55 protein-coding genes and 1 pseudogene (2 of these 56 running past the window's edge) are annotated in these 55,823 nt (G+C 65.3%); 29 read left to right on the forward strand and 27 right to left on the reverse strand.

Features of this window, described 5'->3' with window-relative positions; translation table 11 throughout:
• Window positions 1-540: the 5' portion of a phosphoribosylformylglycinamidine cyclo-ligase gene (gene purM, locus EI171_RS27065; protein WP_028171110.1), read on the reverse strand. Its footprint begins 534 nt before the window's first position; the window shows 540 of its 1,074 coding nt (coding positions 1-540); it begins with the start codon at window positions 538-540; its stop codon lies beyond the left edge, outside the window.
• A gap of 154 nt (window positions 541-694) precedes the next feature.
• On the opposite strand from purM, the gene EI171_RS27070 reads away from it, so the two are divergent.
• The 4 genes from EI171_RS27070 to ppx all read left to right on the forward strand — a co-directional run bounded on the left by EI171_RS27070 (window position 695) and on the right by ppx (window position 5,850).
• Window positions 695-1,237: a CDP-alcohol phosphatidyltransferase family protein gene (locus EI171_RS27070; RefSeq protein WP_011086898.1), complete on the forward strand. Its 543-nt coding sequence runs from the start codon at window positions 695-697 to the stop codon at window positions 1,235-1,237.
• Between the two features lie 91 nt (window positions 1,238-1,328).
• Window positions 1,329-2,006 carry a DnaA ATPase domain-containing protein gene (locus EI171_RS27075; RefSeq protein WP_161535158.1) on the forward strand — a complete coding sequence of 226 codons (678 nt, stop codon included), beginning with the start codon at window positions 1,329-1,331 and terminating at the stop codon, window positions 2,004-2,006.
• A 139-nt stretch (window positions 2,007-2,145) separates the two neighbouring features.
• A complete protein-coding gene (locus EI171_RS27080) occupies window positions 2,146-4,335 on the forward strand; it encodes an RNA degradosome polyphosphate kinase (protein ID WP_161537081.1) in 2,190 nt (729 codons plus the stop codon).
• A gap of 12 nt (window positions 4,336-4,347) precedes the next feature.
• Window positions 4,348-5,850, forward strand: coding sequence for an exopolyphosphatase (gene ppx / locus EI171_RS27085; protein WP_161535159.1), 1,503 nt, complete (start codon window positions 4,348-4,350; stop codon window positions 5,848-5,850).
• A 48-nt stretch (window positions 5,851-5,898) separates the two neighbouring features.
• Here ppx and EI171_RS27090 read toward each other — a convergent pair whose 3' ends face one another.
• Complete coding sequence (locus tag EI171_RS27090; RefSeq protein WP_060911753.1) at window positions 5,899-6,759, reverse strand: TerC family protein; 861 nt, start codon at window positions 6,757-6,759, stop codon at window positions 5,899-5,901.
• A gap of 44 nt (window positions 6,760-6,803) precedes the next feature.
• Complete coding sequence (ndk, locus tag EI171_RS27095) at window positions 6,804-7,226, reverse strand: nucleoside-diphosphate kinase (protein WP_011086893.1); 423 nt, start codon at window positions 7,224-7,226, stop codon at window positions 6,804-6,806.
• 312 nt (window positions 7,227-7,538) lie between these two features.
• On the opposite strand from ndk, the gene EI171_RS27100 reads away from it, so the two are divergent.
• From EI171_RS27100 to EI171_RS27110, 3 genes are all read left to right on the forward strand, one after another.
• Window positions 7,539-7,790 (forward strand): hypothetical protein, encoded by a 252-nt coding sequence (locus EI171_RS27100; protein WP_027576269.1) that lies wholly within the window; start codon window positions 7,539-7,541, stop codon window positions 7,788-7,790.
• A gap of 212 nt (window positions 7,791-8,002) precedes the next feature.
• Complete coding sequence (locus tag EI171_RS27105; RefSeq protein WP_028171105.1) at window positions 8,003-8,182, forward strand: hypothetical protein; 180 nt, start codon at window positions 8,003-8,005, stop codon at window positions 8,180-8,182.
• Between the two features lie 70 nt (window positions 8,183-8,252).
• Window positions 8,253-10,115 carry an ABC-F family ATP-binding cassette domain-containing protein gene (locus tag EI171_RS27110; protein ID WP_161535160.1) on the forward strand — a complete coding sequence of 621 codons (1,863 nt, stop codon included), beginning with the start codon at window positions 8,253-8,255 and terminating at the stop codon, window positions 10,113-10,115.
• 150 nt (window positions 10,116-10,265) lie between these two features.
• On the opposite strand, the gene EI171_RS27115 is transcribed toward EI171_RS27110, so the two are convergent.
• The 10 genes and pseudogenes from EI171_RS27115 to EI171_RS27160 all read right to left on the reverse strand — a co-directional run bounded on the left by EI171_RS27115 (window position 10,266) and on the right by EI171_RS27160 (window position 22,493).
• Complete coding sequence (locus EI171_RS27115; protein WP_231166704.1) at window positions 10,266-10,973, reverse strand: 3'-5' exonuclease; 708 nt, start codon at window positions 10,971-10,973, stop codon at window positions 10,266-10,268.
• Window positions 10,939-12,741, reverse strand: coding sequence for a putative nucleotidyltransferase substrate binding domain-containing protein (locus tag EI171_RS27120; RefSeq protein WP_161535161.1), 1,803 nt, complete (start codon window positions 12,739-12,741; stop codon window positions 10,939-10,941). The genes EI171_RS27115 and EI171_RS27120 overlap by 35 nt, the downstream gene beginning before the upstream one ends.
• Before the next feature lie 117 nt (window positions 12,742-12,858).
• On the reverse strand, window positions 12,859-14,550 hold the full coding sequence (locus EI171_RS27125; protein WP_011086889.1) for a cation acetate symporter: 1,692 nt from the start codon (window positions 14,548-14,550) through the stop codon (window positions 12,859-12,861).
• Window positions 14,547-14,849, reverse strand: coding sequence for a DUF485 domain-containing protein (locus EI171_RS27130; protein WP_028171101.1), 303 nt, complete (start codon window positions 14,847-14,849; stop codon window positions 14,547-14,549). The genes EI171_RS27125 and EI171_RS27130 overlap by 4 nt, the downstream gene beginning before the upstream one ends.
• A gap of 243 nt (window positions 14,850-15,092) precedes the next feature.
• A complete protein-coding gene (locus tag EI171_RS27135; protein ID WP_161535162.1) occupies window positions 15,093-15,404 on the reverse strand; it encodes a DUF3240 family protein in 312 nt (103 codons plus the stop codon).
• Window positions 15,401-18,474, reverse strand: a pseudogene (locus EI171_RS27140) (efflux RND transporter permease subunit). The gene EI171_RS27135 and the pseudogene EI171_RS27140 overlap by 4 nt, the downstream one beginning before the upstream one ends.
• A complete protein-coding gene (locus EI171_RS27145; RefSeq protein WP_371740269.1) occupies window positions 18,474-19,586 on the reverse strand; it encodes an efflux RND transporter periplasmic adaptor subunit in 1,113 nt (370 codons plus the stop codon). The pseudogene EI171_RS27140 and the gene EI171_RS27145 overlap by 1 nt, the downstream one beginning before the upstream one ends.
• Window positions 19,587-19,876: 290 nt before the next feature.
• Window positions 19,877-20,368 carry a hypothetical protein gene (locus EI171_RS27150; RefSeq protein ID WP_202633209.1) on the reverse strand — a complete coding sequence of 164 codons (492 nt, stop codon included), beginning with the start codon at window positions 20,366-20,368 and terminating at the stop codon, window positions 19,877-19,879.
• A 166-nt stretch (window positions 20,369-20,534) separates the two neighbouring features.
• Entirely contained in the window at window positions 20,535-20,987 is a 453-nt protein-coding gene (locus EI171_RS27155; protein WP_161535165.1) for a DNA polymerase III subunit chi, read from the reverse strand.
• A 6-nt stretch (window positions 20,988-20,993) separates the two neighbouring features.
• Window positions 20,994-22,493, reverse strand: coding sequence for a leucyl aminopeptidase (locus EI171_RS27160; protein WP_161535166.1), 1,500 nt, complete (start codon window positions 22,491-22,493; stop codon window positions 20,994-20,996).
• A gap of 338 nt (window positions 22,494-22,831) precedes the next feature.
• On the opposite strand from EI171_RS27160, the gene lptF reads away from it, so the two are divergent.
• From lptF to EI171_RS27225, 14 genes are all read left to right on the forward strand, one after another.
• Window positions 22,832-24,001 carry an LPS export ABC transporter permease LptF gene (lptF, locus tag EI171_RS27165; protein WP_011086881.1) on the forward strand — a complete coding sequence of 390 codons (1,170 nt, stop codon included), beginning with the start codon at window positions 22,832-22,834 and terminating at the stop codon, window positions 23,999-24,001.
• Window positions 23,998-25,095 carry an LPS export ABC transporter permease LptG gene (lptG, locus tag EI171_RS27170; protein WP_038966780.1) on the forward strand — a complete coding sequence of 366 codons (1,098 nt, stop codon included), beginning with the start codon at window positions 23,998-24,000 and terminating at the stop codon, window positions 25,093-25,095. Before lptF ends, lptG begins: the two co-directional genes overlap by 4 nt.
• Entirely contained in the window at window positions 25,095-27,581 is a 2,487-nt protein-coding gene (locus tag EI171_RS27175) for an LPS-assembly protein LptD (protein WP_028171095.1), read from the forward strand. The genes lptG and EI171_RS27175 overlap by 1 nt, the downstream gene beginning before the upstream one ends.
• A 68-nt stretch (window positions 27,582-27,649) precedes the next feature.
• Window positions 27,650-28,576, forward strand: a complete 927-nt coding sequence (locus EI171_RS27180; protein ID WP_028171094.1) for a SurA N-terminal domain-containing protein — start codon at window positions 27,650-27,652, stop codon at window positions 28,574-28,576.
• Window positions 28,576-29,613, forward strand: coding sequence for a 4-hydroxythreonine-4-phosphate dehydrogenase PdxA (gene pdxA / locus EI171_RS27185; protein ID WP_161535167.1), 1,038 nt, complete (start codon window positions 28,576-28,578; stop codon window positions 29,611-29,613). The genes EI171_RS27180 and pdxA overlap by 1 nt, the downstream gene beginning before the upstream one ends.
• Entirely contained in the window at window positions 29,613-30,467 is an 855-nt protein-coding gene (rsmA, locus tag EI171_RS27190; protein WP_161535168.1) for a 16S rRNA (adenine(1518)-N(6)/adenine(1519)-N(6))-dimethyltransferase RsmA, read from the forward strand. Before pdxA ends, rsmA begins: the two co-directional genes overlap by 1 nt.
• 24 nt (window positions 30,468-30,491) lie before the next feature.
• Window positions 30,492-31,550: an alcohol dehydrogenase gene (locus EI171_RS27195; protein ID WP_110116073.1), complete on the forward strand. Its 1,059-nt coding sequence runs from the start codon at window positions 30,492-30,494 to the stop codon at window positions 31,548-31,550.
• Between the two features lie 74 nt (window positions 31,551-31,624).
• Window positions 31,625-31,855 carry a hypothetical protein gene (locus tag EI171_RS27200; protein WP_038968058.1) on the forward strand — a complete coding sequence of 77 codons (231 nt, stop codon included), beginning with the start codon at window positions 31,625-31,627 and terminating at the stop codon, window positions 31,853-31,855.
• Window positions 31,856-32,061: 206 nt separating this feature from the next.
• Window positions 32,062-32,253, forward strand: a complete 192-nt coding sequence (locus EI171_RS27205) for a hypothetical protein (protein WP_161535169.1) — start codon at window positions 32,062-32,064, stop codon at window positions 32,251-32,253.
• 36 nt (window positions 32,254-32,289) lie between these two features.
• Complete coding sequence (locus tag EI171_RS44970) at window positions 32,290-32,466, forward strand: hypothetical protein (RefSeq protein WP_202633022.1); 177 nt, start codon at window positions 32,290-32,292, stop codon at window positions 32,464-32,466.
• Between the two features lie 55 nt (window positions 32,467-32,521).
• Window positions 32,522-32,743 carry a hypothetical protein gene (locus EI171_RS27210; RefSeq protein ID WP_060911741.1) on the forward strand — a complete coding sequence of 74 codons (222 nt, stop codon included), beginning with the start codon at window positions 32,522-32,524 and terminating at the stop codon, window positions 32,741-32,743.
• Between the two features lie 630 nt (window positions 32,744-33,373).
• The gene (locus tag EI171_RS27215) at window positions 33,374-34,720 is read left to right on the forward strand and encodes a caspase family protein (protein ID WP_161535170.1); all 1,347 of its coding nucleotides are present in this window, start codon (window positions 33,374-33,376) and stop codon (window positions 34,718-34,720) included.
• Between the two features lie 28 nt (window positions 34,721-34,748).
• Window positions 34,749-35,246 carry a hypothetical protein gene (locus EI171_RS27220; RefSeq protein WP_161535171.1) on the forward strand — a complete coding sequence of 166 codons (498 nt, stop codon included), beginning with the start codon at window positions 34,749-34,751 and terminating at the stop codon, window positions 35,244-35,246.
• A 130-nt stretch (window positions 35,247-35,376) separates the two neighbouring features.
• Complete coding sequence (locus EI171_RS27225; RefSeq protein WP_161535172.1) at window positions 35,377-36,582, forward strand: hypothetical protein; 1,206 nt, start codon at window positions 35,377-35,379, stop codon at window positions 36,580-36,582.
• Here the strand turns inward: EI171_RS27225 and gmk are convergent.
• The 9 genes from gmk to EI171_RS27270 form a co-directional block, all read right to left on the reverse strand.
• A complete protein-coding gene (gene gmk / locus EI171_RS27230; protein ID WP_011086862.1) occupies window positions 36,515-37,174 on the reverse strand; it encodes a guanylate kinase in 660 nt (219 codons plus the stop codon). The genes EI171_RS27225 and gmk overlap by 68 nt on opposite strands.
• Before the next feature lie 3 nt (window positions 37,175-37,177).
• Window positions 37,178-38,065, reverse strand: coding sequence for a YicC/YloC family endoribonuclease (locus EI171_RS27235; RefSeq protein WP_028171087.1), 888 nt, complete (start codon window positions 38,063-38,065; stop codon window positions 37,178-37,180).
• Between the two features lie 115 nt (window positions 38,066-38,180).
• Window positions 38,181-39,458, reverse strand: a complete 1,278-nt coding sequence (gene mltG, locus EI171_RS27240) for an endolytic transglycosylase MltG (protein ID WP_028171086.1) — start codon at window positions 39,456-39,458, stop codon at window positions 38,181-38,183.
• 125 nt (window positions 39,459-39,583) lie between these two features.
• Complete coding sequence (gene fabF, locus EI171_RS27245) at window positions 39,584-40,849, reverse strand: beta-ketoacyl-ACP synthase II (RefSeq protein WP_161535173.1); 1,266 nt, start codon at window positions 40,847-40,849, stop codon at window positions 39,584-39,586.
• 109 nt (window positions 40,850-40,958) lie between these two features.
• Window positions 40,959-41,198, reverse strand: coding sequence for an acyl carrier protein (locus tag EI171_RS27250; protein WP_008130699.1), 240 nt, complete (start codon window positions 41,196-41,198; stop codon window positions 40,959-40,961).
• A 311-nt stretch (window positions 41,199-41,509) separates the two neighbouring features.
• Window positions 41,510-42,247 (reverse strand): 3-oxoacyl-[acyl-carrier-protein] reductase, encoded by a 738-nt coding sequence (gene fabG, locus EI171_RS27255; RefSeq protein ID WP_011086858.1) that lies wholly within the window; start codon window positions 42,245-42,247, stop codon window positions 41,510-41,512.
• Between the two features lie 102 nt (window positions 42,248-42,349).
• Complete coding sequence (fabD, locus tag EI171_RS27260) at window positions 42,350-43,309, reverse strand: ACP S-malonyltransferase (RefSeq protein ID WP_060913065.1); 960 nt, start codon at window positions 43,307-43,309, stop codon at window positions 42,350-42,352.
• 172 nt (window positions 43,310-43,481) lie between these two features.
• Window positions 43,482-44,507 (reverse strand): fatty acid desaturase family protein, encoded by a 1,026-nt coding sequence (locus EI171_RS27265; RefSeq protein WP_161535174.1) that lies wholly within the window; start codon window positions 44,505-44,507, stop codon window positions 43,482-43,484.
• 3 nt (window positions 44,508-44,510) lie between these two features.
• The gene (locus tag EI171_RS27270) at window positions 44,511-45,218 is read right to left on the reverse strand and encodes a TetR/AcrR family transcriptional regulator C-terminal domain-containing protein (RefSeq protein ID WP_011086855.1); all 708 of its coding nucleotides are present in this window, start codon (window positions 45,216-45,218) and stop codon (window positions 44,511-44,513) included.
• Between the two features lie 319 nt (window positions 45,219-45,537).
• On the opposite strand from EI171_RS27270, the gene rpsF reads away from it, so the two are divergent.
• The 4 genes from rpsF (at window position 45,538) to rplI (ending at window position 48,045) form a co-directional block, all read left to right on the forward strand.
• Window positions 45,538-46,038: a 30S ribosomal protein S6 gene (gene rpsF, locus EI171_RS27275; RefSeq protein WP_028171082.1), complete on the forward strand. Its 501-nt coding sequence runs from the start codon at window positions 45,538-45,540 to the stop codon at window positions 46,036-46,038.
• Between the two features lie 5 nt (window positions 46,039-46,043).
• Window positions 46,044-46,283 (forward strand): 30S ribosomal protein S18, encoded by a 240-nt coding sequence (gene rpsR, locus EI171_RS27280; RefSeq protein ID WP_007592020.1) that lies wholly within the window; start codon window positions 46,044-46,046, stop codon window positions 46,281-46,283.
• Between the two features lie 128 nt (window positions 46,284-46,411).
• A complete protein-coding gene (locus EI171_RS27285; RefSeq protein WP_161535175.1) occupies window positions 46,412-47,389 on the forward strand; it encodes a DUF2232 domain-containing protein in 978 nt (325 codons plus the stop codon).
• Between the two features lie 50 nt (window positions 47,390-47,439).
• Window positions 47,440-48,045 (forward strand): 50S ribosomal protein L9, encoded by a 606-nt coding sequence (gene rplI / locus EI171_RS27290; protein ID WP_011086852.1) that lies wholly within the window; start codon window positions 47,440-47,442, stop codon window positions 48,043-48,045.
• 117 nt (window positions 48,046-48,162) lie between these two features.
• Here the strand turns inward: rplI and EI171_RS27295 are convergent, their stop codons facing one another.
• The 3 genes from EI171_RS27295 to EI171_RS27305 form a co-directional block, all read right to left on the reverse strand.
• Window positions 48,163-48,630, reverse strand: a complete 468-nt coding sequence (locus EI171_RS27295) for a PaaI family thioesterase (RefSeq protein WP_011086851.1) — start codon at window positions 48,628-48,630, stop codon at window positions 48,163-48,165.
• Between the two features lie 11 nt (window positions 48,631-48,641).
• Entirely contained in the window at window positions 48,642-49,238 is a 597-nt protein-coding gene (locus EI171_RS27300) for a TetR/AcrR family transcriptional regulator (RefSeq protein ID WP_161535176.1), read from the reverse strand.
• A 110-nt stretch (window positions 49,239-49,348) separates the two neighbouring features.
• Window positions 49,349-50,335, reverse strand: coding sequence for a hypothetical protein (locus EI171_RS27305; protein ID WP_161535177.1), 987 nt, complete (start codon window positions 50,333-50,335; stop codon window positions 49,349-49,351).
• Window positions 50,336-50,616: 281 nt separating this feature from the next.
• Here EI171_RS27305 and EI171_RS27310 point away from each other — a divergent pair, with 281 nt between their 5' ends.
• On the forward strand, window positions 50,617-51,867 hold the full coding sequence (locus EI171_RS27310) for a cyclopropane-fatty-acyl-phospholipid synthase family protein (RefSeq protein WP_161535178.1): 1,251 nt from the start codon (window positions 50,617-50,619) through the stop codon (window positions 51,865-51,867).
• A 3-nt stretch (window positions 51,868-51,870) separates the two neighbouring features.
• Here EI171_RS27310 and EI171_RS27315 read toward each other — a convergent pair whose 3' ends face one another.
• On the reverse strand, window positions 51,871-52,077 hold the full coding sequence (locus EI171_RS27315) for a transcriptional regulator (RefSeq protein WP_082756721.1): 207 nt from the start codon (window positions 52,075-52,077) through the stop codon (window positions 51,871-51,873).
• A 553-nt stretch (window positions 52,078-52,630) separates the two neighbouring features.
• Here EI171_RS27315 and EI171_RS27320 point away from each other — a divergent pair.
• Both EI171_RS27320 and alr read left to right on the forward strand, forming a co-directional pair.
• Window positions 52,631-54,142, forward strand: a complete 1,512-nt coding sequence (locus EI171_RS27320; RefSeq protein WP_028171074.1) for a replicative DNA helicase — start codon at window positions 52,631-52,633, stop codon at window positions 54,140-54,142.
• Window positions 54,143-54,188: 46 nt separating this feature from the next.
• Complete coding sequence (alr, locus tag EI171_RS27325) at window positions 54,189-55,454, forward strand: alanine racemase (protein ID WP_161537082.1); 1,266 nt, start codon at window positions 54,189-54,191, stop codon at window positions 55,452-55,454.
• Between the two features lie 12 nt (window positions 55,455-55,466).
• On the opposite strand, the gene EI171_RS27330 is transcribed toward alr, so the two are convergent.
• The gene (locus tag EI171_RS27330; protein WP_028171072.1) at window positions 55,467-55,685 is read right to left on the reverse strand and encodes a hypothetical protein; all 219 of its coding nucleotides are present in this window, start codon (window positions 55,683-55,685) and stop codon (window positions 55,467-55,469) included.
• A gap of 40 nt (window positions 55,686-55,725) precedes the next feature.
• Here EI171_RS27330 and EI171_RS27335 point away from each other — a divergent pair, with 40 nt between their 5' ends.
• A protein-coding gene (locus EI171_RS27335) for an exodeoxyribonuclease III (protein ID WP_161535179.1) crosses the window boundary here: on the forward strand, window positions 55,726-55,823 show its 5' portion. 673 nt of this gene lie beyond the right edge of the window; 98 of the gene's 771 nt are visible here — the first part of the coding sequence; the start codon lies at window positions 55,726-55,728; the stop codon falls past the right edge of the window.

Consider the following 55,823-nt stretch of genomic DNA (forward strand, 5'->3'; position numbering starts at 1 on the left):
TCCTGCGGCGATGTCCTTGCGCGGCAACAGCGTACCGCGCTCGGCGGCGCCGACGGCAAAGCCGCCGAGGTCATAGTCGCCGTCCTTGTAGAGGCCTGGCATCTCGGCGGTCTCGCCGCCGATCAGGGCACAGCCGGATTCCCGGCAGCCATCGGCGACGCCGGCGACGATCGAGGCGGTCGCCTCCGGATCGAGCTTGCCGCAGGCGAAATAGTCGAGGAAGAACAGCGGCTCGGCGCCCTGCACCACGAGGTCGTTGACGCTCATGGCGACCAGATCGATGCCGATGCCGCCATGCAGGCCGGTTTCGATCGCGATCTTGACCTTGGTTCCGACGCCGTCGGTGGCGGCGACCAGGACGGGATCCCTAAAACCGGCCGCCTTGAGGTCGAACAGGCCGCCGAAGCCGCCGATCTCGGCGTCGGCGCCGGGCCGCGCGGTGGCGCGCACCATCGGCTTGATCAGATCGACCAGGCGGTTGCCCGCGTCGATATCGACGCCTGAATCGGCGTAGGTGAGGCCGTTTTTGCGGTCGGTCATGCCCGATTTCCAGTGGGGTTGCGGCTGGTTACGTCGAATTCCGGGGACGCGCAATGGCTCGCATGGCGCTCGGCGCCATACTATGTAGATATCAACGGGTTCAGCCTTCAAACGGGGCGGATTCGAGGTCAGGCCGGGTGCCGGGAAGCGCCGCGTGAGTATTCCGAACATCATCACTTTGGGCCGCATCATGCTGGTCCCGATCATCGTCTGGGCCATCGTGTCGAGCCAAATGGAGGTGGCGTTCGCCGTCTTCCTGATCGCCGGGATCAGCGATGCCGTGGACGGCTTCCTCGCCAAGCGCTTCAACATGGCAAGCGAGCTCGGGGCCTTGCTCGATCCGCTCGCGGACAAGGCGCTGCTGGTCTCGATCTATATGTCGCTCGGCATCTGGGGCGCGATTCCGCGCTGGATCGTGATCCTGGTGGTATCCCGCGACATCATGATCGTCGCCGCCGTGATCGTGTCCTGGCTGTTCGACCGGCCCGTCGAGATGAAGCCGTCGAAAGTGTCGAAGCTCAACACCGTCGCCCAGGTGGCATTCGCAGCGCTGGTGCTGGCCGCGCTTGCCTTCGGTTTCAAGCCGGCGCCCTATGATATTATCCTGATGGGCCTCGTCACGATCTTCACGCTCTCCTCCGTGTCGCTCTATCTCGTCGAGTGGGTCCGGCACATGAGCACGATCGAGGCCAAATGAGCGCGAACCGGCCCCGCAAAAGGCCAACTCACGCCCGATCAAGTCGAATCTTTCAAGCGAAGCCGGCCGTCCGGCATGGAGCAAAGCAAGCGTGGCAGGCCGCGTTCACCCCCGACAATTGGCGTTCTCGCTGCCACACGCGGAGAGCCTCAGCCGGGACAATTTCCTCGAAGGCCCCGCCAACGCTGCCGGCCTCGCCTTGATCGACGGCTGGCCGGAATGGCCGAACCGGATCATGTGGCTGGCCGGCCCCGAAGGCAGCGGCAAGAGCCATCTCGCCGCGATCTGGGCCGAGGAGGCCGGCGCCCGCTCGACCACGGCCAATGCGTTGACCGCCGCAGGCGTTCCTGGCGCGCTCGCCACCGGCGCGCTGGTGGTCGAGGATCTCAAGGCCAAGGATTTTGACGAGCGCGCCCTCTTCCACCTGATGAACCTCGCCCGTGAGGACGGCGCCTACGTCCTGTTCACGGGGCGCGATGTGCCGGCTTCGCTGGACATCGAGCTCAACGACCTGCGCTCGCGGCTGCGCGCAGTGCCGGTGGTCACGCTGCTGCCTCCTGACGACCAGCTCTTCCGCGGCCTGATCGTCAAATTCTGCGCCGACCGCCAGCTCACCGTGGACGAGAGCGTGGTCAGCTACCTCGCCACCCGCCTGGAGCGATCCTCGGCCGCCGCCCGGCAGGCCGTCGAACTGCTCGACAGCGAGGCTCTGCGGCTCGGCCGCCCCGTGACCCGGGCGCTGGCCGCCGAGCTGCTCCGCGACGCCTGACCCCGCCCGCCCCAACGCCGCTTGACGGCGCGGAACGGCGGAACATCAATGTCATCGAAACGTCATCGCCCTAACACATGCTCCCGGCGGTTTTGCGCGTCAGTCGCAAATTGGGGCAAACTGGATGGACCGACTTCTCATGGACTCCGCGCAAGCTATTGAAATAAAAGAAAAAGCCCCGGAGACCGAGAGCCTGCCGGCGATCGCATCGAGCCCCGAGCGATTCATCAACCGCGAGCTGTCCTGGCTGCATTTCAACCGCCGCGTCCTGGAGGAATCGGTCAATCCCAGCCATCCCGTGCTGGAGCGGGTGCGATTCCTGTCGATTTCCGCGAACAACCTCGACGAATTCTTTATGGTCCGCGTCGCCGGCATCAAGGCCCAGGTGCGCGAGGGCATTGCCGAGCGCAGCCCCGACGGCCTGACACCGTCCGAGCAGCTCGCGCTGATCAACCGCACGGTCTCCCAGCTTGCCTCAGACCAGCAGGCGATCTGGCGCGACCTGCGCGCCACGCTGGCCGATGTCGGCATCGTGCTGGTGGACGGCAAGGAAGTCACCAAGGCGGAGCGGACCTGGATCGAGGACTACTTCCTCAACAACGTGTTCCCGCTGCTGACGCCGCTCGCGATCGACCCGGCCCATCCCTTCCCGTTCATCCCGAGCCTCGGCTTCACCATCGCACTCCAGCTCACGCGCGCCGCCGACGGCAAGCAGATGAACGCGCTGATCCGCATGCCCGGCAAGATCGACCGCTTCATCCGCCTGCCGTCCGAGGGCACGATGCGGCTGATCTCGCTGGAGCAGGCGACCGCCCTGTTCATCAACCGACTGTTCCCCGGCTACAATCTGCATGGCCAGGGCGCCTTCCGCATCCTCCGCGACTCCGAGCTGGAAATCGAGGAAGAGGCCGAGGATCTCGTCCGCCTGTTCGAGACCGCGCTGAAGCGCCGCCGCCGCGGATCGGTGATCCGGCTCGAGATCGATGCAAAGATGCCGGAGCAGCTGCGCAACTTCGTGCAGCATGCCCTCTCCGCCGCCGACGACGAAGTCTTCCTGGTCGACGGCGTGCTCGCCATGAACGAGCTCTCGCAGCTCACCCGCCTCGACCGGCCCGACCTCGAATTCACCCCTTACGTGCCGCGCCATCCCGAGCGCGTGCGCGAGCATGGCGGCGACATCTTTGCCGCGATCCGGCAGAAGGACCTCGTCGTCCATCACCCCTACGAATCCTTCGACGTGGTGGTGCAGTTCCTCCAGCAGGCAACGCGCGACCCCGATGTCGTCGCGATCAAGCAGACGCTCTACCGCACCTCCAACAATTCGCCGATCGTACGCGCGCTTGCCGAAGCCGCCGAGGCCGGCAAATCCGTCACCGCGCTGATCGAGCTCAAGGCGCGCTTCGACGAGGAGGCCAACATCCGCTGGGCGCGCGACCTCGAGCGCGCCGGCGTGCAGGTCGTCTATGGCTTCCTCGAACTGAAGACGCACGCAAAACTCTCGATGGTGGTGCGCCGCGAGGGCGGCAGCCTCACGACCTACGTCCACACCGGCACCGGCAACTACCACCCGGTCACCGCGCGCATCTACACCGACCTCTCCTACTTCACCTCCGAGCCGACCATCGGGCGCGACGCCGCGCGCGTCTTCAACTTCATCACCGGCTATGCCGCGCCGAGCGATCTGGAAAAGATGGCGGTGTCGCCGCTGACCCTGCGCAAGCGCATCATCGAGCACATCCAGGGCGAGACCGCGCATGCGCGGCACGGCCGCCCCGGCGCGGTCTGGATGAAGATGAATGCGCTGGTCGACCCCGACATCATCGACGCGCTGTACGAGGCCTCACAGGCCGGTGTCCAGGTCGAGCTCGTGGTACGCGGTATCTGTTGCCTCAGGCCCGGTATCCCCGGCCTGTCGGAGAACATCCGCGTCAAGTCGATCATCGGGCGCTTCCTGGAACACGGCCGAATCTACTGCTTCGGCATGGGCCAGGGGCTGCCGAGTACGAAAGCGGCTGTGTATATCTCCTCGGCCGACATGATGCCGCGCAACCTCGACCGCCGCGTCGAGGTGCTGTGTCCGCTGCAAAATCCCACGGTGCATCAGCAGGTTCTCGAACAGATCATGGTCGCGAATCTCAAGGACAATGAGCAGAGCTGGCAATTGTTGCCGGATGGGTCCTCAACGCGTATGAAGACCGCGAAGGGCGAGGAGCCTTTCAACGTCCACAACTACTTCATGACAAATCCGAGTCTGTCTGGCCGTGGAAAGTCGCTCAAGGAATCCTCGCCGCGTCGTCTCACGCGCCGGAACGAACGCCATCCATCCTGATCGGGCGTCGACGTGACTCGGCCGCGCAAGCGCGGCTCGAGCGTCGCGGTCATCGACATCGGTTCCAACTCGGTCCGCCTCGTCGTCTACGAGGGACTGGCGCGGAGCCTCATTCCGATCTTCAACGAGAAGACGCTGTGCGGCCTCGGGCGCGAGGTGCAGAGCACGGGGCTGCTTGCGCCCGACGCCGTCGACAAGGCGCTGACCTCGCTGAAGCGATTCCGCGCGCTGTGCCGCGTGATGCAGGTCGGTCGCGTGTTCGCGATCGCGACCGCCGCCTGCCGCGACGCCTCCAATGGCCCCGACTTCATCGCCAGGGCCGAGCGCATCTGCGCCGTCAAGATCGAGATTCTGTCGGGCCCGCGCGAGGCGCGGCTGTCGGCGCTCGGCGTGATTTCTGGCATCCACCACCCCGACGGCATCGTCGGCGATCTCGGCGGCGGCTCGCTCGAACTGATCGACGTGCGCAGGAACAGCGTGCGCAGCGGCGTGACGCTGCCGCTCGGCGGGCTCGCGCTCCAGGACCTCGCCCACAAATCGCTCAAGCGCGCCGACCGTATCGTGCGCGAGGAGCTCGACGGGGTGCCGCAGCTCAAGGCGGGCAGCGGCCGCACATTCTACGCCGTCGGCGGCACCTGGCGCGCGCTCGCGCGCATCCACATCATCCAGAGCGGCTATCCGCTCCAGGTGATGCACGGCTATTCCATCTCCGCGGCCGAGGCGCTCGACTTTTCGCGCCGCCTTCGCCGTCTGGCGGCCGCCGACATGCTCGCCGATATCGAGATCGTTGCCGATGCGCGGCGCCCGCTCCTCACCTACGCGGCGCTGGTGCTCGAGCACATCATCCGCGTGGCAAAGCCCAAGACCATCGTGTTCTCGACCTTCGGCGTACGCGAGGGCCTGCTGCACGAGAAGCTGACGGAAACCGAGCGCAACAAGGACGGGCTGATCTGCGCAGCCGAAGAGCTCAACCAGCTGCTGTCGCGCTCGGCCAAGCACGCCCGCGAGCTGATCGCCTGGACCGATCGCCTGGCGCGCGTCGTGAAGCTGCGCGAGACCGAGGAAGACCGCCGCTTGCGCCACACCGCGTGCCTGCTCTCCGACATCGGCTGGCGCGTGCATCCCGATCACCGCGGCGAGCAGACGCTGAGCCTCGTCGTCAACGGCAATTTCGGCGCGATCACCCACACCGAGCGCGCCTTCGTCGGCCTGTCCGTGTTCTATCGCTATGCGGGCCTGAGCGAGGAAAACCAACCGCCGGCCACCATGCAGGAGTTACTGACGCCGGCCCAGCTCGACCGCGCCCGCCTGCTCGGCGCGGCATTCCGCGTCGCGCATCTGATCTCGGCGGCGCGGCCGGGCGTGCTGCCCGCCACGCATTTCCGCAGCCAGGGCCGCAAATTGATGCTGGTGTTCGAGCATCGTCTCGGCGACATCGTCGCCGACCGCGTCGGCAGCCGCTTCCGCCAGCTCGCCCGCCTGGTCAACCGGGCCGGCTCGATCGTGCGTCGGTAGTTCACCTCTCCCTGCGGGAGAGGTGAGATATGCGTCCCTCGGAAAAGTTTACTCTGCCGACGCCTTGGCGTGGCGCTCGGAGGATTCCAGCGCCGCCTGGCTCAGGCTGCGCCGGCGCCAGATGGTGCCGACGACCAGCACGACGATGACGCCGAGCGCCGCGCAGAAATATTCGCCGCCTCCACCGCCATGGCCGAATTGGGCCGGGATGCGCAGTGCACCGAGCATGTTGTCCAGCGAGGCACCGAACGGACCGTCGAACAGCGTGTGCAGCTTCGGTGCGACGCCGGGATCGGTCGCGATCACCTCGCCCGCGATCCAGCCGAGCAGCGCAGCGCCCGCCCACACCAGGACCGGGAGCTTGGCGAGCAGCGCCATGATCAGCGCCGCACCGGCGACGATCAGGGGAACGCTGATGGCAAGGCCGAGGATCAACAGCGGCACGCTGCCATTGGCCGCGGCGGCGACCGCAATGACGTTGTCCAGGCTCATGACGATGTCGGCGACGACGACGATCTGCACCGCCTGCCATAGATGCGAGGCCGACTCGACGCCGTCCTCGTCCTCGTTTTCAGGCACCAGGAGCTTGGCCGCGATCACGATCAGCGCGAGACCGCCGACGAGCTTGAGATACGGCAGCTCCATCAGGCTTGCGACGATGCCGGTGAAGATGATCCGCAGCACCACCGCCGCGCCGGCGCCCAGGATCATGCCCCACAGCCGGTGCCGCGGCTTGAGGCCGCGGCAGGCGAGCGCGATCACCAGCGCGTTGTCGCCGGAGAGCAGGATGTTGATCCAGATGATCTTGCCGACCGCAATCCAGAAGGTCGGCTCGGCCATCTCATTGCGGAACTGGGTGAAGAATGCCCCGATCGTAGCGGGATCGAAGATCTGCCAGAGCCAGTTCACAATGAGTCCTTTCGCCCCGTCGCTTTAACGTATCGGCTGAATGATCAGCCGACGATCTCGTTGCCCGAGAAGAACTGCGCGATCTCGATCGCGGCGGTCTCCGGAGCATCCGAACCGTGTGCGGAGTTCTCGCCGATCGACTTTGCGTAGAGCTTGCGAATGGTGCCTTCGGCCGCCTTGGACGGATCGGTCGCGCCCATCGCGTCGCGGTACTTGGCGACGGCGTTCTCGCCTTCGAGCACCTGGACGACCACCGGGCCCGAGGTCATGAACTCGACGAGCTCGCCGAAGAACGGACGCGCCTTGTGGACGGCATAGAAGGTCTCGGCCTGTTCCTTGGTCATGCGGATGCGCTTCTGCGCGACGATTCGCAGACCCGCCTTCTCGATCACGGCGTTAACCGCACCGGTCAGATTACGCGCGGTCGCATCGGGCTTGATGATCGAGAAAGTGCGTTCGATGGCCATGATCTTGTCCTTGAGAAGAAAAGCGGTGGTTCGGAGTTGCGGGGCTTATATCGGCGCCTTCGCCAGACGGCAAGCGACCGCCAAAACCCGCCTCCCGGGCGCTTCGCCGCAGGCCGCCCCGGCGGATCCAGCGATGGATTACCGAGATTTCATCGAGATGAACCCAATCTGAAGCCCCCATTCAGGCTTTGGTTCAGCTTCGCCGGCGTAAGGTTGGGTCTATCGAAACCAAAGCCTGATCATCAGGCAGACCGTTTCGGCGGCCTTTCCATCGACGCGATACCCCGCGCCGGCAGTTTTGAGGAGATCACCATGTTGAGGAAACTTTCGCTTGCCGCTGTCGCTGCGGTCGCGCTGGGTGCCGCGCTGGCACCGACCTCGGCCTCTGCTCACTGGCATGGCGGCGGCTGGGGCTGGCACGGCGGCGGCTGGCATCACGGCTATGGCTGGGGTGGCCCGCGCTTCTATGCCCCCGTCTCCTACGGTTATGGCGGCTGCTATGTGCGCCGGCTGGTCCCGACCCCCTGGGGACCCCGCTGGCGGCTGATCAACCGCTGCTACTGAGCCCGACAGCACCTTAACTCAGGGTGCCGGCCCCCCACGGCACCTTCCAAGAGAGGCCCCGGCGATCCCCCCGCCGGGGCCTCGCATTTGAGCAGGCACGACGAATTCATACAATTTTCACGAGAATGTCCGGCATTCCCCACGACCGGCGAAACCATTTGGAGGCCAACGACTTGGTACCGTGTCGTTACTCTGCAACATGGAACCTCGTGATGACGGGCCCTTTCGCCAATGACAGCGAACAAATCGACCGGCGCACCAGCCGCTCGATTTGCGATGCCGTGGGGGAACGGCTTCAGCAGAGACTCCGCCCCGACCCCCGGCTGCCCACGCATCTCGAACAGCTCCTCGACGAGCTGAAGAAGCGCGACCGCGAAGGCGGCGCTCACTGACAGGCCGTAGACATAGAACGGGCTGCGCAAAAACGGTTGCGTTTGATCCCGGCTGCGGTGACAAGGCCGCATGCTTGCTATCACCGACCTCTCCATCCGCCTCGCCGGACGCCTTTTGATTGACCAGAGTTCCGTGCAGATCACGCCCGGATCGCGCGTCGGCATGGTCGGACGCAACGGCACCGGCAAATCGACGCTGTTCAAGGTGATCCGCGGCGAGCTCGCGGCCGAGCACGGCGCGGTGACCCTGCCGCCGCGCTGGCGGGTGGGCAGCCTCGCGCAGGAAGCCCCGAACGGCCCCGAGAGCCTGATCTCCGTCGTGCTCAAGGCCGACCTGGAACGCGACGCGCTGCTTCACGAAGCCGAGAGCGCCACCGATCCGCACCGGATCGCCGAGATCCAGACCCGGCTGGTCGACATCGACGCGCATTCGGCGCCGAGCCGTGCCGCCGCGATCCTGTCCGGCCTCGGCTTTTCCGCCGCCGATCAGCTCCGTCCCTGCGCCGAGTTTTCCGGCGGCTGGCGCATGCGCGTCGCGCTCGCCGCGACGCTGTTCGCGGCCCCCGACCTGTTGCTGCTCGACGAGCCCACCAACTATCTCGATCTCGAAGGCACGCTGTGGCTGGAAGACCACTTGGCGCATTATCCGCGCACGGTGATCGTGATCAGCCACGACCGCGACCTCCTCGAAAGCTCGGTCGACCAGATCCTGCATCTGGAGCGCGGCAAGCTCACGCTCTACAAGGGCACCTACTCCTCCTTCGAGGAGCAGCGCGCCGCGCGCGAGCTGCTCGATGCGAAGGCGGTCAAGCGCCAGGAGGCCGAACGCGCCCGCCTGCAGGCCTTCGTCGACCGCTTCAAGGCCAAGGCCTCCAAGGCCCGCCAGGCCCAATCACGCGTCAAGATGCTGGAGCGGCTGAAGCCGATCACCGCGCTGGTCACCGAAGACGTGCGCGAGATCAGCTTCCCCGCGCCGGAAAAGATTCTGTCGCCGCCGATCATCGCCGTCGACAACGCCTCGGTCGGCTACGATCCGGCGACGCCGGTGCTCGGCCGCGTCACCTTGCGCATCGACAATGACGACCGCATCGCGCTTCTCGGCGCCAACGGCAACGGCAAGTCGACGCTGGTGAAGCTGCTCGCCGGCCGCCTCGCGCCGTTCTCGGGCAAGGTCACGCGCGCCGACAAGCTCTCGATCGCCTATTTCGCGCAGCATCAGCTCGATGAGCTGAACGAGGACGCCTCCGCCTACGATCACGTCCGCAAGCTGATGGGCGATGCGCCGGAAGCGAAAGTGCGGGCGCGCGCCGGCGCGATCGGCTTCTCCGGCAAGGCGGCCGACACCAAGGTGGCAAGACTGTCGGGCGGCGAGAAGGCGCGGCTGTTGCTCGGAATTGCGACCTTCTTCGGCCCCAACATGATCATCCTGGACGAGCCGACCAACCATCTCGACATCGACAGCCGCGCTGCGCTTGCGGAAGCCATCAACGAATTCCCCGGCGCGGTGATCATGGTCTCGCATGATCGCTATCTGATCGAGGCCTGCGCCGACCGGCTCTGGATCGTCGCCGACCGCACCGTCACCAATTACGACGGCGACCTCGACGAATACCGCCGCCTGGTCCTGTCGGCGCGCAACAGCGAACCCGCCCCGCGCGAGCGCAGTACGCCAAGCGAGAAGCCGCAGCGCCCGAGGTCGGACAATCGCGGCTCGCTCAGGAAGCGCATTACCGAAGCCGAAGCCGAGATCGCCCGCGTCAGCGACATCATCACCAAGATCGACACGGCGCTCGCCCTGCCCGACATCTTTGCCCGCGATCCCAAGCAGGCCGCGCAGCTGTCGAAGGCCCGCGCCAATGCGGCCGAGGCATTGGCGCGCGCCGAGGAGCAGTGGCTCGAGGCGAGCACGCAATTCGACGAGGCGGCGGGCTAGTCTTGCGACCGCGGAACGTCGGTCCGGGCTCGGCCGGCCAAGGCTCCATCAAAATCTGAAGAACAACCCCATGCACAGTACAGGTATTAAAGTACCTGTACGTTTCTGTCTGTAGCTGTTGGACAATCTGCTCCGCCGCGCCGGGCCCGGTTATCCCCCGAACTGATTGAAAACGGGGCTGGCACGTTGGCGCGCGATACGGACGCCGCGCCTGGTCAGGTCGCGCAACTGCAGGAACATCATCGCAGTCATCAATGCGTCGTTGAAAGCATCGTGCTGCCCAAGAGGCGGAATGCAGAGGTCGTGGAGGATCGCGGCGAACGACAGATCGACCTCGGTATTCGGCGGCGCGTTGCCGTATTTGCGTTCGTAGTAGAGCCGCGACACTTCGATGCGTTCGTTGGGCAGTTCGATTCCCACCAGCGGCAGGATGTACTTGTCCAGCATGGCGATGTCGAAGTCGACATAATAGCCGATCAGCGGGCGCGGCCCGATGAAATGCAGAAAGCCTGGCAGCACCTTCCAGACGATCGGCGACGCTTCGACGTCGGACCGGCGCAAGCGGTGAATCTTGATCGCCTCCGCCTCCAGCTCGCTGTCGGGATGGACAATGGCTTCGAAGCGCGCGCTGGTCAAAATCCGGTTGCCGCGGATCTTGATTGCGGCAATGGCGACGACGTTGTCCGTTCGCACATTCAGACCGGTGGTCTCGCAATCGATGACGACAAACTCGTCGTCCGGAGCGCGATCGAACATGAAGCGATAAGATTGATCGCTCAGGGTCGCCTGGTGCAACAGTCGTTTGATCGCACGGGGCAGCATTCTAGAACATGCCGAGCTTGAAATGATGACCGACAATTTCCCGAAACTTCTTCACCACCTGGAGCGCGTCACGCAATAGATGACGTTCCATGCTGGACAAGTGCGCCGGTCTTACCAGAGTTCCCGATGCGCCCGCGGATGCGGCCAGCTGCCCGTCGAGCCGAAGCATCAGCAGGAATCGGAAGGCTTGTTTCAAGTCGCGTCCAAAGTCCCGTTGCAGCACGCCGAGATCACAGAGCCGGGAAATCCGCTTGTCGGTGGAGGTCTCGCGCAGGCCCTGCTCGAGCGCCAGGCTGCGAACGCCGTGCACGATGGGAAAGATGCCGCCCTTCTTGAGATCCAGCGCATCGCCGGTGCCCTCCGACGTGATCAGGTTGTTGAAGAGGCCGATCGGCGTTTCGAACGCGTCAACGGCGCGCGCGAAGTGGGCCATGAACGCCTGCTCGCCCCGGGTCATGTCGATCAGCGCCGTCTTGGCGTCGTTCAGGAGCTGCTCATTGCCCGCGATTGCCTGCCCATCGTAGACGATGGCCACATTCATGTGCCCGGCCTGATCGGGAAGCACGATCCAGCGGCGCAAATCCGCGCGATACTCCGAAAGCGGCCGGGACCATAGCGGATTGCGCACCATGATATCGCCCGGACAGGGCGGAAAGCCGAAGCTCTGCAGAGCGACGAAGAATTCCTGACGGAACGCCTCCAGGATTTCGCCCTGCATCGGACCTGCGAGGATAAGGCCGTTGTCCTGGTCGGTACGGATGGTCTGCTCGCCCCGCCCTTCGCTTCCCATCACGATCAGGCAGCTGCTGGTGCGCAGCTCGGCCGGCGCGACCATTTCGAACAATCGAGACAGCAGGCGTCGATTGAGGTCGGAGACGATCTCCGCAATGACCTCTACCTTGACCCCTTGCCGTCGCAGCACGCGCGTTTGCGTCTCGATCTCCCGCGCCGCGGTGGCGAGGTCCTGCTGACTCGAGGCTCGATCGATGCGGCCGGCAATGACTTGAGCGCTTCCGGCCAAGAACCCCAGCAGATCGATCTCCTCCAGAATTCCGACGAGCTCTTCGCCGTCGCGCACGGCAAGCCGCCGCTTGTTGTGCTTGGTCATGAGCAGGAGGGCCGAGGAGACGAAATCGTCACGGCGCAGCGACACGATGTCGAAATTCGCGAGCTCGCCGACCGGCGTCTGGATGGACTGGCGCCGCAGCACCACCGCTTTGGACAGGTTCATGCCGGTCACGATGCCGATCCGCTCACCGTCCCGGACAAACAGCGCATTGCTGTTGATCTCGCGCATCAGATGCCCGGCGGCCTCGATCGTATCACTGGCAGCCAGAAACACCGGCGGATGCAGGAACAGTTCGCCGACCTTGGCGTGCATCAACGAGCCGTAACGTCCCGTCTCCTCGTCGTTGGCGAGTTCGTCCAGCTTCTGGGATATCTCCCGGTAGAAAAAAGCCGCAAAGCGCGGGTTCGCCTTGATCAGACCGAGCGCGACCTTCCGGGGGATCACGTAGCAAAGCGTCTCGTCGCGGGCGATAAACTGGTGGCCGCTATGGTCGTGAACAAGCGCACGACTGTCGAACGTGTCCTTGGGACCGAGCAATGCCAGCAGGTCGGCTTCGTTCCGCTCCTCGACGATGCCCTTGATCACGACATAGAGCGCCTCCGCCGGGGCGTCCCGCCCGATGATCGCTTCGCCCGGACTGAAGTACCCGATGTCCAGCGCGGCCCGCAACGTCTCGGCCTCGCCCGGCGTCAGACGATCGAACGGCGGGTTGGTGATGTCGAACGCCTTGGGCATTTCGGCCTTTCGAAGATACGGACCATCCGAGGATCCGACGACTGATCATCGAAAGCGCAGCACCGGCCGGCCCATATGAGCCGGTCGGTACCGAAGCGACGTCCCGCAGATCCTCGCCTAGTGAGCCGTGGCCGAAGCAGCACCGATACCGGTCTGCGATCGGACATATTGCGCGTCAAAGCCATCGCGATCGGCCGCGGCACGCTTGCTGCGGTCCAGGATCGAGACCAGCCAGATCCCCGCAAAGGCGAGCGCCATCGAGAACAGCGCCGGATTGTCCAGCTTGATGGGAGCCGACCCCTTGGCAAAGCCAAGCGTCGCCTCCCAGACTGCCGGCGAGAGGACCACGCCCACAACCGCGCTGAACAGGCCAAGGAAGCCGCCGAACACGGCTCCCCGCGTCGTCAGGCCTTTCCAGAAGATCGACATCACCAGCACGGGGAAATTGCAGGATGCCGCGATGGCGAAAGCAAGGCCCACCATGAAGGCGACGTTCTGGTTCTCGAACACGATGCCCAGGAAGATCGCAAGCACGCCGAGCACCAGTGTCGCAATCTTCGAGACCCGGATCTCGTCCTGCTCGTTTGCGTTGCCGCCCTTGATCACCATGCCGTAGAGATCGTGGCTGATGGATGATGCCCCGGCCAGAGCCAAGCCTGACACGACGGCCAGGATCGTGGCAAAGGCAACGGCCGAAATGAAGCCAAGGAACAGATTGCCGCCGACGGCGTTCGCGAGATGAATCGCCGCCATGTTGGAGCCGCCCTTGATCGCCGCGATTCCGCTCTTGGTCTTCTCGAGAATGCTCCCATCGAGAAACATCGCGTCGGTCGAAACCAGCGTGATCGCGCCAAAGCCGATGATGAAGGTCAGGATGTAGAAATAGCCGATGAAACCCGTGGCGTAGAACACGGACTTGCGGGCCGCCTGAGCGTCCTTCACGGTGAAGAAGCGCATCAGGATGTGAGGCAGGCCCGCCGTTCCGAACATCAGCGCCAGGCCGAGCGAGATGGCCGAGAGCGGATTGGAAATCAGGCTGCCGGGCTCCATGATCGCGAGTTTCTTGGGATGCACCTCTGTTGCCTTGGTGAACAGCGCTTCCGGGCTGAACCCGTACTTGTAGAGGACGGCTCCGGCCATGAACGTTGCGCCTGAGAGCAACAGCACCGCCTTGATGATCTGCACCCAGGTCGTCGCCTTCATCCCGCCGAACGTCACGTAGATCATCATCAGGCCGCCAACCAGGACGACCGCGATCCAGTAGTCGAGACCGAACAACAGCTGGATCAGCTTACCGGCACCGACCATCTGCGCGATGAGATAGAACGCAACCGTCACCAGCGAGCCGCACGCCGCCAGGATACGGATCTCGGTCTGCCCGAGCCGAAACGAGGTCACGTCGGCAAAGGTGAACTTTCCGAGGTTGCGCAATTGTTCGGCGATCAGAAAGGTGACGATCGGCCATCCCACCAGCCAGCCGACGGAGTAGATCAAGCCGTCGTAGCCCGAAGTATAGACGAGGCCCGATATGCCGAGGAAGGACGCCGCCGACATGTAGTCGCCTGCGATCGCAAGTCCGTTCTGGAAGCCCGTAATTCCGCCGCCGGCCGAGTAGAAATCCGCGGCCGATGCGGTCCTCTTGGCGGCCCAATAGGTGATGACGAGCGTCAGGCCAACGAACCCGACGAACATACCGATCGCCGACCAGTTGGTCGCCTGCTTAACGCCGCCGTCGATGCTGCCTGCGGCGAGCGCGATGGTGGGCAGGCCTGCGAGCAGGATCGCCAGGAGCCATGAGAATTTCTTCACGAGCGGTTCTCCTCGACAATCTTGCGGATGAGCACGTCGTAACTGGAATTCGCCTGGCGGACATAGATACCCGTCAGCAGGAAGGCGAGCACGATGACGGACAGTCCGATTGGAATGCCGATCGTCGTCACGCCGCTGCCCAGCGGTATCCCGAGGAACTTGGGAGCGTAGGCGACCAGCAGGATGAAGCCGAAATAGACAACAAGCATAACCGCCGACAGCATCCAGCCCAGCGACGAACGTCGGCGCACGAGCTCCTGGTAGTTCGGATCGCGTTCAATCTTGGCGAGGTTGCTCACATCAATGGTCCCTGGATGATCCTCTGGAGTTCTTGTCGTCAAAGCGGTCCCTTATCTGGCGGGACCATCCGAGCCTGCACTGCCGGACGGCCAAGCTCCATGATCCAGATCAAGTCCGGTTGATCCCTATGACGTGCGTGACAAACGGCCAGCGGCCGCGCAGCTGTCGAAGGCGCGCGGAAGAGCATTGGCTCGGGGCCAGCACGCAGTTTGATGAAGCGGCGGGGTAGAGGTTGCTCCGGACTACGCGATGGTTCCGAACTCGGCCACCGGAGCAATCCAATATACGAGATTGCAGCCCGCGAACGAATGCCGGAGCTGATCGACCAGGCGCCTGGCGTCCGCTCCTGGCAGAACGATCTGGACATGCACCTGATCGGCGTGGCCCTTCACACGTTCGGCGGCCGTCGGCAACTGCACGCCTGAGCCGTGTCCCGCGGCATCGGAGACCGTGAAGCCGGACGTCTGGCCCGGCTGCTCGCTGAGAAAGTCGAGCAGCTCATCGCGCAGCTTTCGCGCCAGGATCAACGACAGGCACACATATTCGCTGGTCATTTTGACTCCTTCGCAGTGCCGCCGAACCGGCGATAGAGGATGGGGAGCAGGATGAGCGTGAGCAGCGTGGACGACAGCAATCCTCCGATCACCACGATCGCCAGCGGCCGCTGGATCTCCGATCCCGGACCGGAAGCGAACAAGAGCGGGATCAGGCCCAATGCGGTGATGCTGGCGGTCATCAGCACCGGGCGGAGCCGCCGCCTGGCACCGTCGACCACGATCTGGTCCTCGCCGACGCCATGCGCCCTCAACTGATTAAAATACGAAACCAGCACGACGCCGTTCAGGACCGCGATTCCGAGCAGGGCGATGAATCCGACAGAGGCCGGAACCGACAGATATTCGCCGGTCGAGACGAGGGCAAACACGCCTCCGATCAGCGCGAACGGGATGTTCACGAGCACGAGCAAGGCCTGCCGAACGGAAGCGAAGGTCGTGAACAGCAACACGAAGATCAGACCGATGGCGACGGGCACGACAATCGAAAGGCGCGCGGCAGCGCGTTGCTGGTTTTCGAACTGTCCGCCCCAGGTGAGCCGATAGCCCTTCGGCAGCGAAAGATCGGCGGCGACCTTCCGTTGGGCCGCCTCGACGAAGCCGACCATGTCGCGGCCGCGCACATTGGCGCGAACGACACTCATCCGGTTGCCGTCCTCGCGGTCGATCTTCACCGGGCCGTCGACGCGCTGGATGCGCGCGACCTGGGACAGCGCGACGTGCTGCCCGGAGGCGAGCGTGAGTGGCAGGCTCGCGAGCAATGTGGGCGCCTCCCGCGTCGTCTCGCTTCCCCGGACCAGAATGGGCGTGCGACGGCCCTCCTCGAGCGCGGTGCCGATCGTCCGCCCCTCGATCTGGGTCCGCAGCGCATTGGCAATGGTGTCCACCGTCAGACCGAGACGGCCGGCCTCCATCCGGTTCACGACGACCGTGTAGTATTGCGCACCTTCGTTGAGCGTCGTGTAGACGTCTTCTGCACCCTCGATACTGGTGAGGATCTCGGACAGTTTCGTCGCAATCTCGTTGAGCCTGCCGACGTCGCTGCCGAAGACCTTCACAGCGACGTCGCCACGCACGCCGCTGATCATCTCCTGCACCCGCATGTCGATGGGTTGGGTGAAGCTGAGCGAGATGCCCGGAAAGTCGGCGAGCACGTTGCGCAGCGCCTTCAAGAGCTCCGCCCTGTCCGGGGCGGCTCTCTCTTCAACAGGCTTGAGCACGAGAAACGTGTCAGTCTGGTTCGGTCCCATGGGATCGAGCCCGAGCTCGTCGGAACCGGTTCGCGCGATGATCCCGGTGACGTCCGGAACCTTCAAGAGCGCCGACTGGATCCTCGCGTTGATCGCGAGGGATTCGTCCAGATTGACCGACGGCAACGTCTCGACGCTGACGATGACGTCGCCCTCGTCCATGGTCGGCATGAAGGTCTTGCCGAGTTGCGAATAGGCGTACCCTGCCGCGACCAGCGCCAGGAGAGCTGCAGCAATGACCTTTCGCTCGTTTCGCAGCGACCAGTCCAGCGCGGGTGCGTAGACGCGCTGCGCGAGGCGGATCAGCAGCGGCTCGCCGTGCCCTGCCGATTTGAGCAGGAACGAGGTCGCGACTGGGATCACGGTGAGCGCCAGCAACAGCGAGCCGGCGAGCGCAAAGATGATTGCGAGCGCAACGGGGATGAAGAGCTTGCCCTCGAGCCCCTGCAAGGTGAGCAGCGGCACGAACACGATCATGATGATCAGCACGCCGGAAGCGACAGGTTGCAGCACCTCGCAGACCGACCGGAAGATGACGTGGATCAGCGGAAGGCCCCTGCCCGGCTCGTGATTGCCGAGATTTCCGACGATGTTCTCGACCACCACCACCAGCGCATCGATCAGCATGCCGATCGCGATCGCAAGCCCGCCGAGGCTCATCAGATTGGCGGACATTCCAACCGCACGCATGGCCAGGAGCGCAATGACGATCGCGAGCGGCAGGCTGAGGGCGATCACCAACGATGCGCGCCAATTGCCCAGGAACAGCAACAACAGGACGACCACCAGCACGGTCGCCTCGCCGAGCGCCCGCACCACCGTGCCGACGGCGCGACCGACGAGGCGGCTTCGGTCATAGAACACGTTGAGGGATACGCTCTGGGGCAGCGCGGGCTTCAGCTCCTCGAGCTTTGCGCGGACGTCACGCACCAGTTGGCCGGCATTGGCTCCGCGCAAGCCCAGCACCAGCCCTTCGACCGTTTCGCCCTGGCCGTTCTCCGTCACTGCCCCATAGCGTGTCAGGGCCCCGACCTTGACCCGCGCAACGTCGTTCACGCGTATCGGGACCCCGTCGCGGGTGTCCACGACAATGGCCTTGATGTCGTCGATCGTGCGGATGCTGCCTTCAATCCGCACCAGGGCACTGTCCTCGCCCTGGTTGACGCGCCCCGCGCCGTCGTTGCGGCTGTTGGTTTCGACGGCGCGGCGAAACAGCTCCGACGAAATGCCGCGCGCGGCGAGCGCATCGTTGAGCGGGACGATCTCGAACGCCCGCACGTAGCCGCCGAGGGCATTCACGTCGGCAACCCCGGGAACCGTGCGCAGCGCCGGTCGGATCACCCAGTCGAGCAGGGTTCGCCGCTCCGCCAGCGACAGCTCGGAGCTGTCGATGGTAAACATGAACATCTCGCCGAGCGGACTGGTGATCGGCGCAAGCCCGCCACTCACCCCCTCGGGAAGGTCACGAGCGATGTTCGACAACCGCTCGGAGACCTGGTGCGCGCCCAGTAGATATCCGTGCCGTCCTCGAAATCGATCGTGACGTCGGCGAGCGCGTATTTGGTGGTCGAGCGCAGGATCTTCTTGTTCGGCAGGCCCAGCAGTTCGAGCTCGATCGGGACGGTGATGCGCTGCTCGACCTCCTCCGGCGTCAGGCCCGGTGCCTTCATGATGATTTTCACCTGGACTGGTGAAACGTCGGGGAACGCGTCGATCGGCAGGCTGGGGAGGAACGTTGCGCCCGCGCCGATCAGCAGCAAGACGGCGAGCAGGACGAACAGCCGCTGCGAGAGCGCAAAGGCGACCAGACGCTGGAGCATTATTGGCCGGCTCCGAGCCGCGAGAGAATGCCCCGAAGCGCCGAGATGCCCGCGATCGCAACCTCGTCCTTGTCGCTGATCGGGCCGGATATCACGACGTGATCCTGGTCCTCTGCGAGCAGCGTGACCGATACCAGCCGGAAGCCGCCCTCGATGGCTTTGAATATCCAGCTCTGCTCGCCACGACGGACGAGACCGCTATAGGGAATCTCCCAGGCGCTCTCGCCCTCGGAGAGGAAGCTAAGACGGACGGACGCCGTCTGGCCCGGGTGCAATTGGCCGCTGTTCGGCACTTCGGCCCGCACCAGGATGGTTTGCGTCGCCGCATCGGTCGTCTCGGAAATCAGAACGACGCGACCGGGCGTTGCGTAACCTTCGACCTCGACCCGCGCACCGGTGCGGATTGCGCGGATGTTGGCCGCTGGAATGGCGATTTCGGCCCACAACGGCGAAAGCCGGGCAAGCTTGACCAGCGGCGCGGACTGCTCCAGCCGCTGCCCCGGCGAGACCGCGATCTCGACCACGGATCCCGTCTGCGGCGCATTGACGGTCAGCGTCCCGCTGATTGCCGCGTCGCTCGCCAACCGGGAGATTGCGTCATCGGAGAGCCCCGCCAACCGGAGCATCTGCCGGCGCTCTGCGACCGCGATGGTGGCCTGGCGGGCCTCGGCCTGGCTCGCCTCGAGAACGCGTTGTGGGACGGCCTTGCCCTCGAAGAGATCGGCGTTCCGCTTGAGCTGCTGGTTCGCAAGAACCTCCTGCGCGACGGCGTGAAGATAGTCCCGCTGGAGTGACACGAACCCCTGGCTCTCCAGCGTCAGAAGCGGCTGGCCGGCGCTCACGCGATCCCCGCGCGCGACGGCCAGATTGGTGACCATGCCGGCAACGGGCGTGCTCACCACCCACAATTGAGGCGTCGGAACGACGATCTGCGCCGGATAAGGCAGTGTCTGGTCGGTTCTGCTCGAAACCGGATGCACGACACGAATGCCGAGGCTTTCGATCTGCGTGGGCGTCAGTTTCATGTCGTCGTCGGCCACAGCGATGCCGGGGCACCCGACGAGCGAGAGCGCAACAACGACGCGGCACGCCCTGCGTAGAAGACGTTCCATCTGATGGAAAGATCGCATCAATACCAGCTTCGAAGACGGTTGCCGGGTCTTTCTAGGCCGGATGCGATTGAAGGAGTTGACCTACGTCAACGGCAGCCCATTGCGGCAAATCGGGTATTCGAGCCGGCTGTCGCGGATGATGTTGTTGTTTTGGTCGCGCGCGGTGCGCGCTCTTCAATTACGCGATCCGCGCGAACCAGCGGCAAGGACCGTATGTCGAGGTCGATCGCCCTGGCCGCGTTCGGATCGACGACCAGCTCGTAGCGTTTCGCCGGGACGCGCGCTTGCGCTTACGCCGACTTCTTCTTCGCCTTAGGCTTGGTCGCCTTCGGCAAGACAGGCGCCTCCGGCGTGCCCTCGATCGAGGACAGGCGTCCGGCCGTGAACGTGTAGATGCCCGCGCGCGGACCGGTCGTCCATGTGACAACGGCAACGCGCCTGCCGACGGCATCATTGGAGAGGTTCACGTTCGAGGGCGCGCCGATGCCGCGCACCACGTCGCATTCGGTATGGCCGAGAGCGACTGTGCCGCCGGCGGCCGCCGGCGCGGTCGTCGATGCATTGGCATCGGCAGGTCCGGGAGGCGGCGCCATGCCGGGACAGGCGCCGTCGGCGCTGACCAGATCCTCAGCCCCGACCGGCTTTTCGGGAGTCAGCGGCGGCGATTCAATCGAGATGTTCCTGATGAACAGGCGGCTGGGCGTGTTGAACCACTGGGCATCCTTGGACAGCAGATCGGTCCCGCCCGAGCAGCCCGCGACCAGCGGTACTACGGCAGCCAACGCAACTATGAGCGAGCCGGGAAGCTTTTGATGTCGCACGATAAACTAAATTCCCCGCGTGAAGGACCAGCCCTAAACGATTGTCCCAACATCACTTTGCGGCACGAAGGTGGCCGAAGCCAGCATCACCCGTAAAGTGCAAATTATCATTAATTGCGATCGACCGCTAATTCCGCCGCTGCCACCGCCCCCGTTCGTCGGCCTGCCAATAGGTGACATCAAATCCCCGCGCCTTGCAATCCGTCCAGGCCCTGCGGGCGAGCGCCAGCGCGTCCGGATCGTCGCCGTTGAACAGCAGCACCATGCGCTCATAGCCCTGCGCATCCTGCGGCAGCGCTGCGTTGTCGACCAGAAAGCGGACATGGGCGCCGTTGGGATTGTCCTCCTCGATCGCCAGCACGATCGGCTGATCGGCGGCATCGTTCACGCGCCATGTCGCGTGCGGCAGGAAGGAATCGTCGCGATAGGTCCACAGATGCGCATCGAGCGCATCGGCGCGTTCCTCCGAGGTCGACTGCACCACGACGCGCCAGCCGCGCTCGAGCGATTTCTCGAGAAGCGGCGGCAACACGTTCTCCACCGTCATGTTTTGCAGATGGTAGAACAGCACTTCAGTCATTTTGGATCATTTGCGCTCGTAGTGGTCCGCCACCAGGCGATCCAGGAGGCGGACGCCATAGCCGCTTCCCCAGCTCTGGTTGATGTCGGTCTTCGGCGCGCCCATGGCGGTGCCGGCGATGTCGAGATGCGCCCAGGGCGTGCCGTCGACGAAGCGCTGCAGGAACTGCGCCGCGGTGATCGAGCCGCCGTGGCGGCCGCCGGTGTTCTTCATGTCGGCGAACTGCGAATCGATCAGCTTGTCGTATTCGGGGCCGAGCGGCAGGCGCCAGACCTTCTCGCCGCTCTCGATGCCGGCCGTCAGCAGCCGGTCGGCAAGCTCGTCATTGTTGGAGAACATGCCGGCATGCTCGGTGCCGAGCGCGACCACGATCGCGCCGGTCAGCGTCGCCAGGTCCACCATGAATTTCGGCTTCGTCTTCTTGGCCACATACCAGAGCACGTCGGCCAGCACGAGGCGGCCTTCGGCGTCGGTGTTGATGATCTCGATGGTCTGGCCCGACATCGAGGTGACGATGTCGCCCGGCCGCTGCGCATTGCCGTCGGGCATGTTCTCGACGAGGCCGATGGCGCCGACCACGTTGGCCTTGGCCTTGCGCGCCGCAAGCGCGTGCATCAGCCCGACGACGCAGGCAGCCCCGCCCATGTCGCCCTTCATGTCCTCCATGCTGCCGGCCGGCTTGATGGAGATGCCGCCGGTGTCGAAGCAGACGCCCTTGCCGACGAAGGCGACCGGGGCCTCGCCCTTCTTGCCGCCGTCCCAGCGCATGATCACGGTGCGGCTCGGCCGCGTCGAGCCCTGGCCGACGCCGAGCAGCGCGCCCATGCCGAGCTTGTCCATCGCCTTGACGTCGAGCACCTCGACCTTGACGCCGAGCTTGCGGAGCAGGCTTGCGCGGCGCGCGAATTCCTCGGGGAAAAGCACATTCGGCGGCTCGTTGACGAGGTCGCGCGCGATGATCACGCCGTCGACGACATGGCCGGCCGAGGCAAACGCCTTCTTGGCCGCGGCGACATCGCCCACCGCAAGCGAGATATCGGCGCGTGAGCCGCCCTCCTCGCCGTCCTTCTTCTTGGTCTTGTAGCGGTCGAACTTGTAGGCGCGCAGCCGGAGCCCTGCGGCGATCGCAACCGCCTGCTCGCTCGTCATGGCGCCGTCAGGCAGTTCCGCCATGATGGTCATCGCGGCAGCAGTGGCGGAGAGCTTGCCCGCCGCCACGCCGCCGAATTTGAGAAAGTCATTCGCCTTCAGGCCCGTCGCCTTGCCGGCCCCGATCACGATCAGACGGGTGGCCTTCACCCCCTCCGGCGCCAGGATGTCCAGCGCGGCGCCGCTTTTACCTTTGAAAGCGGCGGCCGAGGCCGCCCGCTTCACAAGTTCGGTAGCGCCGCCGAGCGCCTTGGCGGTCGCCGGGCCCAGCTTCAAACCGTCGTCGCAGAACACGACCAGGATGCCATGGGCGGCAGCAGACAACGAAACGAAGCCGACCTTGATGGCATCGGACATGGGTAACTCCTCTAAAACATGGGGCTTTTGCCGCTCGACGGGTCCGGCCACGGGCCGGCGCTGAACGGCGATTCACTGGACTTTCCCCACTATGGGCCACCGGCCGGGCAGATGCCAAGCACCGCCCGTGGCCGCCAGGCCACAAGAGGGAAATATTAACCATATGTTGAGGGTGCCACGGGGCAGCCATTTTGTTGACGGATCAAAGGGATGGTAGTGAGAGAGTAAGCCGGCGTAAGAGCTGTTTGTCCGACCTTGGGGATCCCCTTCCGGGGATTGGTTGGACGGCCAGAACTCCGGCCGACATTGGGGACTTGGTGGGATTCGTGCGGTAGCGCATGGGGTCAATCGATAGGTATATCTTCCGCACGACGCTGGCGTCGTTTGCGCTGGTCCTGGTCAGCCTCACCGGCGTGATCTGGATTACGCAGGCGTTGCGCGGCATCGACCTGATGACGAGCCAGGGTCAGACCATCCTCACCTTCCTCGGCATCACCAGCCTCGTCGTGCCCGCGCTGGTCCTGATCATCTCGCCGATCGCGCTGATGATCGCGATCTCGCACACCCTGAACAAGCTCGCGACCGATTCCGAGATCATCGTGATGAATGCCGCCGGCTTCTCGCCGTTCCGGCTGTTCTATCCGTTCTTCTACGCCACCTGCGTGGTGGCCCTGCTGGTCGCCTTCATCGCGGCCTATCTTGCGCCCGACGGCATGCGGCGGATCAAGCAGTGGGATGCCGAGATCACCGCCGACGTGCTCACCAACATCCTCCAGCCCGGCCGCTTCGCGCAGCTCGACAAGAACCTGACGATCCGGATCCGCGAGCGCCTGCCGGGCGGCATCCTCGCCGGCATCTTCATCGACGACCGCCGCGATCCCAACGAGCGCGTCTCGATCGTCGCCGAGCATGGCGAGGTCATGAAGAACGACACCGGATCGTTCCTGGTGCTGGAAACGGGAAATCTGCAGCGCTTCGAGGTCGGCAAACGCGATCCCGCGCTGGTGGCGTTCGGCCGTTACGGCTTCGACATGTCGAAGTTCTCCGGTCAAGGCCGCGACGTCACCCTCGGCATCCGCGAGCGCTATCTCTGGGAGCTGTTCTCGCCGTCCGAGGATGATCCCGTCTACAAGCAGATTCCCGGTCAGTTCCGCTCGGCCTTGCACGACAGCCTGTTGGCGCCGATCTATCCGTTCGCCTTTGCCGTGCTGACCTTCGCCTTCCTCGGTGCGCCTCGCACCACCCGCCAGAGCCGCAATTTCTCGATCGGCTCGTCCATCGTCGCAGTGTTCGGCCTGCGCATGGCCGGCTTCGCCTGCTCGGTGATGGCGGTGAAGTCGCCCGCCGCGGTGCTGGTCCAATACGCGATGGTGTTGGGCGCCATCGGCGTCGGGATGTGGATGATCGTCGGCGGCATCGTGGTCGAGCCGCCGCCCCGCCTCATGGAGGCCATCAACAGGTCGAACGCGCGCATCGCACGGTTGTTCGGACGGCCGGCCACCGCATGAGCATGCTCACCAATACACTCGGGCGCTATTTCGCCGGCCGCTTCGTGGTCGCGGCGCTCGGCGTGTTCGCCAGCATCTTCCTGCTGCTGGTGCTGGTCGATTACATCGAGATGGTGCGCAAGACCTCCGGCCTTGCGTCCGCCTCGGCGATCATGGTGGCCGAGACCTCGCTGTTCCGGGTGCCGCAGCTCCTGGAGAAGCTGACGCCGTTCTGCATGCTGATCGGCGCCATGACCTGCTATCTCGCGCTCTCGCGAAGGCTCGAGCTCGTGGTCGCGCGCGCCGCCGGCGTCTCGGCCTGGCAGTTCATCTCGCCGGCGCTCGGCAGCGCGCTCCTGATCGGGGTGATCGCCACCGTCGCCTACAATCCGATGTCGGCCAATCTGCGCGAGCTCTCCAAGCGCATGGAGGCCGAGCTGTTCGGCTCGGCGCCCGGCGGCGGCATCCAGGACGCCTCCGGCTTCTGGCTCAACCAGGTGACCAACGACGGCCAGACGATCATCAATGCGGCGCGCAGCGAGCAGCAGGGCGTCCGGCTCACGGGGCTCACGCTGTTCCGGTTTGACACAGAGCAGCACTTCAAGGAACGCGTCGAGGCGCGCGAGGCGGAGCTCGAAGTCGGCCAGTGGATATTCAGGAACGTCCGCCGCTTCTCGCTCGACGGGCCGCCGATCGAGCAGGCCGTTCTGGCGATTCCGACGACGTTGACCGAGGCCCAGGTCCGCAACAGCTTTTCCACACCCGAGACTGTGTCCTTTTGGCAACTACCGAGCTACATCCGCTCCTCCGAAAGCTCAGGCTTCGCGACAGCCGGCTATCGACTCCAGTATCACAAGCTGTTGGCGCAGCCGTTTTTGCTCGCCGCCATGGTGATGCTCGCGGCCTCGGTGTCGTTGCGTTTCTTCCGGATGGGCGGCGTGCAGAAGATGGTTTTGAGTGGCGTGGGCGCAGGCTTTCTGCTCTACGTTCTGTCGAAAGTGACTGAAGACTTGAGCAAGGCTGAGTTGATGCATCCGATCGCTGCGGCGTGGTTGCCCGTGGTGGTGGGCGGCCTCACCGGCTTTTTGGCCTTGTTGTACCAGGAGGACGGTTAGTGACTGCCGTCCATCGAGGGCCCGTGTCTCGTTTGACGCGCCGCACTGTGATGCGCGCGAACGGACGCGGCTTGTCCGTGCGCAGGCTTCTGCTCGCCGTCGTCGCGGCCGTCTCGCTCGGCGGGCTGATCGACATTGCAGCCGTGGCGCCGGCCTCGGCCCAGTTCACCTATAATCCGCTGCCGCCGCGCCCGAAGCCGCCGAAGGCCGCCAACGACAACCAGATGCTGGTTCAGGCGACCGAGGTCGACTACGACTACAACAATTCGCGCGTCTCCGCGGTCGGTAACGTCCAGCTGTTCTACAACGGCACCAGCGTCGAGGCCGACAAGGTCATCTACGACCAGAAGACCAAGCGGCTCCATGCCGAAGGCAACATCCGCATGACGGATGCCGACGGCAAGATCACCTATGCCGAGATCATGGATCTCTCGGACGATTACCGCGACGGTTTCGTCGATTCGCTGCGCGTGGACACCGCCGACCAGACCCGCATGGCCGCGACCCGTGCCGACCGGTCCAGCGGCAACTACACGGTGTTCGACAACGGCGTCTACACGGCCTGCGCGCCGTGCAAGGACGATCCGAAGAAGCCGCCGCTGTGGCAGGTCAAGGGTGCGCGCATCATCCACGACCAGCAGGAGAAGATGCTGTACTTCGAGACGGCGCAGCTCGAATTCTTCGGCGTGCCGATCGCCTACATGCCCTATTTCTCGACGCCCGACCCGACCGTGAAGCGCAAGTCCGGCTTCCTGATGCCCGGCTACTTCCCCGGCACGACGAACACCGGCTTCGGCGCCGAAGTTCCCTATTATTGGGCGATCGCGCCCGACATGGACGCAACCTTCACCCCGCGCTTCATGTCGCGACAGGGCGCGCTGCTGCAAGGCGAATTCCGTCAGCGCTTGATCGACGGCGCCTATCAGATCCGCGCCTACGGCATCTACCAGCTCGATCCCGGAGCCTTTGCCGGGCAGCCCGGAGACCGCCAGTTCCGCGGCGCTATCGACACCAAGGGTCAGTTCGCGCTGAACGACAAATGGGTCTGGGGTTGGGACGGTGTCCTGATGTCCGACTACTATTTCTTCTCGGACTATCGCCTCGCGGCCTACAGGGACCCGCTCGGATCGTTCCTGAACCTGCCGACCGATGCGATCTCGCAGCTTTATCTGACCGGCGTCGGCAATCGCAGCTTCTTCGACGCGCGCACGATGTACTGGCTGAGCTTCTCGGGCAACCAGAACCAGGTGCCGATCGTCTACCCCGTGATCGACTACTCGAACGTGCTCAACTATCCGGTGTTCGGCGGCGAGTTCAGCTACAAGACCAACTTCGTGAACCTGTCGCGTGACACCGCCGTGTTCGATCCGATCACGACGCTCGCCAACACCAACAGCCTGTGCACGACGGCGTCGGCCGATCCGCTCGCGCGCACGCCGTCGCAGTGCCTGCTGCGCGGCTTCCCCGGCACCTATACCCGCCTGACGGCGGAAGCGCAGTGGCGCAAATCCTTCACCGACCCGCTCGGCCAGATCTGGACGCCGTTCGCCAGCCTCCGTGCCGATGCGATCAACTCCTCGGTCTCGAACCAGCCGGGCGTGTCGAACTACCTGCCGGTCGGCGACACCCAGGCGATCCGCCTGATGCCGACCGTCGGCCTCGAATACCGCTATCCCTTCATCAACGTTCAGCCCTGGGGCTCGACCACCATCGAGCCGATCGCGCAGATCATCATCCGCCCGAACGAGACCTATGCCGGCAAGCTGCCGAACGAGGACGCGCAGAGCATGGTGTTCGACACCTCGAACCTGTTCAGCGTCGACAAGTTCTCCGGTTACGACCGCGTCGAGGGCGGCGGCCGCGCCAATGTCGGCGTGCAGGCCACCACGCAGTTCGACAGGGGCGGCGCCGTCAAGACGCTGTTCGGCCAGTCCTACCAGCTGTTCGGCATGAACTCCTACGCGGTCCAGGACTCCATCAACACGGGCCTGGATTCCGGTCTCGACAAGCCCCGCTCCGACTACGTGGCGAGCATCGCCTACTCGCCCAACCGCACCTACACGTTCAGCGTCCGCTCCCGCATGGACGAGCAGACCTGGAACGTCCAGCGTTTCGAGGCGGAAGGCCGCGCCAACTTCGATCGCTGGTCGATCAGCGTGATGTACGGCAACTACGCGGCACAGCCGGAACTCGGCTATCTGACGCGCCGCGAGGGCATCCTGACCTCGGGCTCGCTCAAGGTCGCGACCAACTGGGTGGTGTCGGGCTCGGCGCGCTGGGACCTCGAGGCCAACAAGATCAACCAGTATGTGCTCGGCGCCGGCTATGTCGACGATTGCTTCGTGTTGGCGGCGAACTATGTAACTTCGTATAGCTATTCGGCGGGCACTACGCCGCCAGTGCTGAGCCATGCGTACATGTTCACGTTCGGGCTGCGTACGCTGGCGACCTCGTCGACGACCAGCAGTACCGGCGGCCTCCAGTAAACGGTTTGAAGTGCCGACCGCGTTGCCCCAATCGCAGGTTCACCGCGGCTGACATGCGAGCGAGATCCATGACGACTGCCTTGCCTTTGTTCCGCCTCCTCCTCGTCCTCGCCGCCCTGTTTCTGGCCGGCACGCCGTCGCGCGCGCAGAACATCGTCGTCATGGTCAACGGCGATCCGATCACCGATTTCGACATCGACCAGCGCTCGAAGCTCGACCTGCTGACGACGCAGAAGACCCCGAGCCGGCAGGAGGTCATCAACGAGCTGATCGACGACAGGGTGAAGCTGAAGGAAGGCAAGAAGTACGGCGTCGATCCCGGCGTCTCCGACATCAACCAGTCCTTCGAGGGCATGGCGCAGCGCATGCGCATCACGACGGATCAGCTGACCAAGTCGCTCGAGGTCAAGGGCGTCCGCCCGGAGACGTTGAAGGCCCGCATGAAGTCCGAGATGGTCTGGACCAGCCTCGTGCGCGGCCGCTTCAAGGAGAAGCTGATGGTCGGCGAGCGCGACGTCGCGCAGGCGGTGCAGGCCCAGGCCGGCGACAAGCTGCAGATCGAGGGCACCGAATACAAGATGCAGCCGATTGTGCTGATCGTGCCGCGCGGCTCGTCTCCGGCCTTTCAGGAAACGCGGATGAAGGAAGCCGAACAATATCGCTCGCGCGTTGCGAGCTGCGAGGAGGCCAATTCGCTGTTCCGCTCGACGCCGAACGCCACCATCCGCGAGAGCGTCACCAAGACGACCGCGGAGCTGCCCGAGGCGCTGCGCAAGGTGCTCGACGACACGCCGATCGGCCATCTGACCGCGCCGGAGGTGACCAAGGCGGGCATCGAGATGGTGGTGCTCTGCTCACGCAAGCCGACCATGATCGACACGCCGAAGAAGCGCGAGGTCCGCGAGAAGATGTATCAGGAGAAGTACGAGAAGACCCAGAAGGCCTATCTCGACGAGCTCCGCAAGGCGGCGATGATCGAATATCGCAACCGCTGATGGCCAACCACGCAGCAAAGCCCCTCGCCCTGACCCTGGGAGAGCCTGCCGGCATCGGCCCCGACATCACGATCGCAGCCTGGCTCCGGCGCCGCGAGCTGAACCTGCCCGCCTTCTACCTGCTCGGCGACGAGGCGCTGATCGCGCGGCGCGCCAAGACACTGGACAAGACCCTGGGTAAGGCGCTCGGCGCCGAGATCCGGATCGCCTCCGTGAGCGCACACGAAGCCGCGGCCGCCTTCACCGAGGCCCTGCCGGTGGTTGCGACCGGCGAGCGCGCCACGGCCGAACCCGGCCAGCCCGACGCCTCGAGCGCGCCGGCTGCGCTCGCCTCGATCCGCCAGGCGGTGGCCGATGTCCGGGCCGGCCGCGCCGGCGCCGTCGTCACCAATCCGATCGCCAAGAGCGTGCTCTACCGCGCGGGCTTCCGCCATCCCGGCCACACCGAATTCCTCGCCGAGCTCGCCGCAGAGGACAGCCGCGTGCCGCAGCCGGTGATGATGCTGTGGTCGCCGCGGCTCGCCGTGGTGCCCGTGACCATCCACGTCTCCTTGCGCGATGCGCTGTCCCAGCTCACGAGCGAATTGATCGTCTCGACCGTGCGCATCGTCGCGACCGAACTGAAATCCCGCTTCGGCATCGCGCGGCCGCGTATCGCGATCTCCGGACTCAATCCCCACGCCGGCGAGGACGGCTCGCTCGGCCACGAGGAGCAGACCATCATCGCGCCTGCGCTCAAGACATTGCGCAACGACGGCATCGACGCCAGGGGGCCGCTGCCCGCCGATACCATGTTCCACGAAGCCGCGCGCAGCCTCTATGACTGCGCGGTCTGCATGTATCACGACCAGGCGCTGATCCCGATCAAGACGGTCGCCTTCGACGACGCCGTCAACGTCACGCTCGGCCTGCCCTTCATCCGCACCTCGCCCGATCACGGCACCGCCTTCGACATCGCCGGCACCGGCAAAGCCAATCCGGCGAGCCTGATCGCAGCGCTTCAGCTCGCCAGCCGCATGGCGGCTGCCAAAACCTGATGAGCGCGATCGACGACCTCCCGCCGCTGCGCGAGGTCATTCGCCAGCACGCGCTGTCGGCCCGCAAATCGCTCGGCCAGAATTTCCTGCTCGATCTCAACCTCACCGCGCGCATCGCGCGCGCGGCGGCGCCACTGGACAACTCCACCATCGTCGAGATCGGCCCGGGCCCGGGAGGACTAACCCGCGCGCTGCTTGCGCTCGGCGCCAGGCGCGTCGTCGCCATCGAGCATGACGAGCGCGCGATCCCCGCCCTGCAAGATATTTCCGCGCGCTATCCCGGCCGGCTCGAGATCGTCCACGGCGATGCCATGACCTTCGACCCGCGTCCGCTGCTCAATGGCGAAAGCGCAAAGATCGTCGCCAACCTGCCCTACAACATCGCGACTCAGCTTCTGATCAACTGGCTCACCACCGAACCATGGCCGCCCTGGTACGACATGATGGTCCTGATGTTCCAGCGCGAGGTCGGCGAGCGCATCGTGGCGCGCGAGGACGAGGAAGCCTATGGCCGCCTCGGCGTGCTCGCCAACTGGCGCTGCGTGACGAAGATCCTGTTCGACATCGCGCCGTCCGCCTTCGTGCCGCCGCCCAAGGTGACCTCCTCCGTCGTGCGCCTGGTGCCGCGCGCCGAGCCCCTGCCATGCGATCGAAAAATGCTCGAGCAGGTCGCGGCGGCCGCGTTCGGCCAGCGCCGCAAGATGCTGCGGCAAAGCCTGAAATCGCTCGGCGTCGATCCGGCGCGGCTTGCGCAGGCCGCTGGCGTCGATGCGACGCGGCGCGCCGAGACCATTCCGATATCAGGCTTTGTTGCCATGGCGCGTGAATTGGCGGATATACGCAGCGAAGGCTAAGACAGAAATTCCGGAGGAAAGAAAATGGCGTTGATGCGTCGGCAGTCGCTGGTCAAGTTCGATGCGCCCTTGTGCGAGACCATCGTCGACACGCCAAAGCCGAAAGGCGCCGAGGTGCTGGTGCGCATCGAGCGCTGCGGCCTTTGCCATTCGGATCTGCACATCCAGGACGGCTATGCCGATCTCGGCGGCGGCAAGAAGCTCGACACCACGCGCGGCATGACGCTGCCCTTCACGCTCGGCCACGAGATCGCCGGCGTCGTCGATGAAGTCGGCCCCGACGTTCCGGGCGGCCTCGTCGGCAGCAAGAAGGCGGTGTTTCCGTGGATCGGCTGCGGCCAGTGCCGCGACTGCGCCAATGGCGACGAGAACCTCTGCGTCAAGCAGCGCTTCCTCGGCGTCTCCATCGACGGCGGTTTCGCCACCCACGTGCTTGTGCCCGACGCGAAATACCTGCTCGACTACGATCCCCTGCCCGTCAACCAGGCCGCGACGCTGATGTGCTCCGGCGTCACCGCCTACGGCGCGCTCAAGCGCCTGGTCGACCGTCCGCGCCAGCGCAACCTGCTGCTGATCGGCCTCGGCGGCGTCGGCATGATGGGCCTGTCGTTCGCGCAGGCGATGTTCAAGCAGCCGATCACGGTCGCCGATCTCTCGCCGGCCGCGCGCGACACCGCACTGAAGAACGGCGCAGCCAACGCCTACGATCCGGCCGAGCCCGACGTGATCAAGCGCATCCTCAAGGAGACCGAAGGCGGTTTTGACGAGATCGTCGATTTCGCCGGCAACGAGAAGTCGATGGCGTTTGCGGTCGCGGTCGCCGCGCGCGGCGGCAAGATCGTGGTCTCCGGCCTGATGGGCGGCCAGTTCACGCTGCCCATGGTGCAATGGGTCTACAAGCGCATGACCATCGAAGGCTTCATGGTCGGCACGCTTGCGGAGGCCAAGGAGCTGATGGCACTCGCCCGCGCCGGCAAGATCAAGCCGACGCCGATGCGCGAGGAGCCGATGGGCGACGTCCAGAAATGGATCGACGAATTGCGCGCCGGCAAGGTCGTCGGCCGCATCGTGCTGAAGAACTGACACCGCCCGCGGCGGCCGGACGCAAGTTTCGCCCGCCGCGCGGAACGGCTGCGGCCACGCCGCGTTGGCAGAGTATGTCCATTCGCTGCACCGTCGAGAGCGCGTTCTTCATCGCCTGGGGCTTCCTGGAGCAGAGCGGAGAGCTCGGCCCTCCGGACGAGACCGCGAATGTCCTTCTCGACGCCATCGAAGCCCAGCTCAGGACCGGTGAACGCCGGCAGTTGATGCTCGCGAACAGAGCGATCGATACCTGGCGTGCCCACGCGGCGAAGCGCCGGCCGTCGCAGGAAGCCCGCTTCGGATGATGGGCGGCGGGCGATCCCCTCGGGCCCCGTTCCGGCAAATGCGCCACCGCCATCGAGCCCAATGCCCGCCCCTCGATGAAGACAGGAAGCTTCCGCTCCCCACACCATCATGCCGATTGCCAGCCGATCACTTCGGCCTAACCTTGGAACGTCGCGCGCCCCGGGCGCGTTTGTCTCTCGTGAAGGCAACGACGGAGTCAGAGCGGATGACAAAACCGCTGACGAAGACAGTGCAACCTGTTCCTGAAGAAAACCAGAGCCACAAGGGCGCCGGCAGCGCGCCGTCGGTCCCGGTCGACACCACCAAAGGCCACCGCGACGACGAGAAGCAGAATATTCGCGAGCAGGCGGCGCACGGCAATCTCACCCAGAACACAAGCAACAAGCGCAAGGGATAAGCGATACACCGGGGGGTAAAACGAGGAGAGACGAACGTGGTCAGTCTCGGCAAGTGGTACGATCCGATATCCGAACGCTGGATCGTGCCGCGCGAACCCCGCCCTGAGACGCCATCCTCCCCAACGAGCGAGAACCACGTCCTGGAGCTTCAGAGGACGGTCGAAATCCAGCGCATCTGGCGCGCGCTCGTCGATTGCTGCGCACGCGATTGATGCTCGCGCGCAGCAACGGAGGAACCCGCCGTCGGCTGCACTGTTGTCATTCCGCATGAACGATCCCGCATCGCCCGCAAGGCCAGTCGCAGTCGCGATACGCTATCTGTCGATGATCGTCGGCTGCGCTTGCCTGCTGCTCGCGGCTGTTTGCTTCGCTATCGCGGCGCAGGTCTTTGTTCAGACCGGTGTGTTCGCGCAATCCTACGCGTTGGTGGGCCTCATCAGCGCCGCGCTGGGGCTGCTGGCGCTGACGTTGGCGCGCGTCTGGAAATAGGCTTCGCAGTTTTTGCGCCTTCGCCGGCTCTCGCCAGGAAGTCACCCCCTGCTCCGTCATTCCGGGATGCGCGCGCAGCAAGCAGTCCCGGAATCCATCGGGCTACGCGTTCTGCCGTGGATTCCGGGCTCGCCCTTCCAGGGCGCCCCGGAATGACGCGCATGACCAGGCGTGGCCGTCCGCGGACGAAGAAGTCGTGTGGTCCTGACGCCCGGGGTCTGTGCGTCAAGTCCTGCGGTGATGTGGCGGCCCGACCGGGCGCGCGTATCAGCGATCGGCAGGGCGACGGGGGCAATAGTGCATCGCTCCCCGGGGAGAGCACGAAGGACACCGTTAAAACCATCCGCGCAGGGAAGGCCGGGCGTCCGGCATCACCTGTGGTCCAAACCGTGTGCACTTCTATCGCGCACGGACGTGCGGGTGCCGCCGGCGCCCGGCCTTCCCTGCGCCCTTTGGCCTCCATCGGGCGGCGAACGACGGCAAGGCTCGGGCAAGACCGGCCGCGGGAACGCACAGCCGCGCCTCTTTCCCGGCACGATGCGGACGGGCCCGTGGCCGCACAGAATGTCGCACCGCTTTTCGCCCGCGCACCTAGCTGGTAGATTGGCGCCATTGCTTTGGGGAATTTTTATGCGCGCGAGGATTTTCAATCGCGTTGTGGGGCTGGCGGCACTCGCCACAGCGCTGCTCGTCGCCGCGGCAACGCCCGCATCCGCCGATAAGCGCATCGCGCTCGTCGTCGGCAACTCCGCCTACAAGAACATCACGCCGCTCGACAACCCGTCCAAGGACGCCAGCCTGATGGCGGAGACGCTCAGCACGCTCGGCTTCACACTGGTCGGCGGCCGTGCCCAGCTCGATCTCGACAAGGGCGCGATGGACATCGCGGTGCAGAGCTTCGGCCGGCAGGTGCAAGGCGCCGACGTCGCGCTGTTCTACTATGCCGGCCACGGTGTCCAGGTCGCCGGCTCCAACTATCTCGTGCCGGTCGGCGCCAATCCGACGCGCGAGGCCGACGTCGACTTCCAGATGACCGACGTCAATCTCGTGCTGCGCCAGATGCAGGGGTCCGGCACGCGGCTCAACCTTGTCATCCTCGACGCCTGCCGCAACAACCCGTTCGGCTCGCGCGGCTTGCGTTCCTCCGACGGCGGCCTTGCGCAAATGCGCGCACCCGAGGGCACGCTGATCTCCTATGCGACGCAACCCGGCAACGTCGCCCAGGACGGCAGCGACGGCCATAGCCCCTACACCAAGGCGCTGGCGACGACGATCCGGACCGCAGGTCTCGACGTATTCCAGACCTTCAACCAGGTCGGCCTCGCCGTGAAGCGCGCCACATCGGGCGCGCAGCAGCCCTGGGTGTCGTCCTCGCCGATCGACGGCACCTTCTATTTCGTGCCGCCGACGCAGACGGCACCGCCGCAGGTCGCGGCGATGCAGCCTGATCCGCTGCCGGCGGATCGCCTGCGCGCCGATCCTGACCGCGTCCCCCTACGCGATGCCGCATTGCTCAGCGAACTCAGCGAACGGCTCTACGAGCTCAATTTCGATCCTGACACGCCCGACGGCCTTACCCGCGCGATCACGAAGCTTCAGCAGCGGATATCCATGGCGCCGACCGGAGAGGCGACCGAAGGCCTGCTGCTGCGGATGCGCAAGATGGAGGATCTGAAGCCATGGGGCTCGATCGTTTACGGCCCCGACGGCAGCAAATGGGGCATGTCGTGGAACCACGCCTCGCGGCGCGCGGCGGTCGCGGATGCGCGCGGCAACTGCGCCGGCGCCAAATGCCCGATCGAGCTTTCCTTCTATGGCAAGGGCTGCGGCGCCTTCGCGATCTCCGACAAATCCTGGTCGCTGGTCCAGCGCGAGGGCGTCCAGCGCGCCAGGGATGCCGCGCTTGACGAATGCGGCAAGGCTGGCAAGGCTTGCCGCATTATCGGATCCGTCTGCGCCGACGGCTCCGGCCGCTGATACGATTTTCATTTTGGATTATTTGCTCATGCCCAATTCCACCGCCCGCACGTTCGCTCTCGCCTCCCTCCTCGCCCTCGCCTCGTCGTCCGCCTTCGCGCAATCCGGCAGCGCCGGTGGCTCGATCGGCAATCACGAGAAATCGCTCTCCGGCTCGCGCCAGGATCCTTCTTCAGGCCGCTCGGCCGAGCCCGCGCCCTCCGCGCGCCGGAGCAAGCCGGCGGCCGAGGAACGCTCGGCGCCGCGGAGAAGCGGCGGCGGTGGTGGCGGCGGTTTCGACGGCGCCTGGGTCGTCCTCAGCGTCGGCTGCGGCGGTTCGACCTCCGGCGCGGTGGTCGTGAGCTCGGGCCGGGTCATCGGCGAGGGCGTCAGCGGCAGCGTCAGCGCGAGCGGCGCGGTTCATACCTCCGGCGCGGGCAATGGCGTGACCTTCACGGGCGCCGGCCGCCTTTCGGGGCGCAGCGGTTCCGGAACCTTCCGCCGCTCCGACGGCTGCTCGGGAACATGGACCTCGACCAAACAATAATGGTCGAAAATGCCTGATTTCGCGGCGGAACGATCGCCGCGCAGGCCCGATTCAAGCCACATCCTCTCCGGATTTGCGGCTCATTGCCACCCAACTCTTTGAAGAGAAAGGGAAGGTTAAGAGTTGCGTCATGCGTAACCGGGAGACCAGGATGGGCAACCGCACCGCGAAATTCATATCAGCGCTTGTTGGCAGTATCATTGCCGGCGCCCCCCTCGCTGCGGTGTCGCAGAACGCGCCGAGCACATCGAGCACGGCCAATGCGGCCGCCGACTGCCTCACCTCGCCGAAAAGCACCGCGCCGCAGGGACAGCACTGGCACTATCGCCTCGATCGCGCGACCAAGCGGCAGTGCTGGTACCTGCGTGCCGAAGGCGGCAAGGCGACGCAGAGCGCGCAAGCGACGGCCGACACGCCAAATGCAGATTCAGCAGCGCCGCCGTCGGTGCAGAATGCGCGCGCGGAATACATTGCACCGCAGACTGGTGCCGCGCCGAGCTCGCCGAACATGACCGCGCCTGCGCCGGCCGCAACGAGCGCGCCACAGGTCATGCAACAGCCGCCGGGCGCCATCGCCGACAACAACGCGCAGCAGCCCGCCGTCGCCGCGCGCTGGCCCGATGCTTCCGCGAGTTCCGCTGCGCCCGCACCCGCAACGCAGCCGGGCGCGACACCGGCAAAGGCCAACGCCCCGGTGGCGCTCGCCGCGGCCGAAATTCCCGCCGACAAGCCGACCGGCTCGCTCCAGACGCTCCTGCTCGTGATCGGCGGCGCTTTGGCGATCGCCGGCATCCTCGCCAGCGTCATCTACCGCTTCGCCGGTGCGCGCTCCCGCGTCAAGGCGAGCGACCACCGCCGCGTGAATTGGGACGATTGGGAGCCGCAGGACCAGGACGAGAGCCGCGCGCCCTGGCTCAAGGCGATGCCGGCCGTCACGCCGCGCGCGCAGCCGCCGCGCCCGATCGACTTCGATGCCGCACGTCCCCAGGCGGCACAGCTCGCCGCGATCGACCGCGAGATCGATGTGATCGACGCACACGAGCCGGCTGGCGTCGCCGAAGTCGTGGAATCCGGCGAGTCTCAGGTCGCGGTATTCGACAGGGAATTCGAGATCGGGGCCAGTTCACCCCGGTTAGCCGCGGACCGGGCCGACAGCGATGAAAAGCCGGCTGGTCGCGATGAGGATGCGGTCGACGTCGACATCATCACCGCGATGCTGGAACGGCTGGCGCAGGAAGGGCCGCGGCTGAGGCAGCCTGGCCCTGGCTCTAACCCTGCAGCTGGCCTTGCAAACCTCGCACGAAACCAACGAGGCCAATCCGCCGCTCGCGCTTGAGGCGCTCGGCCTTCAGGATCGATTGCACCTCGGCAAAGGCCTCGTCGACGTCGTGGTTGATCACGATGTAGTCGTACTCGGCCCAGTGGCTCATCTCGTGGCTGGCGCGGCTCATGCGCTTGCGGATCACCTCGTCGGAATCCTGCGCGCGCGAATGCAGCCGCTTCTCGAGATCGCCGGCTGACGGCGGCAGGATGAACACGCTGACGACGTCGGCACGCGCCTTCTCGCGCAGTTGCTGCGTGCCCTGCCAGTCGATATCGAACAGCACGTCCTGCCCGGCCGACAGCGCCGCCTCGACCGGCGCGCGCGGCGTGCCGTAGCGGTTGTCGAACACGGTCGCCCATTCCAGCAGTTCGTCGTCCCGCACCATCGCCTCGAAGCGGGGCTTGTCGACGAACAGATAGTCGCGGCCGTCGACCTCGCCGGGCCGCATCGGCCGCGTGGTCGCCGAGACCGACATTCGCAGGCCCGGCATCCGCTCGATCAACAAGCGCGACAGCGTCGTTTTGCCTGCGCCCGACGGCGAGGACAGCACGAACATCAATCCACGCCGCTCGACACCGTCAGTTCCGTGACCGCCCGTCGTCATCGATCACTCCAGATTCTGGACCTGCTCGCGAAATTGCTCGACCACGTTTTTCATGGCGAGCCCCGTATTGGTCAGCTCGATGTCGTTCGACTTCGAGCAGCAGGTATTGACCTCGCGGTGAAACTCCTGCGCCAGGAAGTCGAGCTTGCGCCCGATCGGGCCGCCCTTGCCGATCAGCTCGCGCGCCTGCGCGATATGCGAGGCGATACGGTCGAGCTCCTCGCGGATGTCGGCCCTGGTCGCGATCAGGATCGCCTCCTGCATCAGGCGGTCGGGATCGAAACGGTCGGAGGTGTCGAGCAGCGTTGCGATCTGCTCGGCGAGCCTGGCCTTGATCGCCTCCGGCTTGCGGCCGGGTGCGGCTTCGGCCTTCTTCGCCAGTTGCTCGACCTCGTCCACCCGCTGGGTCAGGATCTGCCCGAGCGAGGTCCCCTCGCGCTTGCGCATCTCGACGAGATCGGCGAGCGCCTTGTCGAAGGCCTCCGCTGCCGCGGCGCGCGCCGCCTTGTCCTCCTCCTCGTCGCCCTCGGGCTCGGCGACCTCGACGACGCCCTTGATGGCGAGCAGGCCGTCGACGCTCGGTGCCACCGCATCGACCTTTCCGGCGATCATCGAGGCGGCCTTCAGGACGGCGTTGAGCACGTCCTCGTTGACACGGACGGAGGCGGCGGCATTGGCGCGCTTGACGTTGAGATTGGCGTAGACGGTGCCGCGCGACAAAAGCTCGCCGGCGCGCTTCTTGGCGTGGGCCTCGAGCTCGTCGAACCCCTGCGGCAGCCGCACCCTGAGGTCAAAGCCCTTGGCGTTGACCGACTTCAATTCCCATTCGAACGTGTACGGCCCGCTAGCGCCGTGGCTTCGGGCAAAGCCGGTCATGGACGACAGCGCCATCAGGTCAAATTCTCCAGAAACACAGGATTCGCGAGGCCATCAAGGCATGCGAATCTTAAGACTATTTTGCCGGAAAGTGGAATCCGCAAAGTCCCGTAGGCAGGTCTGCGCGGGCCTAGCGCTGGATCACCGGCGACGAGGGCTGCACCGCGCCCTGCCGGGCAGGAGCGGGACCAGCGGGGCGAGGAGCAGCCGGCGGCTTCTTCTGCTGGTTCGGCCGTGCCGGCGTGGTCGCGGTCGGCGTGTCGGCAGCGCCGGGCGCGGCCGCCGCCGGCGGCTGCGCGTCCTCGGCCGGCTCGACCGTGTCGTTCTGGATCTGCTTCTCCATCGCGCGCAGCTTGGCGACGTTTTTCTGGTGCGCGTCGTAGGTCTCGGTGAAGGCATGCCCGCCGGTGCCGTCGGCGACGAAATAGAGGTCGCGGGTGCGGGCCGGGTTGGCGGCGGCTTCGAGCGAGGCGCGGCCGGGATTGGAGATCGGGCCCGGCGGCAGGCCTTCGATCACATAGGTGTTGTAGGGCGAGGGCTGCGTGATCTCGCTGCGCTTGATCGGGCGGCCCAGCGTGCCCTTGCCGCCGACGAGGCCATAGATGATGGTCGGATCGGACTGGAGCTTGATCTTCTGCTTCAGGCGATTGACGAACACGGCAGCGACGCGGCTGCGCTCGTCCGGCTTGCCGGTCTCCTTCTCGACGATCGAGGCCAGCGTCACCAGCTGCTCCGGAGTCTTGACCGGAATGTCCTGGCTGCGACGCTCCCAGATCTCGGTCAGCACGCGCTTGTGCGCCTGCTGCATGCGCTGGATCACCTGCTCGCGCGTGGTGCCGCGCGGGAACTTGTAGGTCTCGGGCAAGAGCGTGCCCTCGCGCGGCAGCTCGCGCACGCTGCCGGTGAAGATATCGTTGTCGGAGAGCCGTGCCACGATCTGCTCGGAGGTCAGGCCTTCCGGAATCGTGACGGCATGCTGCACCACCTTGCCTTCGACGATGGTGGCGATGACGTCGCGCAGGGATGCGTTCTTCTGGAACGAATACTCGCCGGGCTTGAGGTCCGAGCTCGCCTTCAGCGCGGCCACGCTTGCGATGAACACCCACGGGTTGACGTCGGTCACGCCTTCCCGGTTCAGCGTCTCGGCGATGTCGCGCTTGCCGGCGCGCTGCGGGATGTTGACGATCTTGTCTTCCTTGAGCGGACCCGGCGCTTCGAGCACCTGCCGGCCGTAGTAATAGACGGCGCCCGCCCCGATCATGGAGATCAAGAGCAGCGTGATGATGGCGTTGCCGACGATCACGAAGGGATTGCGCGCGCGGTCCGATCGCTTCGGCGGCGGCGGGACCTGCTCGGGCTCGAGCGCTGCCCGCGGACTCCGGGGCGAAATGGGCGGCCTTTCACTCATCGAAGCAACCTGAATCCTGCCGGTTCAATCGCGGCCTGACAACCGTTTGCCCTGCCAAATGCACGCGCCCACTACCATGACTATCGCCGAATACGGCAAAACGGTGGATTCGTTTCAAACGCAAACTAATTGGCCAAACGGCGGACGATCACCGACGCATTGGTACCGCCAAAACCGAAAGAATTCGACAACGCGACGTTGACCTCTCGCTTCTTCGCCGTGTGCGGCACGAGATCGATCGCAGTTTCGACCGACGGATTGTCGAGGTTGATAGTCGGCGGCACTACATTATCGCGAATCGCGAGAATGGCGAAGATCGCCTCGATCGCACCGGCCGCGCCGAGCAGATGGCCGGTCGACGATTTGGTCGAGGACATCGCGACCTTGGAGGCGGCATTGCCGAGCAGACGCTCGACCGCGCCGAGCTCGATCTCGTCACCGAGCGGCGTCGATGTGCCGTGCGCGTTGATGTAGTCGAGATCGGACGCCGTGAGGCCGGCGCGCTTGAGCGCGGCCTGCATGCTGCGGAAGCCGCCATCGCCGTCGGGCGACGGCGACGTGATGTGATAGGCGTCGCCCGACAGACCATAGCCGATCACCTCGGCATAGATCTTGGCGCCGCGTCGCCTCGCGTGCTCGAGTTCTTCCAGGACGAGGACGCCGGCGCCCTCGCCCATCACGAAGCCGTCGCGATCCTTGTCGTAGGGACGTGAGGCCTTCTCGGGTGTCTCGTTGAAACCGGTCGAGAGCGCGCGCGCGGCGTTGAAGCCGGCAATGCCGATGCGGCTGATCGGCGACTCGGCGCCGCCGGCAACCATCACGTCGGCATCGCCCAGCGCGATCAGGCGGGCGGCATCGCCGACCGCATGCGCGCCGGTCGAGCAGGCCGTGACCACCGAATGGTTCGGCCCCTTCAGCCCGTGCGCGATCGAGACGTAGCCGGAGGCGAGATTGATCAGGCGGCCCGGAATGAAGAACGGCGACACCCGGCGCGGTCCGCGCTCCTTCAGCAGGATGGCGGTTTCCGCGATGCCGTTGAGGCCGCCGATGCCGGACCCGATCATGGTGCCGGTCGCGCACTTGTCCTCTTCGGTTTCGGGATGCCAGTTGGCATCGTCGAGCGCCTGGCCGGCCGCGGCCATGCCAAAGATGATGAAGTCGTCGACCTTGCGCTGGTCCTTCGGCTCCATCCACTTGTCGGGATTGAAGGTGTCGTTCGACCCGTCGCCGCGCACCACCGTGCAGGCGATCTTGGTCTGAAGATCGGAGACATCGAAGCTCTCGATCCTGCGCGCACCGCTTTCGCCGTTGAGGATGCGTTTCCAGGTCGGCTCGACGCCACAGCCGAGTGGCGAGACCATGCCGAGACCCGTGACGACAACCCGCCTCATATCCGCAAACTCCGCATCGAAAGATTCACGGCCAATAACAAGAAACCGGCTGACCGCTGCGAAGCGGCCCGTCCGGTTTCAATGTTGTCCCCGCGAAAATTGAAGAGCCTTAGCTCTTCGCGTTCTTCTCGAGAAACTTCGTGGCGTCGCCGACGGTGAGAATCGTCTCCGCGGCGTCGTCCGGAATCTCGCAACCGAATTCTTCTTCGAACGCCATCACCAGCTCGACGGTGTCCAGACTGTCGGCGCCGAGGTCGTCGATGAAGCTCGCAGCGTCGACAACCTTCTCGGGTTCAACACCAAGGTGTTCGACCACGATCTTCTTAACCCGCTCGCCAATGTCACTCATTGCATAACCTCGTGTTGTTCCCTGTAGACCCGACCCCCCGGGACGATACGAGCCGTCGTGGTCGTTGACTGCCTTCGCTTACGAACTTTGATTTGGCCCCATCCTAACCGATGCAGGGCCCGGCGAACGACGGCCAAGGCTCCGCATCGCCAATATACAGGGTTTCAAAAACCTGCAATGGCGTTCTTTGCCCATCCGTTGAAGGTCCGGTTACCATACTTCAACTGCCTTGACTACAAGCCTAATTTCGCATCGGAAACGGCCGTTTGCCGCATCCCGCACCGCCATGTGGGCGGCACGGTACGAGGACTTCAGATCATGGCCATGCCGCCGTTGACATGGATGGTTTGCCCGGTGACGTAGGCCGCTTCGTTTGAACTCAGGTAGACGGCGGCCGCCGCGATGTCCTCGGGCGTCCCCAGCCGGGCGGCCGGAACCTTGGTCAGAATCGTCTCGCGCTGCTTGTCATTGAGCGCGTCCGTCATCGGCGTCTTGATGAAGCCGGGCGCGATGCAGTTGGCGGTGACGCCGCGCTTGGCGTATTCGGCACCCAGCGTCTTGATCATGCCGATCAAGCCTGCCTTCGACGCCGTGTAGTTGCCCTGCCCGGGATTGCCGGTGACGCCGACCACCGAGGTGATGGCGATGATGCGGCCGAAGCGCTTGCGCATCATCAATTTGGTGGCGGCGCGCGCCAGGCGGAAGGTCGAGGTCAAATTGACGTTGATGACCTCGTCCCAGTCCTCGTCGCGGAGCTGGACGAAGAGATTGTCGCGCGTGATGCCGGCATTGGCGACGAGGATGTCGACCTGGCCCATCGCGGCTTCCGCCGCAGGCACCAGCGCCTCGACCTCGTCGGCCTTGGAGAGATTGCAGGGCAACACGAAGGTGCGCTCGCCGAGCTTGCCGGCAAGCTCATCCAGCACTTCCTTCCGCGTTCCTGATATCGCGACCGTGGCGCCCTGCGCGTGCAGCGCCTGCGCGATTGCGCCGCCGATACCGCCGGTCGCGCCGGTGACGAGCGCCTTTTTGCCAGTCAGATCGAACATGGACAACTCCTTCAAAGCACGATCCGGAAACGTGCGCAGCGGTTTTCCGGCAAGATCGTGCGCAAACTAAAGAACCAAAGCGCGATGACGATTCATCGCGCTTCAGGCCTGCTTCGCAGCGGCCAGCGCATCCTTGGCGGCCGCTATGTCGTTCGGTCCGCCCACCGCGACACCGACGGCGCCGTCGGCGATACGCTTGACGAGACCCGTCAGCACCTTGCCGGCACCGATCTCGAAGAAACGGGTAACGCCCTGCCCGGCCATATAGGCAACCGACTCGCGCCAGCGCACCGTTCCGGTGACTTGCTCGACCAGACGGCGGCGGATCTCGTCGGGATCGGTGATGGCGGTTGCCAGCACGTTCGACACCAGCGGAGCTGCCGGAGCCTTGATCGTGACCTTGGCCAGCGCCTCCGCCATCGCGTCGGCAGCCGGCTGCATCAGCTTGCAATGGAACGGTGCGGACACCGGCAGCAGCATCGCGCGCTTGGCGCCCTTGGTCTTGGCGATCTCGACGGCGCGATCGACCGCTGCCTTGTCGCCGGAGACGACCACCTGCCCGCCGCCATTGTCGTTGGCGGCCTGGCAGACCTGCCCCTGAGCCGCCTCATTGGCGACCTCCATGGCGGCCTCGTAATCGAGGCCCAGCAGAGCGGCCATCGCACCGGCGCCGACCGGCACGGCTTTTTGCATTGCGAGACCGCGGGTGCGAAGCAGCCGCGCGGTATCGGAAACCGTCAGGCTGCCGGCCGCGGCCAGCGCCGAATATTCACCAAGCGAGTGGCCGGCGACAAAGGCCGCGTCCCGCCCCACGGAAAAACCGGCTTCAGCCTCAAGCACCCGCAGGGTCGCAACAGAAACGGCCATCAGCGCCGGCTGGGCGTTTTCGGTGAGCTGGAGGGTTTCGGCCGGGCCATCCCAGATGGTGGCCGTCAGCTTCTCCCCAAGCGCTGCATCGACCTCGTCGAACACGGCGCGCGCCACCGGGAAGGCGTCGGCCAACGCCTTGCCCATGCCAACCGCCTGGGACCCCTGCCCCGGAAATGTGAATGCTGCCGTCATCGGCGCTCCCTGCTTGTCGAGCACGATCCCTGCGAGAACCGGCAGCCGATTACGCGCGGCCTTGGGCCATGGTTCCGGATCGTGCCTCAAAGGGGGCCGTAGACACCGTCCGGGCCTGCAATGTCAAGCCAAGATGGGAACGTCGACCGGCATTCAACTGGGGATGCGCCCCTTAAAAACCACCCGCCTTCTGATCCGCGCCGACCTCGGCACCAGCCCGCGCGCGGCGCGCGCTGCTGACCAATTGCCCCGGCCGGTCGTCGCGGTTCGGCTTGGCGGTGGCGAGCCGCAGCACGGCGCCGTAGTTCGGCTGCACTTCCATGCGGCCGGCATGACGACTCTCGCTCAGCAGGCGATGGACCTTGGGCAGATTGTAGCAGGGCACGTAGAACAAGAGATGATGCTCGAGGTGATAGTTCACGTAATACGGCGCGATGAACAGGCGCTCGAGAAAATTGGCATGCGTGGTGCGGGTGTTGCGCAGGGGATCGCTGCTGTCGGGGACGACGGCATGCTCGGCGATGTTGCGGATGCGGGTGATGACCATCATCCAGGTGAGCAGCGGCACCAGCCATAGCAGCGGGTAAGCCCACCACACACCGGCCGCCGCAAGCCCTGCAAACAGGATGGCGTTGAAAACGCATTGCGGGCCAAGCTTCTCCCAGAAATGCGCCGCGCGCTGCCGCCACGGCCAGTCCTGCGGGCCGAGTGCGTTGAGCAACTGCGCCTTGCGCTGCTGGTAGCCGGTCTGCCCGGTGATGTCGCGAATGAACTTGCGGCGATAGCTCAGCAGCGTGATCGGAAATGGCGCCGACAGCACGAGATCGGGATCGTCCTCCTGCTGGGTGCGCGCGTGGTGCTGCAAGTGATAGCGGCGATAGGCGCGCGTCTCGGCAAAAACGGGATAGGCGCAGAACCACTGGCTCAGCGTCAAATTGGTGTTCTCATCGGCGGAGAGACAACCATGCGCGCCGTCGTGCATGAGGATCGACAGGCCCAGCTGGCGCGAGCCGATGACGGCGACAGCGAAAATGTACGTCAGCGGATTCGGCCACCATGCGACGAGGGCGATGGCACCGGCAATCAGCGCCCAGGCATGCGCGATCAGTGCGATACCCTTCCACGTTACGCGCTGGCGCACGTCGACGAGCTGATCCTCGGTCAGGAAATCGCGGGCACGCATGCGAAGTGCGGTCATGGCCTAGCTCTCCTCATCCGAAGTGGTCGATGCGTCGCGGTCGTCGACGAGGCGCAGGCGCGCGGCGTCGCCGGCAGATTTCGCCTGCTCGCCCAGCACGCGCAGCATCTCGGCGCAGAGCTCATCCGGCGAGCGCCCCATGGCATAGCCTTCGAGGATGACGCCGATGGCGACGGCCCAGAACCGCCGCGAGCTCTCGTCGGGCGCGCGCAGGGAACGCCAGCCGTGGCGCTCGACCTGGCTCGCATAGGCGCGTGCGCCCTCGGCGTGCAGACGCTCGATGGTGCGCTCGACCAGCGGCGCGAGATCCGGGCGACGCCGCGTCAACGTCAACGCCTCGGCGAAGAAGGCGACCGAATCGCTCGCCGTCACCGTCTCGGCCAGCGCGTGGGTGTAGTCCCGCGGCGTGCGCGCCTTCAGCGCAGCCTGCTCGGTCGCGCGGGCGACGTACAGGAGCTCGCGGCAGGCGCATTCGACGAACAGCGCCTCCTTGGTGCGGAAATAGTAGGTGATCTGGCTCGGAAATGCGTCCGCGGCGGCCGCGATGTCGGTGATCGAGGCGCCCGACAATCCCCGCTCCCGGAACAGCGGGCTGGCCGCATCCAGCAGCAACGAGCGCATTTTGCGACCGGCCGAGCGTGTGGCGCGCGCCGCATGCTTGGGGTCGCCGGCGGCCGGCTCGGATGGGGCGCGGGCAGATTTGTCTGCCATGGGATCCTCCCGTTGATTTATTTGTATGCTATACAAACAAATAAATCAAGCCGAAGGGCCCCCAGCCCGGGCGCCAGAGGCGAAACCTGGCCCTCCAACCTTGCAAAGCCAGCCAAAATCCGTATAAGGCGCGCATCCGCAGACCCCGGCCGGGAGCTGAACGGACGGTCTCAACAAATCATTCGTGATTTTGGTGTGGCAGGGCCAGTCGGCCCGTCGTCCCGTGTTTCCGCCTTCTGAGCTTAATCCCAGAGTCCTTTCCGAAGGCCTCTTAAGGGCTTGACGCCGGGCGATGCGCCAACATGAGGAAAGGACTTCCATGGCTCTCTATGAGCATGTTTTTCTCGCGCGCCAAGACGCGAGCCCGCAGCAGGTCGAAGAGCTGACTGCGCAGATGACCGGTATCGTCGAGGGTCTCGGCGGCAAGGTCACCAAGACCGAGAACTGGGGCGTTCGCTCCCTCACCTACCGCATGAACAAGAACCGCAAGGCGCACTTTGTGCTGCTCAACATCGACGCGCCGTCCGCGGCGATCGCCGAGATCGAGCGCCAGGAGCGCATCAGCGAAGACGTGATCCGCTATCTCAGCGTCCGCGTCGAGGAGCTCGAGGAAGGCCCGTCCGCGATGATGCGCAAGGCTGATCGCGATCGCGAACGTGACGATCGTGGCGGCGGCTTCCGCGGCGAGCGTGAAGGCGGCTTCCGTGGCGACCGCGAGGGTGGTTTCCGTGGCGGCGATCGTGACGGTGGTGGCTTCCGCGGTGATCGCGGCCCGCGCCGTCCGCGCGAAGAAGCTGAAACCACGACGGATGGGGAGTAAGATCAATGGCTGAAGCTGGTGCACGCCGTCCGTTTTTCCGTCGTCGCAAGAGCTGCCCGTTCACGGGCGCCAATGCTCCGAAGATCGACTACAAGGACTCCAAGCTGCTGATGCGTTACGTCTCCGAGCGCGGCAAGATCGTGCCGAGCCGCATCACCGCGGTGTCCGCGAAGAAGCAGCGTGAGCTCGCCCGCGCCATCAAGCGCGCGCGCTTCCTGGGCCTGCTGCCCTACGTCATTCGCTAAGACGAATTCGGCCGGCGGCGACATCGCCGCCGGCCGCACTCTCGAAGTTTCATAAGGCTTCCGGGTCGTCCGGTCGCCGATGGTTGGGGCGAGATGCCTCTAACCGCTCGGAAGGAGCGGGACAGCTGATGATGGCCTTTGGACTGATAGCCCTGATCGCCGGCGCTGCGTCGGCCCTGATGTTCGCCTCGATCGTTTCGGGCGCGCTGATCTCGCTCGTCCTGTTCTATCTCGCACCACTGCCGCTGATGGTCGCCGCGATCGGCTGGGGACCGCTTTGCGCGAGCCTTGGCGGCATCGCCGCTGCGATCGGCCTCGGCGCCCTGTTCGGCCTGCCCTACTGCATCGCGTTCGCCGTCACCGTCGCGCTGCCGGCCTGGTGGCTCGGCCATCTCGTCCTGCTCAGCCGGCAGGTTGGACCTGTCACGCCGGACGCCGCGACCGAGCCGGTGGCAGGGCCTGAGCTCGAGTGGTACCCGGTCGGCCGTATCCTGCTGTGGATCGCCGGCTTCGCCGCGCTGACCACGATCGCCGCCCTGCTCACGCTCGGCACCGACGCCGACACCATCATCGGCACGCTGCGGCGCGGCCTGATGCGCATCCTCCGCGCCACCGATCCGCAAGCCTCCGGCGAAGCCGACCAGTTCGTCGACGCACTGGTGCGCATCGCGCCGGCCGCCGCCACCATCGTCGCCATGATGACGCTGACCCTCAACCTCTGGCTCAGCGCCAGGGTGACGGCGACGTCGGGCCGGCTGCGCCGCCCCTGGCCGGATCTGATGACGGCCGAGCTGCCGCCGATGACGCTCGTGGCGCTCTGCATCGCGCTCGCTTTCTGCTTCACCGGCGGGCTGCTGGCGATCGTCGCGCAGATCACCACGGCGGCGCTGATGATGGGCTATGCGCTGACCGGCTTTGCCGTGCTGCATACGCTGACGCTCGCGCTGAAGAGCCGCACGTTCTGGCTCGGCTCGACCTACGCCGTCGTCGTCGTGTTCGGATGGCCTGTCATCGCGATGGTGATCCTGGGCCTTGCGGACGCCGTGTTCGGCTTCCGCGAGCGCTTCCTGCGCAGCCGCCAGCCGCCGCCGCTCCCGACCCCTTAAGTCCACCCCTGAAACCCAGAACTCACAGAGCACTTCAAAGGAGAACGAATATGGAAGTCATTTTGCTGGAACGCGTGAACAAGCTCGGCCAGATGGGCGAAGTCGTGAAGGTTCGCGACGGCTACGCCCGTAATTTCCTGCTCAAGCGCGGCAAGGCGCTGCGCGCCACCGCCGACAACCGCGCCAAGTACGACGGCATGAAGGCCGACCTCGAGGCCCGCAACCTCGCGTCCAAGGCCGAGGCGTCCAAGGTCGCCGAGAAGATCCAGGGCAAGAACATCATCGTGATCCGCCAGGCCTCGGAAGCCGGCCAGCTGTTCGGCTCGGTCAACGTGCGTGACATCGTCGTCGCGTTCGAAGCCGACGGCATCTCGCTCGCTCGCCCGCAGATCCAGCTCGACGCACCGATCAAGACCATCGGCAAGCACACCATCACCGTCGCCGTTCACCCCGAGGTCGAGGTCGAGATCACCGTCACGGTTGCGCGCAGCCAGGACGAGGCCGAGCGCATCAACCGCGGCGAGGACATCTCGACCCGCAACGAGGACCGCGATGCGGCCGCCGAGGCGATCGCCGCCGCCGGCGAGTTCTTCGATCCGGAAGCCCAGCACGACGACGTCGAGCCGGCCCCGGCTGCGGAAGAGACCGAGAAGTAACTCCAACGTCGTCATTCCGGGATGGTCCGAAGGACCAGACCCGGAATCTCGAGATTCCGGGTCCAGCGCCGATGCGCTGTTCCGGAATGACGAAGACAAATCAAAAGCCCGGTCGCTTCAAGCGGCCGGGCTTTTCGTTTTGGCGGCGACGTCCTCGCTCAGCATCGCGATCGAAGCGAGCGCCGTTGCCGTGTGCTTCTCGACTCCGTCGCTGACACAGAACACGTCGGCCGCCACCACCGAGACCTGGCGTCCTGGCTTGATCACCCTTGCCCGGCAGATCAGCTTCTCGCCGACAGCGGGCGACAACAAATTGAGCTTGTATTCCGCCGTCAGCGCCGGCTGGCCGCGCGAAGTGGCGGCCGCGATCGTCGTGGCGTTGTCGACCAAAAAGGCGGTGACGCCGCCGTGGAAAAAGCCGTGCTGCTGGAGCAGTTCCGGCCTGCGCTCCACCGCGATCGTGCAGGTGCCGCGCGACAATTCCGAGAGCTCGGCACCGACGAGGTTCATAAAGCCCTGGCGGCCGACATTGGCGTGGATGCGCTCGGCGACGGCCGCAAATTCCGGATCCGCTTCGGCTCGCATGACATCTCTCCTTATTGTTTGTTAATGCGCTCGGGCGGCCGCAGCGCGCGGATGGCGCAGGCGATCAGCGTGTCGGCCTCGCTCCGCGGATCGGCACGATCGCGGCCCGACAGGAAGGCGCGGCAGAAGATCTGCGCCGGGCCGATGAGCTGGCTGATGAACGTCACCGGCGTCATCGGCAGGAGCTCGCCGCCGGCAACCAGCGGCGCGCGCCAGCGTTCGATGCCTTCGGCAAGGCGCGCATTCTGTGCGCGCTGGGCGTCGCGGACGTCCTCGCCCCATTCGCCGCGCGAGATCTCGAAGAGATAGCGGGCCTCGCGCCGGCTCGAGACGACCCAGTCGAGATGCGCCCGGATCAGGCGATCGATGCCCTGTTCGGCGTCGGGCACGGGATCGAGCGCGGCCAGCACCGCGGCGTGATAATGCCGCAGCACCTCCAGGAACAGCGCGCCGGCCAGCTCCTTCTTCGACCCGAAGGCATGAAAGAAGCTGCCGTTAGAGGCGCGCGCCTTGGCGCGGATCGCAGCCACCGTCGCAGCTTCGAAGCCGACGCGGTCGAACACGAACAGCCCCGCCGCCAACAGGTCGTCACGCACGCTCGTCGTCACCGCGCCTCCTAGAGTATCACTCTAGAGCACTACTCCAATCGCGGTCAAGACGATGCGAAGGCCGCGACGAGCGCGACCTTCGCAACTTGATCTGAGAATGCGGGTTGGCTTTAGCGCGAAATCGGCGGCGCCGGCGGTCCGGATGACTCCGCCGGCAGCGGGGCCGCAGCGGTCGTGGGCGGCGCCGGCTCCTGCGGCTTGGCCGCCGGCTCGGAGCTTGCGGCAGGCGCGGCAGGCTTGGGAGCCGCCTCTTCCGCCGCCTTGGGCGCGGCCGGCTCGGCGGGCTTCGTGGCGGCCGCCGGCGGGGCCGGCGTCACCTGCGGCACAGGATCGGGCCGCAGCGCCGGAGCCTCGCTGCCGCGCGGCTCGACCCTGGCGCTCTCCGGCTTCGGCTCGGCGGGTTTCTCCGATGCCTTGGTGCTGTCGGGCTTGGCTTCGTCGCGACCAGGCTCGACCTTGGCGGTGTCGGGCTTGGGCTCGCTCTTCTTGTCGTCAGCGGCCGGCGCGGCGGCATCGACCTTCGGCGCCTCTTCGGTCTCGGGCTTGCCGCGCTTGCTGAGACGCTTGGCCTTGCGGCCCTCCGGCGTGGCTTGCCCCTCGGGCTTCGCGCCTTCCTTTACCCCCTCCTCGCTCGGCCGCGCCGCGCGCTTCTGGCGCGCGCCCTCGGCGGCTGGGGCGGCAGCTTCGCCTTCCGGCTTGGCGGCCTCCTGGGAGCGCTGGCGACGGCCCTGATGCTCGGGCGACTGCGCAGGATTGGTGCTCGCTTCCTTGTCCTTGGCGCCGTCCTTCTTGTCCTTGCCGTCCTTGGCCTGGTAGCGGGTGTCGGTGGCGCCGTTCGAAACGAGGTAGGAGGCCAGCACGCCGGCCATGTCGGAGCTGGTCGTGTAGTGCTGACGCAGGAAACCCGGGAGCGAGCCCGGCGCGACAGTCTTCAGCAGCCCCCTCGGGCTCTTGTGGCAGGCACTGCAGGTCTGCGCGAAGAGCTGGGATGGGGCCTTGCCGGCCTCGAGGTTCGTCGCCTGTGCCAGAACGGCATCGGCCGCACCGAAGCCGATCAGAAGCACTACCGTCGCGAGGCTGAGCGCTCGGCTCGACATTCCCATCATCTCCGTTGAATTTCCGCGAATGCAGCCGGCATCCCGGCGTCGGCGGCGGTCACCTTTTACCGGATTGAGCCGCGAATGGAAGCAGGGTCCGCGCGCAAGGATGTGATTAAGCGCTTTTGGAATATCGGCATTGAATGCAGCGCAATAGCGGGAGCGGAATACCCTCCCTAGATTTAGATGCAAACGCATAGGAACCTGAGCGGGACCTGAGCGTCTGATGTGAAAGCCGGGTTGGTCGCATCTCTTCGGGTTCGCTCGAGAGGAAGGTGTCGATGGACCGTTTGTTGCGTCAATTCCTGTCTCAATTCATTCGCCGCGGGTCGATGACGGTGACCACGGCGAAGGGGTCGAAGTTCACCGTCGGCGACGGCTCAGGCGAACCGATCGCAGTCCGTTTCGTGACTGCGGACGCGGAACGGAAGATCCTCATCAATCCCGAGCTCGGGCTTGGCGAGGCCTATATGGATGGCGAGTTCGCCGTCGAGCGCGGCACCATAGCTGATGCCCTCGCGATCCTGCTCGATCAACCCGACCTGTTGCCGCAGTGGGCAAAACCCTGGTGGCACCTGCGCTATCTGACGCGGCATCTGAAGCAGTTCAATCCGCGCGCGCGCTCGCGTCGCAATGTCGCGCATCACTACGATCTCGACGCCCGGCTCTATTCCCTCTTCCTCGACGCCGACAAGCAATATAGCTGCGCCTATTTCGAGACGCCGGAGAGCACCCTCGACGACGCGCAGCTCGCCAAGAAGCGCCACATCGCCGCAAAGCTTCGCGTCAAGGGCGGCGAGCGCGTGCTCGACATCGGCTCGGGCTGGGGCGGCCTCGGGCTCTATCTCGCCGAGACCGCAGGCGCCGACGTCACCGGCATCACGCTGTCGTCAGAGCAGTTGCAGCTCGCCAATGCGCGCGCGGCCGAAAAGGGCCTGACCCGATCGGCCAAATTCCTGCTCCAGGACTATCGCGACATTGACGGGCCGTTCGACCGGATCGTCTCGGTCGGCATGTTGGAGCATGTCGGCGTCAGGTTCTACGACGCCTACTTCCAGCGCTGCGCCGAACTCCTGAACGAGGACGGCGTCATGATGCTGCACTCGATCGGCCGTTCACAGGGCCCGGATTCGACCAATCCCTGGATCGCCAAGTACATCTTCCCGGGCGGTTACATCCCCGCTCTGTCCGAAGTGCTGCCGGCGATCGAGCGTGCTGGTCTCCTGGTCTGCGACATCGAGATCCTGCGGCTGCATTACGCCGAGACGCTGAAGGCCTGGCGGGAGCGCTTCATGGCGCGGCGCGAGGAGGCCGTGCAGCTTTACGACGAGCGCTTCGCCCTGATGTGGGAATTTTATCTGGCGGCCAGCGAGATGACGTTCCGCAAGCAGCACATGATGAACTTCCAGATCCAGCTCACCAAGCGTCAGGGCGTGGTGCCAATCACCCGTGACTACGTCGCGCACGAAGAAGCCCGCCTCCGGGCCATCGAGGGCGGCGCCAAGCCACGGCTGAAGCTGGCCGGTGAATAGAGGCTAGTGGCGCGAGGTTGAAATCGGAGAAGAGCGGAAAGACGCCGTTAACGCCAACTGCGCCCGCAGTTCCGCCAGGATCTCGGGCGCGACCGGCTGGCGGCGGACTTCGGGGCGCTCGGCATGCTGCATGGCCGCGATCAGCCCGGACAGCCAGAGCCGGCTGCCTGCCTCGCTTCGCCATATCCCGTGCTGCCGTTCTGGCCGCATCGCTTGCCTCGTCCCCCTGATGGCGGGTTACCGGGGACAATCCCCTGTCCGCCCGTCCGTTCCGGCTCTACCCCCGAAAGAATCCGGGGAGATGTGATCTGCTTCACATAAGTCTGGTCGGGCCTGGCTTAGACCGTCGCCATGAGCAAAGAGACCCAAACCTCATTCGACGTGCAGGACGACCTCCGCACCGATTACGCCCTGATCGCTACCGGCGTCGGGGCGGCCCTGGTTGCACTGGTCTACCTCCTGCTGGTCTGAGCCCGAGCCGAAAGCGGCCAGCGCGCGTCATTTCGCGCGCTCTTCATACGTCTGCACCCCAATCCATTAGGTTCACTGTTTCAGTATTTTTCCGCGGCACAGTCGCGGCCGCTTCCAGGCCGGGGTGAGTTCCGCAAAAATCCGTCAAGCGCGGCGCATGCTGCGGCTGCTAATCATCCACCATTTTAACTGAGCGGTTGATAGCGGCGAGCTTTTGCTTCCGCTTTGGGCGCAGGCGGCGCTTTATCCCGGCCCCGCATCCGCCCAAGAAAATTGCTAAGCACGACCAACCATGGCCCTGACTGATTCGAACGTTCTCAAACTCGCGCCTGACGCAGGAACTCCGACTTATCGGAGCGCGCCGCACAATATCGAGGCGGAACAGAGCCTTCTGGGCGCCATCCTGGTCAACAACGATGCCTTCTACCGCGTCTCCGACTTCCTGGAGGCGAAGCATTTCTTCGAGCCGCTGCACCAGACCATCTTCGACACCGCCGGCAGCCTGATCCGGATGGGCAAGATCGCCACGCCCGTCACGCTGAAGACGTTCCTGCCGGCCGATACCGACGTCGGGGGCATGACCATCGGGCAATATCTGGCGCGCCTCGCTGCCGAAGCGACCACCATCATCAACGCCCAGGACTACGGCCGCACCGTCTACGACCTGTCGCTCAGGCGCGACCTGATCGGCATCGGCGAGGACATGGTCAATGTCGCCTATGACGCTCCGGTCGATTTCCAGCCGCGCGCGCAGATCGAGGACGCCGAGCGAAAGCTGTACGAACTCGCCGAGTCCGGCCGCTATGACGGCGGCTTCCAGAAATTCTCGCAGGCGTTGGCGGTCGCGGTCGATCTCGCGGCAAAGGCGTTCCAGCGCGACGGAAAGCTGTCGGGCATCTCGACGGGTATGCGCGACCTCGACACCAAGATGGGCGGCCTGCAGCACTCCGATCTCATCATCGTCGCGGGACGTCCCGGCATGGGCAAGACGTCACTGGCGACCAACATCGCCTACAATGTCGCACGCGCCTACGTTCCGGAACTCCAGGCCGACGGCACCACGAAGGCCGCCAATGGCGGCGTAATCGGCTTCTTCTCCTGTGAAATGTCGGCCGACCAGCTCGCCACGCGTATCGTGGCCGAGCGCACCGGCGTTCCCTCCTCCCACATCCGCCGCGGCGGCATCTCGGAAGCCGATTTCGAGAAGATCCGGGAGGTCTCGATCGAGCTGCAATCGCTTCCTTTCTATGTCGACGCGACTGGAGGCCTGTCGATCGCGCAGCTGATGGCGCGCGCGCGCCGCCTGAAGCGTCAGAAGGGCCTCGACCTGCTCGTGATCGACTACATCCAGCTGCTCTCGGGGTCCGGCAAGCGCGCCAGCGACAGCCGCGTGCAGGAAATCACGGAGATCACGACCAGCCTCAAGGCGCTGGCGAAGGAACTCAACGTCCCCGTGATCGCGCTGTCGCAGCTCTCGCGTCAGGTCGAATCCCGCGACGACAAACGGCCGCAACTCTCCGACTTGCGTGAATCCGGATCGATCGAGCAGGACGCCGACGTCGTGCTGTTCGTGTACCGCGAGGAATATTACCTCGCGATGAAGGAGCCCCGCCCGGGCACGCCTGAACACGAGAAGTGGCAGCTTGACATGAGTCTTGCGCACGGAAAAGCCGAGGTCATCATCGGCAAGCAGCGCCACGGCCCGACAGGCACCGTCGATCTGGCGTTCGAAGCCTCGGTCACGCGGTTCGGTGACCTCGCGCCCGACAGCCAGATGCCGGCTCGCAGCAGCAACGACTACTGAGTTCCTTGAACCAGACCTGCCTCTTGCGTAAAACGGCGCCATGACAATGGCGTCCGACCCGAAAATGACCCCGCAATCCGGCCTTCTCTCAGCGGAGGCCAACCATGCCGCCGCGCTCGCAGCCTATGGCGGCGTGCTCACCGTCGACCTCGACGCCATCATTGCCAACTGGCGCAAGCTCGAGAAGACGGCGGTGCCGGCCGAATGCGCGGCGGTGATCAAGGCCGATGCCTATGGCTGCGGCGCCGCGCAGGTCGCGCGTGCCCTCCACAAGGCCGGCTGCAAGACCTTCTTCGTCGCCACCATCGAGGAGGCGCGCAAGGTGCGCGCCGCCGTACCGGAGCCGACTATCTACGTGCTCGGCGGCTATTTCCAGAACACCGGCGAGCACTACGCCCAGATCAATTGCCGTCCGGTGATCGGCGATCTCAACGAGCTCGCCGAATGGGACGTGTTCTGCCGCCGCACCGGCTGGAACGGAGGCGCCGCTGTTCACATCGACACCGGCATGAACCGGCTCGGGCTGACGCTTGCGGAAGCACAGGCCATCATCCCCCGCATCAATGCCGGCGACCACGGCATCACGCTGGTGATGAGCCATCTGGTCTCGGCCGAGCAGCTCAACAGCCCCGTCAATGCCAAACAGCTCGCTTCCTTCCGCGGCATCGCCAGCGAATTCTCCGGCGTGCCGGCGGCGCTCGCCAATTCGTCCGGAATCTTCCTCGGGGCGCCGTTCCAGTTCGACCTGGTGCGGCCGGGCGCCGCGCTCTACGGCGTCAACCCGACGCCGGAGGCCGATAATCCGATGCAGCCGGTGGTCGACCTCAAGGCGCGCATCGTGCAGATTCGCAATGTCGAGCGCGGCGAGAGCGTCGGCTATGGCGGCACCTGGACCGCGCGCCGGCCGACCAAGCTTGCAATCATCGCGGTCGGCTATGCCGACGGCTATTTCCGCGCCGCCAGTTCAAACGACGGCACGCGCGGCGCAGAGGTGATCGTTGCCGGCAAACGCTGCCCGGTGGCAGGCCGCGTCTCCATGGACCTGATCGCGATCGACATCACCGATCTGCCGCCGAACGCGGCACGGCGCGGCCACCTGGTGACGCTGATCGGCGAAGGCATCACCGTCGACGAGCTCGCGCATCATTTCGGCACGATCGGCTATGAGGTGCTGACCAGCCTCGGCCACCGCTATGCCCGCGTCTACAAGGGCGGCAATGTGGTGGAGCCGCTGGCAAAGCCGGCAGCCGAGCAGCCGTCCTCTCCGCCGCCGGTCGAGCAGCCGGCGAGCCCGCCGCCGCTGCCGAGCTAAGCCGTCAGCCGCCTACTTCTTCTTCCTGTTGTCCAGCGCCGCCTTGCAGGTCGCGCTGAGCTGGTCGCGCTTGCCGTTGAGGCAGGCGACGATGCCGCCGCCCGGCGCAATGCCGGCACAGAACTTGTCGTAATCCGCCTTGCACGCACCGCGTGGATCGGACGATTGTGCCGAAGCCGCTCCGGAGATCGCGGCAACGACGACGAGAGCAGCAAAGTTCAACTTGGACATTGTATCTCCGGTGACGGAAGGCGGGAGCCGCTAGCTCTACATGAAGATCGCGACATTCAACATCAACAACATCAACCGCCGCCTGCCCAATCTGCTGGCATGGATGCGCGCGGCAAAGCCAGATGTCGTCGCGCTCCA

The organism is Bradyrhizobium sp. LCT2 (assembly GCF_009931255.1).
Lineage (GTDB): Bacteria > Pseudomonadota > Alphaproteobacteria > Rhizobiales > Xanthobacteraceae > Bradyrhizobium > Bradyrhizobium diazoefficiens.

What these genes read in the sequence shown, in the direction of transcription:
- EI171_RS27080 (WP_161537081.1), top strand. Translation starts at nt 2,146, where the DNA reads ATGGACTCCGCGCAAGCTATTGAAATAAAAGAAAAAGCCCCGGAGACC.
- ndk (WP_011086893.1), bottom strand. Translation starts at nt 7,226, where the DNA reads ATGGCCATCGAACGCACTTTCTCGATCATCAAGCCCGATGCGACCGCG.
- EI171_RS27100 (WP_027576269.1), top strand. Translation starts at nt 7,539, where the DNA reads ATGTTGAGGAAACTTTCGCTTGCCGCTGTCGCTGCGGTCGCGCTGGGT.
- EI171_RS27105 (WP_028171105.1), top strand. Translation starts at nt 8,003, where the DNA reads ATGACGGGCCCTTTCGCCAATGACAGCGAACAAATCGACCGGCGCACC.
- EI171_RS27110 (WP_161535160.1), top strand. Translation starts at nt 8,253, where the DNA reads ATGCTTGCTATCACCGACCTCTCCATCCGCCTCGCCGGACGCCTTTTG.
- EI171_RS27120 (WP_161535161.1), bottom strand. Translation starts at nt 12,741, where the DNA reads ATGCCCAAGGCGTTCGACATCACCAACCCGCCGTTCGATCGTCTGACG.
- EI171_RS27135 (WP_161535162.1), bottom strand. Translation starts at nt 15,404, where the DNA reads ATGACCAGCGAATATGTGTGCCTGTCGTTGATCCTGGCGCGAAAGCTG.
- EI171_RS27145 (WP_371740269.1), bottom strand. Translation starts at nt 19,586, where the DNA reads ATGGAACGTCTTCTACGCAGGGCGTGCCGCGTCGTTGTTGCGCTCTCG.
- EI171_RS27155 (WP_161535165.1), bottom strand. Translation starts at nt 20,987, where the DNA reads ATGACTGAAGTGCTGTTCTACCATCTGCAAAACATGACGGTGGAGAAC.
- EI171_RS27160 (WP_161535166.1), bottom strand. Translation starts at nt 22,493, where the DNA reads ATGTCCGATGCCATCAAGGTCGGCTTCGTTTCGTTGTCTGCTGCCGCC.
- lptF (WP_011086881.1), top strand. Translation starts at nt 22,832, where the DNA reads ATGGGGTCAATCGATAGGTATATCTTCCGCACGACGCTGGCGTCGTTT.
- lptG (WP_038966780.1), top strand. Translation starts at nt 23,998, where the DNA reads ATGAGCATGCTCACCAATACACTCGGGCGCTATTTCGCCGGCCGCTTC.
- EI171_RS27180 (WP_028171094.1), top strand. Translation starts at nt 27,650, where the DNA reads ATGACGACTGCCTTGCCTTTGTTCCGCCTCCTCCTCGTCCTCGCCGCC.
- pdxA (WP_161535167.1), top strand. Translation starts at nt 28,576, where the DNA reads ATGGCCAACCACGCAGCAAAGCCCCTCGCCCTGACCCTGGGAGAGCCT.
- rsmA (WP_161535168.1), top strand. Translation starts at nt 29,613, where the DNA reads ATGAGCGCGATCGACGACCTCCCGCCGCTGCGCGAGGTCATTCGCCAG.
- EI171_RS27195 (WP_110116073.1), top strand. Translation starts at nt 30,492, where the DNA reads ATGGCGTTGATGCGTCGGCAGTCGCTGGTCAAGTTCGATGCGCCCTTG.
- EI171_RS27200 (WP_038968058.1), top strand. Translation starts at nt 31,625, where the DNA reads ATGTCCATTCGCTGCACCGTCGAGAGCGCGTTCTTCATCGCCTGGGGC.
- EI171_RS27205 (WP_161535169.1), top strand. Translation starts at nt 32,062, where the DNA reads ATGACAAAACCGCTGACGAAGACAGTGCAACCTGTTCCTGAAGAAAAC.
- EI171_RS27210 (WP_060911741.1), top strand. Translation starts at nt 32,522, where the DNA reads ATGAACGATCCCGCATCGCCCGCAAGGCCAGTCGCAGTCGCGATACGC.
- EI171_RS27215 (WP_161535170.1), top strand. Translation starts at nt 33,374, where the DNA reads ATGCGCGCGAGGATTTTCAATCGCGTTGTGGGGCTGGCGGCACTCGCC.
- EI171_RS27220 (WP_161535171.1), top strand. Translation starts at nt 34,749, where the DNA reads ATGCCCAATTCCACCGCCCGCACGTTCGCTCTCGCCTCCCTCCTCGCC.
- EI171_RS27225 (WP_161535172.1), top strand. Translation starts at nt 35,377, where the DNA reads ATGCGTAACCGGGAGACCAGGATGGGCAACCGCACCGCGAAATTCATA.
- gmk (WP_011086862.1), bottom strand. Translation starts at nt 37,174, where the DNA reads ATGACGACGGGCGGTCACGGAACTGACGGTGTCGAGCGGCGTGGATTG.
- EI171_RS27235 (WP_028171087.1), bottom strand. Translation starts at nt 38,065, where the DNA reads ATGGCGCTGTCGTCCATGACCGGCTTTGCCCGAAGCCACGGCGCTAGC.
- mltG (WP_028171086.1), bottom strand. Translation starts at nt 39,458, where the DNA reads ATGAGTGAAAGGCCGCCCATTTCGCCCCGGAGTCCGCGGGCAGCGCTC.
- fabF (WP_161535173.1), bottom strand. Translation starts at nt 40,849, where the DNA reads ATGAGGCGGGTTGTCGTCACGGGTCTCGGCATGGTCTCGCCACTCGGC.
- EI171_RS27250 (WP_008130699.1), bottom strand. Translation starts at nt 41,198, where the DNA reads ATGAGTGACATTGGCGAGCGGGTTAAGAAGATCGTGGTCGAACACCTT.
- fabG (WP_011086858.1), bottom strand. Translation starts at nt 42,247, where the DNA reads ATGTTCGATCTGACTGGCAAAAAGGCGCTCGTCACCGGCGCGACCGGC.
- fabD (WP_060913065.1), bottom strand. Translation starts at nt 43,309, where the DNA reads ATGACGGCAGCATTCACATTTCCGGGGCAGGGGTCCCAGGCGGTTGGC.
- EI171_RS27265 (WP_161535174.1), bottom strand. Translation starts at nt 44,507, where the DNA reads ATGACCGCACTTCGCATGCGTGCCCGCGATTTCCTGACCGAGGATCAG.
- EI171_RS27270 (WP_011086855.1), bottom strand. Translation starts at nt 45,218, where the DNA reads ATGGCAGACAAATCTGCCCGCGCCCCATCCGAGCCGGCCGCCGGCGAC.
- rpsF (WP_028171082.1), top strand. Translation starts at nt 45,538, where the DNA reads ATGGCTCTCTATGAGCATGTTTTTCTCGCGCGCCAAGACGCGAGCCCG.
- rpsR (WP_007592020.1), top strand. Translation starts at nt 46,044, where the DNA reads ATGGCTGAAGCTGGTGCACGCCGTCCGTTTTTCCGTCGTCGCAAGAGC.
- EI171_RS27285 (WP_161535175.1), top strand. Translation starts at nt 46,412, where the DNA reads ATGATGGCCTTTGGACTGATAGCCCTGATCGCCGGCGCTGCGTCGGCC.
- rplI (WP_011086852.1), top strand. Translation starts at nt 47,440, where the DNA reads ATGGAAGTCATTTTGCTGGAACGCGTGAACAAGCTCGGCCAGATGGGC.
- EI171_RS27295 (WP_011086851.1), bottom strand. Translation starts at nt 48,630, where the DNA reads ATGCGAGCCGAAGCGGATCCGGAATTTGCGGCCGTCGCCGAGCGCATC.
- EI171_RS27305 (WP_161535177.1), bottom strand. Translation starts at nt 50,335, where the DNA reads ATGTCGAGCCGAGCGCTCAGCCTCGCGACGGTAGTGCTTCTGATCGGC.
- EI171_RS27310 (WP_161535178.1), top strand. Translation starts at nt 50,617, where the DNA reads ATGGACCGTTTGTTGCGTCAATTCCTGTCTCAATTCATTCGCCGCGGG.
- EI171_RS27315 (WP_082756721.1), bottom strand. Translation starts at nt 52,077, where the DNA reads ATGCGGCCAGAACGGCAGCACGGGATATGGCGAAGCGAGGCAGGCAGC.
- EI171_RS27320 (WP_028171074.1), top strand. Translation starts at nt 52,631, where the DNA reads ATGGCCCTGACTGATTCGAACGTTCTCAAACTCGCGCCTGACGCAGGA.
- alr (WP_161537082.1), top strand. Translation starts at nt 54,189, where the DNA reads ATGGCGTCCGACCCGAAAATGACCCCGCAATCCGGCCTTCTCTCAGCG.
- EI171_RS27330 (WP_028171072.1), bottom strand. Translation starts at nt 55,685, where the DNA reads ATGTCCAAGTTGAACTTTGCTGCTCTCGTCGTCGTTGCCGCGATCTCC.